Below are 56,372 nucleotides of genomic sequence, written 5' to 3' on the forward strand. Positions count from 1 at the left end.
CCGAACGCGAGCTTGCAGACCGCAAAGGCGCTGACCTCGTTGTAGCCGGTTTCGCCTTCCAGCCTCGGGCGCCAGCCGCGCCGCTGCTTCTGCAGCCAGTCCTGGGCGGCGGGCAGCGCCTCGCAGGAGGCGACCGGGTTGTCCCAGCGGCTGAGGCTGGCGCGCGGATAGGCGTGCAGCAGGATCGCGTCATAGCGCTGGCCCGCGTTGGCCTGTTCGACGGCCTGCTGCCAGGCGAGCCTGTCCGGGCCCGGCTGGTCGGAGTGGTAGGTGACGGTGCTGCCGGCCAGCACCAGGTCCGCCGTCCACGCCGCGATCCCGCGTGACTCGGCGGACGCCGGACGCGGGGCCACCCGCTGGCGGTTGCTGCTGTCGTCGATGCTCAGGCATTCGCCGCTGCGCGCGGCGTTCTGCAGCAGGTACGTGCGGATCGCCACGGCCAGGGCCTTGGCGGCTTCGGCGGGCTCGGGCTTGGCTTCGCGGTCGAGGACGCGGGCGACGTACTCTTCCCGATCCAGACGCGCCACCAGCCTGTCGTTGAGCAGGAACAGTTCGCCAGCGCTGTGGATATCCAGCGCATTGCCGTTGGCGAACTCGACGCGGTAGTCGCCCGTCAGCGGGCCGGAGGCCACGGCTTGCCCCGCCGACATCACGCGCGCAAGCGGGTAGCGCGAGAACAACCCCACCTCGACGCAACGCCCGGACTCCGCCGGCCACGCAGCCGGCAGCACCGAAGCCAGCGCCTGCCCGTAGTGCCGCAACACCATTTGGCTGGTGCCGCGCCCGCCCGCCCACACCGGCGTACCGTCCGCCGTCCAGCCGGCGAAGCCGCCCTGCCTCGACGCGGCGTCCCGGTCGCCGAGCCAGCTCCAGGTCTTCACCCGCAGGCGTGCGCCCAGCTCGCCGACGGCATTGCCGTCCGCCGCGCCCAGCACCACATCGAGCAGTACCCGGCGCATCTGCGCCTGGGCGGGAACGGAGGCCAGCACCCGCAGCAGTTCGGCCACGAGAACCCGTTGCGCCGGCTGCACCGACGGCAGGTCCAGCAACCATCCCGGTGCATTGCGCGCCTGCCAGTAGCTACGCCAATCGGCAGCGGAAATGCCCAGCCGCGCCGGCTCGAAATACAGCCCGCAAGACTTCACCAACGCCTGATCGCGCTCGACCTTGCCGCCGGCGGAGCAGCAGTAGACTTCCTCTTTCGACTGCCCGCGGCATTCATAGGCCGGCTCCTGGGCGCCGGTGTCCGCCAGCCAGGCGTAGACGAACAGTTTCCACAGGCTGCCCAGCGGCGCCTGCAACGTCTCGGGCAACGGCTCACGGCTGATCAGTTGCGTGCGGTTCAGCGACAGCAGCTCGCCCTTGTACGCCAGGCGCAACGGCTCGTCCTGCGCCGTCGCCAGCGCAGGAACCAGACACAACAGCAGCCAGACCAGCGGCCGGCTCATGTCAGTTGACCGTAACCTGACCCAGGGCCGCTTTCGCTTCCTGGGCCTGATGCTGCGGCGCATACACCTGGGTGAAACGCGCCGGCGGCAGGTTGAACTGGCCCTTCTGCGAGAAGCGCACCAGATGCCGCAGGCGCAGCTCGCCGCTCAAGGCATCCACCGGCACCGCGTAGGCCAGTTGCCCCGGTTCGAAGCGGGCCTTCTCCAGGGCGGTCGGTTCGGTGCCGTCCTTGCCCTGCAGCTTGATGCCCCAAGTGGTGCGCTCGACATCGGCGCCCGGCGGCAGCGGCACTTCGAGCATGCCGTAGCGCAGCGGTCGGGCGGCTTTGCCGGTGAGGATCACTTCGTCCAGGTACAGGCTGTCGCTGGACAACGGCTTGGTGCCCACCGGCTCCAGCTTGAAGGTGAACGCTTCGTCGCCCGGCACCAGGCGCGACAGGCGCCGGGTGACGGTCACGGCCATCGGCTCGACCGAAGGTTGCGCGGTCTTGAAGCTCAACGCCGCACGCAGCGGACGCTCCTGCGTGCCGGACACCGACAGCACCGCCGGTACCGGCGCGGCGCCCTGCCAGGTCCAGAACATCTCGCCGCTCGCACCGTACTGTTTCTTCCAGCCTTCGCCCGGCGCCAGCGCGATGGTCGGCGACGCCTGCTCGATGCTGCGTTGCAGCCAGGTCAGCGCCAATGCGCGCTCCAGGGTCGATTGCTGCGGCAACAGGCGTTGCAGCAACGCCTTGGCCCGCGCCTGATCGAACGCCTGCTGCGACAGGTTCAGGGCTTCGGCGAACGGCTGCGAACTCACCGCCAGCCGTTGCTGCGCCGCGTCCACCTGACGGTTGAACGCTTCAGGCAACGCGACTTTCACCTGTTTGGCCAACGAGGCGGTCAGCACCCGTGCCGCCGCCAGCCCCAGCGCCGAATCCGGATCGCCCATCACCAGGCTGTCCTCGCCGTCGTCCATCAGGGTTTCGGCATTGCCTTCGCCGGCCTTGGCCAAATCGTCCATCAGGCCGCTGAGCAAGGTGTTGACCGGCAAGTGCATCTGCCGGGCGAACGACAGGATCAGCGCCCGTTGCAGCAGCGGCGTGTTCGGCGCCTGTTTGGCGTAGACCTCCAGCACCCGCTGCCAGTGCTCCGGCGGCAGGGTCAGCGCCAGCGCCTGGCTGGCGTTCCAGTCGGCGTAGTAGGCGTAGGCGGTCAGGAACGCGTCCGGCTCGCCGTCGAAGCCCCACCAGGTGAAGCTCGCCGACGGCCCGGCCATCTGCACCAGGCGCAGGCGGCTGTTCTGCATGATCAGGCGCAGGCGGTCGCGGATCTGCGGGCTCGACGCCAGCGACGGATAGGCGATGCTCAGCGGCAGCAGGCGGCTGGCGGTCTGCTCGACGCCGCCGTACGGGTAGCTCAGCAGATCGTCGAGGGCCGAGCGGAACAGCGCTTGCGGGCTGTCATCCAGGCGCAGGCGGATATCCGTGGCGTCCGCCGGCAGGCTCAGCGGCGTGTCGCCGGCGGCCACGTCGAGGCTCTGGGTCTGGGTGACCTGCCAGCCTTCGCCGGTCGCGGTCAGGCGCACGGCGAGGGAGTCGGCGGTCTTGCCGTCCTGCACCAACTCCGCCGTCCACTCGCCGGACGCCAGGGCGAACGCCGGCAGCGGCAGGTAGTTGATGCCGTTGTCGAGGGTCACCGGCAGGCGCTGCTCAGTGCCGGCGTAACGGGTCACCAGTTCGGCCTTGACCGGTTTCTCGGCCTGGCTGAAGGCGAACACACCCAGTTGCGGCCGGTCGCCCTTGCGGAACGTGCTGGGCCCGCTCCACTTCAGGTACAGCGGTTTTTCCGAACGGACGAACTGCTTCTTCTGCCCCACCAGGCCGTCGTCGGCGATGACCCGTGCGGTGATGCGCCAGCGGGTCAGCGAGTCCGGCATCTTGAAGGTGAAGCGGGCCTTGCCGTCGGCGCCGGTCAGCAGCTCCGGCTGCCAAGCGGCGGTGTCGACGTCTTCGCGGCGCGGACGTTCCAGCACCTTCACGCCGCGCTCGCTGCGGTTGGCCTTGCCCGGCGCGCCGGGGCTGCCCGGCAGCGCCACGTCGTAACTGATGAACGACAGGCTGGCGCTGGTGCGCACGTTGTTGCGGCGCGGGTGGTAGAAGAACTGGTCGATGGTCGGCGCGATCTCCGGTTGCAGCGCGTAGACCATTTCATCGACGACGCTGACCGTCAGGTGAGCCGGCACCGCTTTGCCGGCGAACTGGGTGGACAGGTCCACCGTCACCGTGTCCCCCGGCAGGTAAACGGGCTTGTCGGTGCTGATCGCGACGTCGATCTGCGGCGCGGCCACTTTGATCCCGGCGTTCTGGAAGCTGTATTGACCGCCCTTGGTGTACAGCGCCGAGAAGGTCATGTTCGGCGCAAAGGTGTCCTTCACCGGGATGCGCGCGCGGTACTGGGTGTCGCTGAGCTTTTCCAGCTTCAGCCAGTCGCCGCCCTTGGCCAGCAGCGCGGTGGCCTCGACCTTGTCGCGCTCCAGCGACAGCAGCGCATCGCTGACCGGTTCCGGGAAGGTGATCAGCGCCAGCGCTTCGTCGCCGGCCTTGTACTCGGGTTTGTCGAGGACGATCTCCACGGTGCCCGGCACTGCTTTCACGCCTTCGCCGGTCACCGAATGGCCGGTGGCGCCGAGCACCCGGCCGTGCTGATCCTTGAGCGTCAGGTTGTAGGTGCCCGGGCGCTCGAAGGCCAGGCTGAAGCCTTTGTCGCTGGCCGCCAGCTTGCCTTCGCCGGTGCTCTGGTCTTCCAGGCGCACCCAGCTGTAGCCGCTCGGCGTCACGGCCTTGGCCGGTTCGCTGCCGCCCTCGTTGACGTAGCTGAACGCGACCTTGTCGCCCGCCGCGCTGAACCGCTGCGGCGCGCTCAGGCGGAAACTGGCCGCGCCCCGGTCGATGAGGATTTCCTTGGTGGTCTTGACCCGGTACGCCGCGCCGTCGCTGGCGAACACGGTGAGCATGTAGCGGCTCGGCTTGTCGGCGGCCGGCAGGTCCAGGGTCGCGTTGCCTTTGCCGTCGGTGGTCAGTTCGGTGCTGGTCAGCTCCACCGGGAACTGCCCCAGGTATTGCAGCTCGTTGTCGACCATCGACAGCTGCTGGGCCCGCAGGCTCAGGGTCAGCTTGGCGTTGGCCACCGGTTTGCCGTCCGGGTAGAGCAGCACCAGGCTGCCCTTGACCGGCTCGCCGGTGCGGTAATCCTGCTTGGCCAGGTTCAGCGAGATCTCGAAGTGCGGCTTGATGTACTCCGCCACCCGGAAGGCGCTGCTGTAGGCCTGGTCCTTGTAGTTGAAGCGCAGCTCGTAACCGCCGGCCACGGCGTTGTCGGGCAACTGGAAGCGGCCCTGGGTGCCGGCCTTCGAATCGAGCTTCAGGTCGAGGGTCTGCAGCTCGGTGCCGGTGGCGTCGAGCACGCTGACGCTGACGTCCGCCGCGCCCGGCGGCACCGAGTCCCGCGCGTTCTTGAACTCGCGGCCGACGATCTTCAGCGACACCCAGTCCCCCGGCCGGTACAGCGGCCGGTCGGTGAACGCGTAGAGTTTGGTGTCGTAGATCTCGCTGTCGTAGTAGAAGTTCTCGGAGACGAAAACCCCGCCCTCTTCGTCTTCGCCGATCACGAACGAACGCTCGGGGCTGACGTGCTTCAGACGCAGCAACCCATCGGCATCGGTAGCGCCGCTGCTCATCACGCCCAGGCCGTCGGTCCACAGCACGTTGGCCTTGGCCACCGAACTGCCTTCATGCTTGCGCGCCGCCCACACCAGCAACTCGTCGCCGGCGATCTTGCTCACCGCCACGGTGTTGGAGACGAACACCATGGTGGTCGCCCGGTACTTGCCCACCAGCGCTTCGACCAGGTACAGGCCCGGCTTCAGCTGGCCCAGCGGAATGTAGACGTTGCCCGGCGCGACGCTGACGAACTCGCTGGACGAACCGGCCAGCTTCACCCCTTCCGGCGGCTGGATCGGCTTGGCCTGCCACAGCGGATAACGGAATTGGGTGACCACCGGCAGGCCCGGGATCAGGGCGAACTGCGGCTGGGCGTCATACGGCGTCGGCGCGGCGATGGCGTTGCCCATCTTCAGTTCCGGCACCTCGTCGGTGACCTGCTTGCGCGACTCGTAGGAGAACGCCCGCTGCATCACCCGACGGGACTTGCGGTACCAGTTGTCCCACAGGTACGCCAAGGTGTTGGACAGGCCCTCACCCTTGAACTGGCCGTCGCTGACCACCCGGTGCAGGTTCTTCTGGCGCTTGAGGAAGTCCAGCGGCTTGTCGATCCGGTACACCCGGATATCGGCGCCGCCGTAGGGCTCCATGCGGAACCTGCGGTAATCGCGGCCCGGCGCTTCCAGGCGCACCATCGCCTGTTCGTCGCTGGCGAAACTGCTGTCGGCCAGCAGGAAGAAACTTTCGCCGGCCACCGGCGTGTAGCCGCTGGGGGCCACGGTGTCTTCGGCGTTCACGGTCGCCAATGGCAGCAGCAGCGCCAGCAGCAGAGGGATTTTCGAGCAAATGCGCAGCATGCGGGCACCGGTCATTGGGAGAGAAAGTTCAGTCGATAGACGCCGATGAAGTTGGGGTTGGCTGCGTCGGGAATCCATCGGGTGTCCTTCCATGTCATGAGTTGTTGCAGGCTTGCGGAGCGCATGCCGTTGTCGGTTGGGGTGGTGGTGCCGGTGTGGTAGGCGATGTAGCGGCCCATCCAGATCATCAGGTGCTGGTCGTCGCCCTGATCGAAGAACATCAGGTCGCCCGGCCGCGCCTGGGACACGTCGCGGCCCACCAGGCGGCTGTTGAACTGGATCAGCTTGATCGCGTTGACGTAGGGCCCGACCTTGCCGCCGCCCTGCTGCCACTGCTGGGCGAGCTTGCGCTGGTCGGCGCTCAGCGCCAGCTCCGGCGGCAGGTAGCGGTTGGACAGGCCGTTGCTGCGCAGCCACTTGTCGTCATGCACCTTCAGCGCTTCGTTGGCGGCGAAACGCACCAGCCCTGCGCAGTCCTGCTGATACCAGCGCGGGCTCGGGCCCTGGCTCAGCTGTTCCTGGGCGATGCGCACGAACCAGGCGCGGAACACCTGGGATTGCTGCGGATCGAGCGCAGGGGTTTCCATGGCGCCAGCCTCGGCGCAGAACAGCAGCGCCAGCAGGCCGAGGCGGCGGATCAGTCCGGTCACAGTGCTTTCCACTCCAGCGGCAGCCATTGCCAGTGGCCGTCGGGCTCGCTGCCCTCAGGCAGGGTCAGGGCGTATTTGCCGTAGCCGCCGAGGGTGCGCAGTTTCGGGATCAGGTAGGTCTGCGCGGCGTTGTAGAACACCGGCTCCATGTCCTGCGGCAGGCTGTCGAGGGTTTCCTGCTGCATCAGTTGGGCGATCGAGTCCGGGCCGAAGTAGATCGGCATCAGCACATCCTTGGGCAGCACGTCGGCCATCGGCGGGAAGCGCTTGTCGAGGGTGCCGAGGGCCTTGTCGACCAGTTTGTCGTCGAGGGAGAACAACAGGGTCGAGCCGTGGCGCGCCAGGCTGACCTTCATGAAGGCCCGGCCGGTGATGGCGTCGGGGTTCTCGGCGTCCTTGGCCGCATAGGGGCCGAAGTTCGAGCTGACCTGCCGCTGCCACAGGTGGCTCTGGCCTTCCTGCTTCTCCACCACCGGGAACGCGTGTTCGTCGACGTTGCCTTCATAGGCACCGACCATCGAACCGAACAGCGCACCGAGGTCGCCGTCGAGCTTGTCGCCGTCGTTCAGGCTGGCCACCAGCAGCGGCGTGTACAACCGCGAATCGGCGTACCAGCACAGCCCCGCCGCGCCGGCCACGTGTTCGGTGAGTTTCTGTGCGGCGGCCTCTTCGGCGCCCAGCTTCACCAGCAGCGGCTTCTGCGGTTCGGCGGCCACCGGCAAGGTCACGCAGGCGCTGGCGCCCAAGGGCATGGCCTGCCACACCGGCTTGAAGTCGAAGTCCGGCTGATTGTCGAGTTCGTCCATGGCCAGGAAGCTGTGCCAGCCCTTGTCGTCCATGTCGAAGCGCAGGCCGGCGAAGTTCGGGATGAAGCGCTGGTAGCCCATCGCGAGCACACTGGCGTTCACCGACAGGCGCTGCTTGATCTCCGGCGCCTTGGCCGCCAGGCCGAAGGCCTCGGGGAACAGCTTCTGGCCGCCCAGCAACGCCGCGAGCGCTTCGGGCGACACGTGGCCCGACTCCTCGGACGCGCCGCTCTGCGGGTCGTAGTACTTGGCCGGGTTGGACAGCACCACCAGCTTGTCGCCATGGGAGGCGAACAGCAGCGATTTGCCGGCGTTGTAGCTGAGCTGGTACAGCGGCACCGTGTCGCCGCCGACCTTGAGCTCGCCCAACTGGCCCAGCTGCGAGTCGTCCAGCGCCACTTTCGCCAGCGGCTCCAGCACCTTGGCCAGGCCGCCGCGGTCCATCACCAGCAGGAAATCCTTGAGCCGGCCGTCGGCCCCGCGCCACAGCGCCACGTCCGCCGGCTGGTCGAACAGTTGCTCGATCAGGCTGTCCTGCAGCTTCAGGTCATGTTCGTAGACGATCCGCCGCAGGCTGCCGATCAGGCCGAGGCGGTCGGCATGGCTCTCGTAATAGAAGACGAAATCCTCGGTGAGCGTGGCCTTGAGGAACGGCACCGCCAACAGGTCCTTGGGCAACTGGCTCAGGGAGCGGGTCTCCAGCAGCGCGTCGGGACGGCTCATGCCCAGCTTGTCGCTCGCCAGTTCCGCCGGCGGCGCCTTGGGCTTGTGCAGCAGCCAGCCCAGGCCACCCGCCACGCCGGCCACCAGGCACAGCCCGGCCAGCAGCAGCGGCCAGCGCCGGGAAGGTTGGCCGGTCGGTGTCGGGACGGCCGGAGAAGCAGCGTTATCACTCATGTTCACAAAACCCGAGATTCATCCGTGGACGGGATGCTTAATAGTTGAAAGTCTTGACCAGCAGCAGATCACCGATCGCCCGCAGGGGCACGATGAACGTTTCGCGTTTTTCGTCGACAGTGTTTTCCTGGGTCACCAGCGTGATTTGCGAGGTGATGACCTCGTTCTGGTTGCTGGCCTCCTCGAAGTTATAGCCGCCGTCGCCGAAGTTGCCCCAATAGTTGACGTAAACCAGATAGGTGCCGTGCAGCGGCGCGGTCATGGTGAACATTTCCGGGCCCGGGCCGTCGACGCCGTCCGGATCCAGGCCGCCGCCGTTGCTCAAGGCCGGGCGCGCCCAGAAGGCATGCTGGCCGTCCGGCGTGACGATGTGCAGGTCGAGCTCGGCCTTGGGGTCGTCCCAGCCCAGCACCACGCGGATCCGCGCCGGCGTGCGCAGGTCGTTGGCCTCATAGAATTGGACGCGCTTGAGCGACTGCCCTTCGGCGCTGCGCACCTCGACGCTGTTGGAGCCGGCGCCGAAGGCGTAGGGCCTGGCGAAACGCCCGTCATCGTCGGTGTACAGGTTCAGCGGATTGCCGTTCACCGCCAGGGTATGCGGCCCGCGCTGGTGGCCGAGGGCCTTGAGCTGGCCCTGGATCATCGTGCGGTTGCGCTGGATGCCGCGGTCGATGGGCGGCGTGGGGTAAGCCACCTGGGGGTTTTCCGTGCGGTCGAGCAGGCCGTGGTAGCGCCAGCCGCCCTGGGGCTCCGACAGCTCGGCGCTCGGCGCAGCCAGCAGCGCGGGCGCGCAGACCAACCCGATCAGCAGCAAAAGAAACGAACGCACGTGATGCCTCCTGCCATGCCTGACGAAACCTTGCGCCCGATCCTCGGCGCTTCACAGTGGCGCGTACTGCGTTTCGTCTGAAAGCCCCTGAAAACGGGGACGTAGAAGGCGCGAAGATTAACGATTCGGCCGTTGTTTAACAATCGGACACATCTGGATTTGCGGCAAGAATCACGCACATTTACGGTGCGTGAGCCAAATAGCGGACTTATTCGGCTCACGAAATGAGCCGAATAAACATTTGCCCAGCCAAAGCACATCAATTCGCAGCAAGAGAGCTCGCTCCCATCAGGTTGCGAATCGACCCCGAACCCCAGAATCCGGCCCTGAATTCGGCCACGCCCGGGACAGCTGCGCAGCCCGGCGGGAACACGCGCCCCCGCCATGGGGAACGCCCCGCTCATTTGCCCCTGCCCCCCCTATCTGCTAGTGTCGCGCCGGTTTAACGTCTACCGGAAACCGCCGCCATGGCCCGCAAAAAAGCTGCACTGGATTTCGAACAGTCCCTCGCCGACCTGCAAACGCTGGTGGAGCGTCTGGAGAACGGCGAACTGTCGCTGGAGAACTCGCTGGCCGCCTTCGAGCAGGGCATCGGCCTGACCCGCGACTGCCAGGCGGCGCTGGCCCAGGCCGAGCAGAAGGTGCAGATCCTGCTGGAGCGCGACGGCGAACTGGCCGAAGCCCCGTTCGATGCGGACTTGCCGGAATGATCGCCGCGTATTCGGCCGCCAGCCAGGCACGGGTCAACGCGGCGCTGGAGATCCTGTTCAAGGCGCCTTTGCCGGAGCTGGCGCGCCTGTATGAGGCGATGCACTACAGCGTGATGATCGGCGGCAAGCGCGTGCGTCCGCTGCTGGCCTACGCCGCCTGCGAAGCCCTCGGCGGCAAGGCCGAACAGGCCAACGGCGCGGCCTGCGCGGTGGAGCTGATCCACGCCTACTCGCTGGTGCACGACGATTTGCCGGCGATGGACGACGACGACCTGCGCCGCGGCCAGCCCACCACCCACAAGAAGTACGACGAAGCCTGCGCGATCCTCGCCGGCGACGGCCTGCAGAGCCTGGCGTTCAGCGCCCTGCTCGACCCGCGCCTGAGCGACCTGGGCGCCGACATCCGCCTGCAGATGGTCACCGCCCTCGCCCACGCCGCAGGTCCCGCCGGCATGGTCGGCGGCCAGGCCATCGACCTCGGCTCGGTGGGCCTCAAGCTCGACCAGAAGGCCCTTGAGCAGATGCACCGGCACAAGACCGGCGCGCTGATCGAGGTCAGCGTCAGGCTCGGCGCCCTGGCCAGCGGCCGCGCCGAGAAGGACGAGCTCAAGGCCCTGCAGACTTATGCACAGGCCATCGGCCTGGCGTTCCAGGTGCAGGACGACATCCTCGACGTCGAAAGCGACACCGAAACCCTCGGCAAGCGCCAGGGCGCCGACATCGCCCGCGACAAGCCGACCTACCCGGCCCTGCTCGGCCTCGACGCGGCCAAGGCCTATGCGCTGGAACTGCGCGATCAGGCCCTGCACGCGCTGCGACCGTTTGACGCGGCCGCCGAGCCGCTGCGCGACCTGGCCCGGTACATCGTCGAGCGCCGCCACTGACGGCAGATCCGCCAAAAAGGACCTACGCGTGGGCAGGGGGCGATGCATCAGGTAAACTGCCGCATCTTTTATACCTATAACGATTCGCCTGATGCCCACGACGTTTCATGAGATTCCCCGCAAGCGCCCGACCACGCCCCTGCTCGACCGCGCGAACACGCCGGACGGCCTGCGCCGGTTAGGCGAAGCCGAGCTGGAGACCCTGGCCGATGAGTTGCGCCTGGAACTGCTCTACACGGTCGGCCAGACCGGTGGGCATTTCGGTGCCGGCCTGGGCGTCATCGAGCTGACCATCGCGTTGCATTACGTGTTCGACACCCCGGATGACCGGCTGGTGTGGGACGTCGGCCATCAGGCGTATCCGCACAAGATCCTCACCGGCCGCCGCGAGCGCATGGGTACCCTGCGCCAGAAGGACGGCATCGCCGCCTTCCCGCGCCGCTCCGAGAGCGAGTACGACACTTTCGGCGTCGGCCACTCCAGCACCTCGATCAGCGCCGCGCTGGGCATGGCCATCGCCGCCCGCCTGCAGAACAGCGACCGCAAGGCGATCGCCGTGATCGGTGACGGCGCGCTGACCGCCGGCATGGCGTTCGAGGCGCTGAACCACGCGCCGGAAGTGGACGCCAACATGCTGGTGATCCTCAACGACAACGACATGTCGATCTCGCGCAACGTCGGCGGCCTGTCCAATTACCTGGCCAAGATCCTCTCCAGCCGCACCTACGCGAGCATGCGCGAAGGCAGCAAGAAAGTGCTGTCGCGCCTGCCCGGCGCCTGGGAGATCGCCCGCCGCACCGAAGAGTACGCCAAGGGCATGCTGGTGCCCGGCACCCTGTTCGAAGAGCTGGGCTGGAACTACATCGGCCCGATCGACGGCCACGACTTGCCGACCCTGATCGCCACCCTGCGCAACATGCGCGACCTGAAGGGCCCGCAGTTCCTGCACGTGGTCACCAAGAAGGGCAAGGGCTTCGCTCCGGCGGAGGTCGACCCGATCGGCTACCACGCCATCACCAAGCTCGAACCGCTGGACGCCCCGGCCGCTGCGCCGAAGAAGGCCGGCGGGCCGAAGTATTCCGGCGTGTTCGGCGAATGGCTGTGCGACATGGCCGCCGCCGACCCGCGCCTGGTGGGCATCACCCCGGCGATGAAGGAAGGCTCGGACCTGGTGGCGTTCAGCGAACGCTTCCCGCTGCGCTACTTCGACGTGGCGATCGCCGAACAGCACGCCGTGACCCTCGCCGCCGGCATGGCCTGCGAAGGCGCCAAACCGGTGGTGGCGATCTACTCGACGTTCCTGCAGCGCGGCTACGACCAACTGGTCCACGACGTCGCGGTGCAGAACCTCGACGTGCTGTTCGCCATCGACCGCGCGGGCCTGGTGGGCGAAGACGGCCCGACCCACGCCGGCAGCTTCGATCTGTCGTTCCTGCGCTGCATCCCGGGCATGGTCATCATGACCCCGAGCGACGAGAACGAACTGCGCAAGATGCTCAGCACCGGCCACCTGTACAACGGCCCGGCGGCGGTGCGTTACCCGCGCGGCACCGGCCCGAACGCCACCATCGAGAAGAGCCTGGAACCGATCGAGATCGGCAAGGGCGTGGTGCGCCGCGAGGGCAGCAAGGTCGCCCTGCTGGTGTTCGGCGTGCAACTGGCCGAGGCGCTGAACGTCGCCGAGAAGCTGGACGCCACGGTCATCGACATGCGCTTCGTCAAACCGCTGGACGAAGCGCTGGTGCGCGAAGCCGCCGCCAACCACGACCTGCTGGTGACCATCGAGGAGAACTCGGTGATGGGCGGCGCCGGCAGCGCGGTCAGCGAGTTCCTCGCCCGCGAGAACGTGCTCAGGTCGATCCTGCACCTGGGCCTGCCGGACATCTACGTCGAACACGCCAAACCGGCGCAGATGCTCGCCGAGTGCGGGCTGGACGAGGCCGGGATCGAAGCGGCGGTGCGCGAGCGCCTGCAACTGCTCGACCGCTGAACACACCCTCCCTGTGGGAGCGGGCTTGCCCGCGAAGAGGCCGGCACATCCAACATCTGCGTTGAATGTGCCGACGCCTTCGCGGGCAAGCCCGCTCCCACAGTGTTTTGCGGTGTCATAAATGTTGTCTCCAATGGACTGCCCATGAAGTTTTCGCGCCTCGCCCTGCCCCTCCTCCTGCTCCCCGCCAGCCCGGCATTCGCCGACGCCTTCGAACGCGACGAAGCCCTGAAGCTGCCGGACGTGCTGATCAGCGCCAACCGCCAGGTCGAGGCGCGCAACGACAGCAGCGCCGCCAACACCGTGTTCACCCGCGACGACATCGAGCGCCTGCAGCCGCAGAGCGTCACCGACCTGCTGCAACGGGTGCCGGGCGTGCAGGTTACGCAGTCAGGCGGGCGCGGCAGCCAGCCGGGGATCTACATCCGCGGCACCCAATCGGCCCAGAGCCTGGTGCTGGTGGACGGCCAGCGCATCGGCAACGCCACCTCCGGTGACAGCAACCTGCAGCACCTGAACATCGAACAGATCGAGCGGGTGGAAGTGCTGCGCGGCTCCCGCTCGGTGATCTACGGCAGCGATGCGATCGGCGGGGTGATCCAGATCTTCACCCGGCGCGGCGCCGAGCCAGGCTTGCAGCCGCGGATGCATGTCGGTTTCGGCAGCAATCAGACCTGGGAGCGCAGCCTCGGCCTGTCCGGCGGCGATGAGAAAACCCGCTTCAACCTCGGCGCGAGCCTGAACGAGACTGCCGGCATCGACCGCACCCATGAGTCGTATCCCAGCGACAGCGACCATGACGCCTACCGCAACCAGTCCCTCAGCCTGAGCCTGAGCCACGCCCTGAGCGACGACGTCGAAGTGGGCGCCAACCTGCTGGACAACCGCGGCAAGAACGAATTCGACAGCCCGTTCGGCCGCTACGACTTCCAGACAGACACCAGCTATCAGCAGCAGCCCTACAGCGACTTCGCCGTCAGCAGTTTCAGCGGTTACGTGGACGCGCGGCTCAATGAGCGCTGGAAGTCCCGCCTGGAGCTGGGCCACAGCGAAAACCGCGACAAGACCCTCGACAAGCTCAGCGACGAACGCTCGGTGTTCAACACCTACCGCGATTCGGTGAACTGGCAGAACGACCTGACCCTCGACGCCCGCAACAGCCTGATCCTGGGCGGCGACTGGTACGAAGACCGGGTCAACAGCAGCACCTCGTTCGACGAGGACAGCCGCTGGAACCGCGCCGCCTTCATCCAGCACCGCTACCAGGCCGACAGCTTCTCCACCGAACTGGGCCTGCGCCGCGACCAGAACCAGCAGTTCGGCGGCCAGAACAGCTGGAGCGGCACCCTCACCGTGCCGGTGAACCCGGACAACGACCTGTTGCTGAGCTACAGCGAAGGCTTCCGCGCCCCGACCTTCAACGACCTGTACTACCCGGGCTTCAGCAACCCGAACCTGAAACCGGAAACCTCGAAAAGCTACGAGCTGCAATGGCGCAGCCAGTTGAGCGACAGCAGCCGCCTCGAAGCGTCGCTGTACCGCACCGACCTTGAGGACGCGATCATTTCCGGCAGCAACTCACGGCCGCAGAACGTCGCCTCGGCGCGGATCAACGGCTTCGAAGCGGCGCTGAAACAGGAACTGTACGGCTGGCAGAGCAACCTCGGCGTGGCGGTCATCGACCCGCGCGACCGCGACAGCGGCCACACCCTGGCCCGCCGCGCCCGCCGCACGCTGAGCTGGGACCTGGATCGGCAATTCGACCGGCTCGGCCTCGGCGCCTCCTGGCAGGCGGTCAGCGGCAGCTACGACGACCTGAACAACCAGCATGCCCTGGGCGGCTATGGCCTGCTCGGGCTGCGCAGCAGCTGGGCGCTGAGCCGGGAGATCAAGCTGGACCTCAAGGTCGACAACCTGCTGGACAAGGACTACAGCCGGGTGCTGTACAGCCACGGCAGCAGCCAGTACGGCTACCGCGAGGAAGGCCGGGCGTGGATGTTCGCAGTGACCTGGACGCCGCAGCTCTGAGCGGAACTGCGGCGGGGTTTTGACTGCCGCTATCGCCAGCAGGCTGGCTCCCACCGTTTTCGCGGTGACCGCAGATTCTGCGTACAACCGAGATCCCCTGTGGGAGCCAGCCTGCTGGCGATGGCTCCACCCAGGGCACCGCTACGCAAAAACCTCAACGCCCGGGCGCAATCAACCGGCAGAGCTTGGCGGTCGCTTCGATCATCTGCCCGCTCGGCCGCTCAAGGCCCTTGTCGCTCACCCGCAGCAATTGCCCCTGACGCACCGCCGCCACCTGCGGCCAGGCTTTCCAGGCATCGAGCTGCGTCTGCTCGCCGGCCAGGATCACTTCGGGATCGCGCTGCAGCACCGCCTCGACGCTGACCTGCGGCGCCGGCAAACTCAGGTCGGCGAACACGTTGCGGGCACCGCACACCGCCAGCGCATCGCTGATGATCTGCCCGCCGCCGACGGTGTACAGCGGCTTGTCCCAGACCTGGTAGAACACCCGCAGAGGGCTTTCCCGGCGATAGCGCGTGCGGAGCGCTTCAAGGTCTTTGCGCAATGCCGCCACCCGCTCGATCCCGCGCTCAGGCCGGCCAAGCCGCCGGGCGATGGCATCGATCTGTTCGAGCAGTTGGTCAAGGCTGTGGGGTTCAGCCACGAAGGTCGGGATGTTCAGCCGCTTGAGCTGCTCGCGCTGGGCCGGGCCGACGCTGCCGGGCCAGAGCAGCAGCAAATCGGGCTGGAGGCTGAGCAAGCGCTCCATGTCGAGCTGCCCGTAGCGCCCCACCGAAGGCACTTGCTTGAGCGCGTCCGGCCGCTCGCCGGCATCCAGCACGCCCACCAGCAGGTCGGCCGAATCCAGTTCAACGACGATTTCCGACAGGGAAGGCGCGAGGCTGACCACCCGCAGGTCGGCCAGGGCCCCGCCGCTGGCGGCCAGCAGCAGAACCGCCAGCCAGAGGCGCCGCATCAACCGAGCTGACGCGGAATGCGGTAGAGGTAGAACAGCACGGCCGTGGACAGCGCCAGCAGCATCAGCGGCACGGCTTCGAGGCCGACGAACACCGCCAGCGCGCCGATCCAGGCCGGCAACGCCGCCGCCAGGAACGCCGTACGGCGACGGGCCGCCAAGGCGATCCACGCGCCGGGCTCTTCGGGGGTGTCGAGGCATTTCTGGGTGGCGATCAACGCATGCTTGTAGCGGCCGAAGAACTTCAGGCTGACGAACATCGACGCCACGCCGGCGATGAACAGCGGCATCGCCAGCACCGGCAAGACCGCCTCGCCCTGGCCGAACACGCCGTTGATCACGAACAGCGGCAGCAGCGCCAGCGCCAGGTATTTCCACCAGGCCACCGACAGGCGGCGACGCACCTGACCGCGGGTCACGCCCGGTCGACCTCGCCCTGGTGCTCGTTGCCCATCATGTGGTCGAGCTTGCTGGCCTTGGTCGCCAGGTAGAGTTTGTTGTGCGGGTTGTGGCCGGTGTGCAGCGGCACGCGCTCGGCGACGACGATGCCCATGTCGGTCAGCGCCTTGACCTTGCGCGGGTTGTTGGTCATCAGGCGCAGCGACTTGACGCCCAGGTGCTCCAGCATCGGCAGGCACATGGCGTAGTCGCGCTGGTCGGCGGCGAAGCCAAGGCGCTCGTTGGCCTCGACGGTGTCGGCGCCGCCGTCCTGCAGTTCGTAGGCGCGGATCTTGTTCAAGAGGCCGATGCCGCGGCCTTCCTGGCGCAGGTACAGCAGCACGCCACGGCCTTCGCGGGCGATGGCGCGCAGGGCGGCTTCCAGTTGCGAACCGCAGTCGCAGCGCTGGCTGAACAAGGCATCGCCGGTCAGGCATTCGGAATGCAGCCGGCCCAGCACCGGGGCACCGTCCGCGATCTCGCCCAGGCTCAGCACGACGTGCTCGCGGCCGGTGGCTTCATCGAGAAAACCGTGCATGGTGAATTGCGCAAAAGGCGTTGGCAGCTTGGAAGCGGCGACAAAAACGACAGGCACCGGTGTGCTCCTGATCTGAAAAGTCTGAAGATTCGCTGGGCGGCATTGTAACAGCAGGTTCCGACAGACGCTTAGGCTGAATTGTCGGCCATATTCATCAAAAAGTTTGATGCGAGGATGGTCGTGGCGAGGGCGGGCACGTCAGCCGTTCGGATCGAACGGATACGGCTGCTTCCAGCGCTCGAAGACCGCCTTGAGCTCGCCGGTCTTGACCAACTGCTCCATGCGCCGGTCATACAGCGCCATTAGGGCGCGGCCCTGGGGTGTGTCGGCGAACCCCAGGTACAGCGGCAGCTCCGCCAGATGCGAATAGCGGTACTGCGCCGGATCGTCGGCGTCCTTGAGCACCGCTTCGATCTCGGTCAGCGCATCGATGTAGAAATCCACCCGCCCCTGCTTGAGCATCGACAGGATCCCCGTGCGCCGCTCGATCTGGTTGTAGCGCTTGATGTTGGGCAGGTAGTTCTCGTAGCGGTAGCCCCGCACCCAGGCCAGGCGGTACTTGCCCAGGGAGGCCTGGGTCGGCGCCGGATTGCTTGCCAGCCCCAGGGCGTAGATGTGGTCGGAGTCGAAGTTCCAGCGCGGGTACAGCACCTGCTCGGCTTCATCGCGGTAGGAGCCGACCAGGGCGTCGACCTCCTTGAGCTGCACCAGCCCCACCGAACGGGTGTACGGCACGGTGCGGATGTCCAGCGTCACGCCGGCCTGCTCGAACACCAGCCGCAGCACGTCCCAGGCCAGACCGTGGCCGTCGGCGGCGGTGTAGTCTTCCCATTCCTCGCTGGCCAGGTGAATGACCGCAGGCGGTGCATCCTCGGCCCGGGCCAGGCAAGCGCCCCCGAAACCGAGCCAGACAACAACCAACAGCGCCAACCAGCGTCGAGCCATCCTTAGTCCCCCGTGCACGCCTGAGCGCTCAGGCGAAAATCCACACCAGTCCCTGCATCGCAAGCCAAGCGAACACGCCGGCCAGCACGTCGTCGAGCATGATCCCGACGCCGCCGTGCACATGCCGGTCCACCCAGCGGATCGGCCACGGCTTGAGTATGTCGAAGAAGCGGAACACCACAAACCCGGCCAGCAGCCAGTACCAGCCTTCCGGCACCAGCCACAGGGTGATCCACATCCCGACCATCTCGTCCCAGACGATGCCTTCGTGGTCATGCACCCGCAGGTCGTCGGCCACCTTGCCGCACAGCCAGAAGCCGAACAGCATGGTGATGCCCAGCATCAGCCAGTAACCCCAGTCGGGCAACATCTGCCACAACGGAATAAAGGGTAGCGCAACCAGCGAGCCCCAGGTGCCCGGCGCCTTGGGCAAGGTGCCGGAACCGAATCCGAAGGCCAGGAAATGCCACGGATTGCGCCAGACCGACGGCGGAACGCATTCGGCCGGAACCTGTTTCGGGTGATCTGTCACGGTGACTCCTGAAAATGTTGATAACCCCGGATCTGCGGGGTGATGTCGCGTCCGTCGCGGTCGAGCAGCGCCACGCCCTGCCCCTGCGCCACGCGGCCGATCACATGCACCGGCCAGCCGTCGGCCAGCAGCGCCGGCAATTCGACGGACGGCAAGGTGAAGGCCAGCACGTAGTCGTCGCCGCCGCTCAGGGCCGCACGCTCGGCGCCCGGTTGGCCGAGGAACGCCACCAGTGCGTCCGACAGCGGCACCCGCTCGCGCTCCACCTCCAGCCGCACGTTCGACGCCAGGGCGATGTGCCCGCAGTCGGCGAGCAAGCCGTCGGAGATGTCCAGCGCCGCCGTGGCCTTGCCGCGCAGCGCCTGGCCCAAGGCCAGTTGCGGCTGCGGCGACCAGTAGTGCGCCAGCAGCGGTCCTGCGACATCGGCCGCCGCCTCGCGCTGCCCCAGCACCAGCGGCAAGGCACCGGCGGCATTGCCCAGCTCGCCGCCGACGCACAGCAGGTCGCCTGGGCGCGCGCCGCTGCGGGTCAGGGCCTGGCCCGCCGGCACGCGGCCGAACACGGTCATGGTCAGGCTCAGCGGCCCACGGGTGGTGTCCCCGCCCACCAGCGCCACGCCGCAGCCCTGGGCCATCTGGCTCAAGCCGCGGGCATAGGCCTGCAGCCAGTCGGCGGTCACCGAAGGCAGGGTCAGGGCAAGGGTAAAGGCAACGGGCGTGGCACCCATGGCAGCGAGGTCGCTGACCGCCACGGCCAGCGAACGCTGACCGAGCAGGAACGGATCGCAGGGGTCGGCGAAATGCACGCCGGCCACCAGCGTATCGGTGGAAACCGCCAGCTGTTCCCCGGAAGGAACCGCCAGCAAGGCGCAGTCGTCGCCGATCCCCAGGGCAACGCCCTCGCCGCCCTGCGCACAGGGCGCGGCGGCGAAGAAGTTGCGGATCAGCTCAAACTCGCCCATGAGGTCTCAAGCGCCGGTCAGCGCTTGAACGCCTTCACTTCAGCTTCACGCAGGCGCGGGGCCAGTTTGTCCAGCACGCCGTTGACGAACTTGTGACCGTCGGTCGAACCGAAGACCTTCGCCAGTTCGATGCCTTCGTTGATCACCACGCGGTAAGGCACGTCGACGCGCTTGAGCAGCTCCCAGGTGGACAGGCGCAGCACCGCCAGCTCGACCGGATCCAGCTCTTCGATGGCCAGGTCCAGGCAAGGCGTGAGCGCGTTGTCGATCTCGGTGCGGTTGGCCGGAACCCCGTGCAGGATCTCGCGGAAATACGCGCCGTCGACATCGGTGAAATCGTTGTCGACCCGAAACTGTGCCTCGATCTCGTTCAACGAAGCCCGGGCCATGTGCCACTGGTACAGCGCCTGCGTCGCGAGCTGACGGGCTTCGCGGCGCTTGGCGCTCTTCGAGGGCTTGCCGGCGTTCGCTGGTTTGGGATCGCGCGGGTTGAAACGATCGCTGTCGTCGCTAATCACTTGGCCTCCAACTGCGCCAGCAGGCTGACCATTTCCAGGGCGGACAGGGCAGCTTCGGCACCTTTGTTGCCGGCCTTGGTGCCGGAACGTTCGATGGCTTGCTCGATGGAATCGACGGTCAGCACGCCGAAGGCGACCGGTACGCCGAACTCCATGGAGACCTGGGCCAGGCCCTTGGTGCATTCGCCGGCCACGTATTCGAAGTGCGGGGTGCCGCCACGAATGACCGCGCCCAGCGCGATGATCGCTGCGAATTCGCCTTTCTGGGCGACTTTCTGCGCGACCAGCGGAATTTCGAAGGCGCCCGGTGCGCGGATGATGGTGATGTCGCTTTCGCTCACGCCGTGGCGAACCAGGGCATCGACTGCGCCGCTGACCAGGCTTTCAACCACGAAGCTGTTGAAACGGCCCACTACCAAAGCGTAGCGGCCTTTTGGAGCGATGAAAGTACCTTCGATGGTCTTCAGGGTCATTCGTCAGATCTCTTAAAGAGCCGGGACGCGTCTGTTACGCGCCCCTCAGGGATATTTGAACCGCGAATCAAGGGCCGGAAACAACCGGTCATCATTCGGAGGGCACGTATTCTACAACTTCCAGATCGAAACCGGATATCGCGTTGAACTTCATCGGCGCGCTCATCAGACGCATCTTGCGCACGCCCAGGTCGCGCAGGATCTGCGAACCGGCGCCGACGATGCTGTAGGTGGTCGGTTTTTTCGCCGCCGCCTGATCGCCGGTCTCGCGGATGTGCGCCAGCAGCACGTCGCCGTCGAGCGGGTGACCGAGCAGCAGCACCACGCCGCTGCCGGCCTCGGCCACGGCGGCCATGGCGGCGCGCAGGCTCCAGCGGCCCGGTTGCTTGACCATCAGCAGGTCGCGCAGCGGATCCATGTTGTGCACGCGCACCAGGGTCGGCTCTTCGGCGCAGACGTTGCCCAGGGTCAGGGCCATGTGCACGTCGCCTTCGACCGAATCACGGTAGGTGACCAGGTTGAACTGGCCCAGTTCGCTGTCCAGCGGCTGCTCGGCGATCCGCTGAACGGTACGTTCGTGGATCATCCGGTAGTGGATCAGGTCGGCGATGGTGCCGATCTTGATGTTGTGTTCGGCGGCGAAGGTTTCCAGTTCCGCGCGGCGGGACATGGTGCCGTCGTCGTTCATCACTTCGCAGATCACCCCGCTCGGCTCGAAACCGGCCATGCGCGCCAGGTCGCAGGCCGCTTCGGTGTGGCCGGCGCGGGCCAGGGTGCCGCCGGCCTGGGCCATCAGCGGGAAGATATGGCCGGGGCTGACGATGTCTTCGGCCTTGGCGTCCTTAGCGGCCGCGGCCTGTACGGTGCGGGCGCGGTCGGCGGCGGAGATGCCGGTGGTCACGCCTTCGGCGGCCTCGATCGACACGGTGAACTTGGTGCCGAACCCGGAACCGTTGCGCGGCGCCATCAGCGGCAGCTTCAGGGTCTCGCAGCGCTCGCGGGTCATCGGCATGCAGATCAGGCCGCGGGCATGCTTGGCCATGAAGTTGATGTGCTCGGCCTTGCAGCATTCGGCGGCCATGATCAGGTCGCCTTCGTTCTCGCGGTCTTCGTCATCCATGAGGATGACCATCTTGCCTTGGCGGATGTCTTCAACCAGCTCTTCGATGCTATTGAGCGCCACAAGGCACCCCCATTCTTTCAGAAATTGAGTTTCAGGATTTGAGATAGCCGTTGGCGGCCAGGAAGCTTTCGGTGATGGTGCCGCCGGCGCTCGGCTCGGCGGCCTTGTCGCCCAGCAGCAGGCGCTCCAGGTAGCGCGCCAGCAGGTCGACCTCCAGGTTCACCCGGCGGCCCGGCTTGTAGGACGCCATGATGGTTTCGCTCAGGGTGTGCGGAATGATCGTCAGCAGGAACTCGGCGCCGTCGACCGCGTTCACCGTCAGGCTGGTGCCGTCGACGGTGATCGAGCCCTTGTGGGCGATGTACTTGGCCAGCTCCTTCGGCGCGCGGATGCGAAATTCCACGGCGCGGGCGTTGTCGCTGCGCGACACCACCTCGCCGACGCCGTCGACGTGGCCGCTGACCAGGTGCCCGCCCAGGCGGGTGGTCGGGGTCAGGGCCTTTTCCAGGTTGACCGGGCTGCCGCTCTTGAGGTCATTCATGGCGGTGCAGTCGAGGGTTTCGCGGCTGACGTCGGCGGCGAAGCCGTTGCCCGGCAGTTCGACCGCCGTCAGGCAAACGCCGTTGACCGCGATGCTGTCGCCCAGCTTGACGTCGCTCAGGTCGAGCTTGCCGGTTTCGACATGCACCCGCACGTCACCGCCCTTGGGGGTCAGTGCACGGATGCTGCCGATGGATTCGATGATGCCGGTGAACATGGGGTTCTCCTTGAGAACGGCGCCTGCGCTAACGCGATGGCCGGGAATTATACGCTCGCGGCAGGCAGAGGGATTGCGGTGACTCGCCAGTCATCGCCCACCGCGCGGATTTCGCTGATTTTCAGTTCCGGCGCGTCCTTCATATACGCCAGCGGCCAGTCGAGCAGCGGACGCGCCGCAGAGCCCAAGAACTTGCCGGCGATGAAGATCACGAACTCGTCGACCAGCCCCTGCTGCGCAAAGGCACCGGCCAGGCGCGGCCCGGCTTCGACCAGCACTTCGTTGACGCCGCGGCCGGCCAGTTCGGCCAGCAGCCGGCGCAGGTCGACCTGGCCGTCATCGCCCGGCACGTGCAGGCATTCGGGGCCGTCGACGTGCTGCTCTTCCACAGCCGCGCAGGTGGCGACCAGCGCGGGACCGGCCTTGAAGAACGGCGCGTCCAGCGGCACCCGCAGGCGGCCGTCGACCAGCACCCGCAGCGGCGGCCGGCTCATGGCCAGCGCGGTCTGCGCCGCATCCAGCCCCAATTCGTCAGCCCGCACGGTCAAGCGTGCGCCATCGGCCAGCACCGTGTCGGCGCCGGTCAGCACCACGCTGGCCTGGGCCCGCAGGCGCTGCACCGCCGAGCGCGCGGCGGGGCCGGTGATCCACTGGCTCTCGCCGCTCGCCATGGCCGTGCGGCCGTCGAGGCTCATGGCCAGCTTGACCCGCACGAACGGCAAGCCGTGCTCCATGCGCTTGAGAAAGCCTTCGTTGAGCTTGCGCGCCTCGCCTTCCAGCACCCCGCTGGCGGTGGCGATACCGGCGTCGGCCAGGCGTTGCAGGCCCTGGCCTGCGACCTGCGGATTCGGATCCTGCATCGCCGCCACCACCCGCCCGACGCCGGCCTTGACCAGCGCGTCGGCGCACGGCGGCGTGCGGCCATGGTGGCTGCACGGCTCAAGGGTGACGTAGGCGGTGGCGCCCCGGGCCTGCTCGCCGGCGGCGCGCAGGGCGTGGACTTCGGCGTGGGGTTCGCCGGCGCGTTCGTGCCAGCCTTCGCCGACGATCTGCCCGTCGCGCACGACCACGCAGCCGACCCGCGGGTTCGGGTGGGTGGTGTAGTGGCCCCTGCGCGCCAGCTCCAGGGCCCGGGCCATGAAGTGCGCGTCGAGGATGGCCTGTTCGGCGGCGGTCATTCTTTCACCGGTTCGCGGGCCAGGCGGTCGATCTCTTCGCGGAACTCGTTGAGATCCTGGAAGCGGCGGTACACCGACGCGAAGCGGATGTAGGCGACTTCGTCGAGTTTTTTCAGTTCGGCCATCACCAACTCACCCACCACGAGGGACTTGACCTCGCGCTCGCCGGTGGCGCGCAGCTTGTGCTTGATGTGCACCAGGGAGGACTCGAGGCGCTCGACGCTGACGGGACGTTTCTCCAGCGCACGCTGCATGCCGGCGCGGAGTTTCTCTTCGTCGAAGGGTTGGCGGCTGCCGTCGGTTTTGATCAGGCGCGGCAACACAAGCTCGGCCGTCTCGAACGTCGTGAAACGTTCGCCGCAGGCCAGGCATTCACGCCGGCGGCGCACCTGCTCGCCCTCGGCGACCAGACGCGAGTCGATGACCTTGGTGTCGTTGGCACCGCAGAAGGGACAGTGCATGGTGGCTGGCAACAAAAAATGGGAGGGCCATGGTAGCGCATCCCCGTGGCAAGACAAGCCATAGGCTTTGCGGTATACAGACTGCCATGATCTGACGATCCATGGATTTCACTTTTACGGAGCCGCCAATGCCGTTACGTCCGCTCGTTTTGCTCAGTCTCTTCAGCCTGCTGGTGGCCTGCGGCAGCGATGCGCCCAAGCCCCAGCCGCCGACACCGGGCCCTGCGCCGCAGCAGGCGCAGAAAAAGGCCCGGGAAGCCGCCGACCTCGGCCCGCTGCCGGCCTACCAGCGCGAGCTGAGCGGCACCCTGCAAGGCGTGCCCGCCGGCGCCGAAGTCGAACTGGCGCTGCTGGTGATCGACGAGAAGGACCGGCCGCAGCAACTGCTGGCCAGCGCCACGCTGATCGGCAACGACCGGGCGCTGCCGTTCCACCTGCGCTTCAACCCCGACGCCTTCCCCGCCGGCGCCCGGGTCGAGCTGCGCGGCCGCGCCAGCCAGTCCGGCCAGTTGATCCTGCACTTGCCGTCGCAGGCCATCACCCAGCCGACCACCCAGGCACTGGGCCCGCTGCAGTTCGTCAAAGCGCCATGAATGCACCGTTCGACCTGCAGCAGGCCTTGAGCGGACTGCTCGGCGACGCCCGGCTGGTGGCTTGCCCGCTGCCGGGCACCGACCTGCGCCTGTGGCTGATCGACGGCGACAACATGGCCCGGGAATTCACCCCGGACGAAACCCGCCGCATTCTCCACGAGCCGCCGTACTGGAGCTTCTGCTGGGCCAGCGGCCTGGCGGTGGCGCGTTACCTGGCCGAACATCCCGAATGGGTCAGGGGCAAGCGCGTGCTGGACTTCGGCGCAGGCTCCGGCATCGCCGGGATCGCCGCCGTGAAGGCCGGCGCTGCGGAGGTGGTGGCCTGCGACCTCGACCCGTTGGCGATCGCCGCGTGCAGGGCCAACGCAAGCCTCAACGGCGTGGAGATGGGCTACTCGACGGACTTCTTCGCCGAGGCGGACCGCTTCGACCTGATCCTGGTCGCCGACGTGCTGTACGACCGGGCCAACCTGCCGCTGCTCGACGCGTTCCTCAGCCGTGGGCGCGAGGCCTTGGTGGCCGACTCCCGGGTGCGCGACTTCCGCCATCCGCAGTACACCCGCATCGAGATGCTGGAGGCCATGACCCTGCCGGATCTGGCCGAACCGGAAGAGTTCCGGCATGTCAGCCTTTACCATGCGCGGCGCTAGCCAACCGCTTCCGGCCACACCCCGCCACCCCGTATAGTTGCCCCATCCACGCTTTCACGAGAGCCCCCATGAGCGAGCAAACGCCCTACATCTTCGACGCCACGACCGCCGATTTCGACCGGTCGGTGATCGAGAACTCCTTCCACAAACCGGTGCTGGTGGATTTCTGGGCCGAATGGTGCGCGCCGTGCAAGGCGCTGATGCCGATGCTCCAGGGCATCGCCGAGAGCTATCAGGGCGAGCTGCTGCTGGCCAAGGTCAACTGCGACATCGAGCAGGACATCGTCGCCCGCTTCGGCATCCGCAGCCTGCCGACCGTGGTGCTGTTCAAGGACGGCCAGCCGGTGGACGGCTTTGCCGGCGCGCAGCCCGAGTCCGCCGTGCGCGCGATGCTCGAGCCCCATGTGCAGATGCCGCCGCCGGCCGCCGCCGACCCGTTCGAACAGGCCCAGGCGCTGTTCGACGCCGGCCGGTTCGCGGACGCCGAAGCGGCGCTGGTCGCGATCCTGGGCGAAGACAACACCAACGCCAAGGCGCTGATCCTGTATGCCCGCTGCCTCACCGAACGCGGCGAGCTGGGCGAGGCGCAGACCGTGCTCGACGCGGTCAAGAGCGATGAGCACAAGGCCGCGCTGGCCGGGGCCAAGGCCCAGATCAAGTTCCTCGGCCTGGCCCGGGACCTGCCGGACGCCGCCGAGCTCAAGGCGCGCCTTGCGCAGAACCCGCAGGACGATGAAGCGGTGTACCAACTGGCGATCCAGCAACTGGCCCGCCAGCAGTACGAAGCGGCGCTGGACGCCCTGCTCAAGCTGTTCATCCGCAACCGCAGCTACGGCGAAGGCCTGCCGCACAAGACCCTGATGCAAGTGTTCGAACTGCTGGGCAACGATCACCCGCTGGTGACCGTCTACCGGCGCAAGGTGTTCGCGGCGCTGTACTGACCGGTCACTCGGTCCAGCTGTAGAGCGGCGTATCCCCGCCGCTCGCCACCTTCACCTGCGACGAGTGGCGCAGCCGCACCAGCAGGCGCTTGCCCGCCGCGGCGCTGCCGGTCAGCCCTTCCAGTTGCTCCAGCAGGTCCGGCCCGCTGAGCTGCCCGGCCTTGCGCAGCAGCTCCTGCGCGGTCTGCCACAATGCGTCGTCCTGGTTCGACGGTTTCGCCGCAGGCGTTGCGGCGGCCTGCGGCGCCGCCTGCAAGGATGCGCCGAAGTGCGTACCGAGCCGCGCCCAGTCGCCGTCATCCAGTTCCAGCGTCAAGTCCACCGGCACATCGCCGACGGTTCCGCGTATCCGCAACATAAGCTTCGCTCCCGCATCTGTATGGCCGGCATGCTCCCATGGCCGGTGCGCAACGCCAAGCGCACGATGAGCGGCCTCCGGGCAGATTCTCCGGGAGCGTCTATATTTCTGTTTTTTCCATGGGAAGGATGCCCATGTCCGCAGGCAGGAAACTGGCCTCCAAGGGAGCCCCCACCTCTACCGGTGGCGTGGTGCTCGAAGGCAATGAAAATCTCAGGATCGAAGGGCAGATCATCGCCTCCATCGGGCAGCTCGCCAGTTGCCCGGCCTGCAGCGCAGGCCAGGGGCCGATCGTCGCGGTGGGCGAGCGCACCCTGATGCTGCCCGCAGGCCCCGCAGCGCTTGAGGGCGACTACGTCGCCTGCGGCTGCCCGCCCATGGCCAACAAGGTACTGACCCAACAGCACAGCGGCTACGCCGGCATCGGCCGGCCGGCGCCCATCGACATGGGCCCGCCCATCGCCGCCCTGGCCTCCCGCCGGTACCTGCAGGTGATCGTCGAGCGCCAGGACGACACCGAGAAACCGGGCCTGGCCTACCGCCTCAAGGACAAGAACAAGGCCGCCATTCTCGAAGACAGCACCTGCACAGCCACCGGCGAAGGCTGCGAACACGCCGTGGAGAACCCCGAAGACTACGACACCCTGCTGGTCGGCGAAGACGCCGAGTGGTCGTTCTATGTCTACGAAGAGCCGCTGGATCAGGAGGCGTCATGAAATCGGAAATCAGACTGGTCTTTAAGGACTTCCTGATGCAGGCGCCCCTGGGCGTGAAGTTTCAGCTGCTGATCGACGGCAACGTCATCGACGACGCGATCACCCAAGCGGACGGCCCCGACCAGACGTATCTGCTGCAGCCGGACAAGGTGCAGACCCTCGTCACCATCAAGGACACGGGAAAGACCAAGACCATCAAGACCCGCGACAGCCATGAAGTCAGCCTGCGGGTCGTCGGGACTTCCGGCGCGCAGAAGGCGCTCAACACCGCCACGCTGACCCCGGGCACACGCCTGACGATGGTGGCCGTGTCGCCCTGGGTCAGGGTGCCCTTGTCCACCACCGGCGCCGTCACGAACGATGTTTTCTATGAGGTGGAATACGGGGTCAAGCGCAAGAACCAGACCCGCACCGTCAAGGTGATGATCCAGGACATGCCGCGCCGGATACTGCTCGCGGCCCTACAGCACCGGGGCTCCACGGCATGGGCCGGCAAAACGAGCAAAAGGTCGCTGGAGCACCCGACGCTCAAGCAGAGCGTGGAGTTCGCGGCCGGCACCAACAAATGCAACCTGTTCGTGTACGACGTGCTGACCTCCATCGGGGTCAACGTGGCGCTGATCGAGCACGGCAAATCGAAGTACTTGCCGGGCGTCAAGAACCTCAGCCCGCCGCTGGCCGGCGAGTGGGCCGACGACACCCGGCTGCTCAACAACTGGAAGGTGGAGCGTTCGGCTTTACCCGGCGACATCGGCGCGTATGCTGTCAATTATTCCAACGCGAGCGGTCACGTCGGCTTTATCCTGGCACAGGGCGTGTGCATTTCCGCCGGCTGGGAGAGGGTCGAAGTCAACGACGCCGGCTTCCGGCAGATCGCCGGCAACGGCATCGACAGCGACCATGACTTCACCATTTTCCGACGGTACAAGCACAGCACACCCCAATGAAACGACTCTTCTGGATTTTCCCGGTGCTTGCGCTGGCGCTGATCGCGGCCTGGCGGTCCTGGTCGCCCGCCGACCTGACGGCCTGCCCGCCCGGCGACCGCGCGCCGGGGCCCCTGAGCGCCTTCGTCCACGGCTACTTCGAGCGCAACGGCCGGGTGGACTGGCGCGAACTCGACAACCGCTTCGACGTGCTCTCCACGCCCCAGGGCCGCGTGATCGCCGATCAACCCCAAGCCTATGCCTGCGAGGCCGTGCAGATCCTGCAGAACCCGGCGTTCAGCCAGAGCGAGAAGGTCTACGCCACCGCGCTGATGTTCCGGCTGCCGATCAGCCAGTACCTGGGCTTCATGGATCGCAGCCACCAGCTGTACGAACAGGCCAGCATCGACCGGGAGGTGCTGACGCTGGTGGTGCACCCACGCGGCACGGCCGTCGATTACTGGTGGCTGCCGGCCTGGCGCCAGCGCTTCAACCGCGATGCGCCGGACGTGCTGGAGCCTGGGTTCATCCATCAGGTGCTGTCGGGCCGCTACTGGTTCGACTATCCCGGCAATGGGTTCTGACCGTCCGCAAACATTCCAACGCCTGAGCGTTGCCCGCGACCTGGCGCGGGCAACGTGCGCTCATGTCTTGCGCAATGCGGGGCGGGCGGGCAAACTCTCCGCACTTTCGTTATAAGATTACATAACAAACTCTTCACTTTACTTTCCGGAGACCGCCATGCGCCGTCTGCTGCTCGCTTTGCCGTTTGCCCTGTTGCCGCTGGCCGTCGCCCAGGCCGCCGACGAGCACGACCATGACCACGAACACGGCAGCCTCGGCGCCCACGAGCATGGCGTCGGTCGCATGAACGCCGCGCTCGACGGCCAGACCCTGGAGCTGGAACTGGAAAGCCCGGCGATGAACCTGGTCGGCTTCGAACACGCCGCCACCAGCGAAGCCGACAAGGCCAAGGTCGCCGCCGCCCGCGCGCAACTCGAGCAACCGCTGGCGCTGTTCAGCCTGCCGGCCGCCGCCGGCTGCAAGGTCACCCGCCAGGAACTGGAAAGCCCGCTATTCGGCGACAAGCCCGACGCCGACGACGACCACGACGAGGAAGCCGACAAAGACGGCCACGAGCATCACCACGACCACAGCGAGATCCACGCCCACTACCAGTTCAACTGCGCGACGCCGGGTGCGCTGAAGGCACTGGACCTTTCGAAGGTGTTCAGCAGCTTCCCGGCCACCCAGAAAATCCAGGTGCAACTGATCGGCCCAAGCGGTCAGCAAGGCACCGAAGTGACGGCCAAGGCCGCGGCCCTGAAGTTCTGAACCCACCCAAACCCTGTGGGATCGGCACCATGACCCAAGCACTCATCGAACTGTCGGACCTGGGCTTCAGCTGGCCCGGCCACCCGCCGCTGCTGGACATCCCGGCGTTCCGTCTGGAGGCCGGCGAGACCTTGTTCCTCAAAGGTCCCAGCGGCAGCGGCAAGACCACCCTGCTCGGCCTGCTCGGCGGGGTGCAGAAGCCCGGCCGCGGCAGCATCCGCCTGCTCGGCCAGGAACTGACCGACCTCGGCGCCGGCGCCCGCGACCGCTTCCGGGTCGATCACACCGGCTACATCTTCCAGCAGTTCAACCTGCTGCCGTTCCTGTCGGTGCGCGAGAACGTCGAGCTGCCCTGCCACTTCTCGAAGCTGCGGGCGCAGCGGGCCAAGCAGCGCCACGGCAGCGTCGACCAGGCCGCCGCCACCCTGCTCGCCCACCTGGGCCTGAACGATAAAGGCATCCTTGGCCGCCGCGCCGACTCGCTGTCCATCGGCCAGCAGCAACGGGTGGCGGCGGCACGGGCCTTGATCGGTCAGCCGGAACTGGTGATCGCCGACGAACCCACCTCGGCGCTGGACCACGATGCCCGGGAAAACTTCCTCCGCCTGCTGTTCGCCGAATGCCGCGACGCCGGATCGAGCCTGCTGTTCGTCAGCCACGACCAGAGCCTGGCCCCGCTGTTCGACCGTCACCTGTCCCTGGCCGAACTCAATCGCGCCGCCACGTCCGCCGAGGTCTGAGATGTATCTGTTCCGCCTGGCCATGGCCAGCCTCGCCAACCGCCGCTTCACCGCCCTGCTGACCGCGTTCGCGATCGCCCTCTCCGTCTGCCTGCTGCTGGCGGTGGAACGGGTGCGCACCGAGGCCAAGGCCAGTTTCGCCAGCACCATCAGCGGCACCGACCTGATCGTCGGCGCCCGCTCGGGCTCGGTGAACCTGCTGCTGTACTCGGTGTTCCGCATCGGCAACGCCACCAACAACATCCGCTGGGACAGCTTCGAGCGCTTCGCCAACGACCCGAAAGTGAAATGGGCGATCCCCATGTCCCTCGGCGACTCCCACCGGGGCTACCGGGTGATGGGCACCACCGGCGCCTACTTCGAGCATTACCTTTACGGCCGCCAGCAGCACCTGGCCCTGGCCGACGGCCGTGCCTTCGCCACCGATCCGTTCGAAGTGGTGCTCGGCGCCGAAGTGGCCGAGGCGCTGCACTACAAGCTCGGCGACAAACTGGTGCTGGCCCACGGCGTGGCGGCGATCAGCCTGGTCAAGCACGACGACAAGCCGTTCACGGTGGTCGGCATCCTCCAGCGCACCGGCACGCCGGTGGACCGCACGCTGCACATCAGCCTGGGCGGCATGGAGGCGATTCACATCGACTGGCACAACGGCGTGCCGGCCCGGGGCAACGGGCGGATCAGCGCCGACCAGGCGCGCAACATGGATCTGACGCCCCAGGCGATCACCGCGTTCATGCTCGGCCTCAACAGCAAGATCTCCACGTTCGCCCTGCAACGGGAGATCAACGAATTCCGCGGCGAACCGCTGCTGGCGATCCTGCCCGGCGTGGCCCTGCAAGAGCTGTGGAGCCTGATGGGCACCGCCGAAAAGGCCCTGTTCGTGGTGTCGCTGTTCGTCGTGCTGACCGGGTTGATCGGCATGCTCACGGCGATCCTCACCAGCCTCAACGAGCGCCGCCGGGAGATGGCGATCCTGCGTTCGGTGGGCGCACGGCCCTGGCACATCGCAAGCCTGCTGGTGCTGGAGGCCTTTGCCCTGGCGCTGGCCGGGACAGTGGCCGGGCTGGCCTTGCTGTACGCCGGCATCGCCGTGGCGCAAGGTTACGTGCAGGCCAACTACGGGCTGTACCTGCCCCTGGCCTGGCCGAGCGAGTATGAATGGACGCTGCTCGGTGGCATTCTGGCGGCCGCGCTGCTGATGGGCAGCGTGCCGGCCTGGCGCGCCTACCGCCAATCCCTGGCCGATGGCCTGTCGATCCGACTATGAGGATGTCCCCCATGCCCCGCGCCGCGCTCGCGCTGCTGTTGCTGATGGCCCTGCCCGTGTGGGCGGCCGCGCCGAAAGACCTGACCTGGTCGGAGATGATCCCGCCGGACGCGCCGGCGGAGACGCCGAACATGACGCCGCTGCACGACCTGTCGAAGATGGGCGACGCGCTGTCCGCCGAGTCCGCCCCGGCGGCCAAGCAGGACATGCCCAACGCCCCGGTGGTGCAGAGCCTCGACGGGCAGAACGTGCGCCTGCCGGGCTACATCGTGCCGCTGGAGGTCAGCGAGGAAGGCCGCACCACGGACTTCCTCCTGGTGCCGTACTTCGGCGCCTGCATCCACGTGCCGCCACCGCCGTCGAACCAGATCGTGCACGTGAAGAGCGAGCTGGGCGTGAAGCTCGACGAGCTGTACCAGCCCTACTGGGTCGAGGGGCCGCTGCAGGTCAAGCCGTCCACCAGCGAACTGGCCGATGCCGGGTATCAGATGGCGGCGGACAAGATCTATGTCTATGAACTGCCGGAGTGAATCCGCCGGCTGCGGCGGGGCCTGGGCGCTCGCCATCGCCAGCAGGCTGGCTCCCACAGGGATCGGTGTTCAGGCACAAATCCAAGCGGGGGCCGGCGAAGTTCCGCAGAAAAAACGACGATCACTGTTTCATTGAGCTGAATCAAAAGACCGTATCAGACGGCTCCGTACCATTTGGACATCGAACCTTTTCAACGTCCTTTTGGAGCCCCCATGAACAAGTCCTTGCTCAGCGCCTCGCTGTTTGCATTTGCGCTCGCAGCCCCGCTCGCCCATGCCCACGAAGCCGGCGACATCATCGTTCGCGCCGGCGCGATCACCGTCAACCCGAAGGCCGACAGCTCCAGCGTCAAGGTCGACCAGGGTCCGTTGAGCGGCGCCAACCTGGGCGGCAAGGCGACCATGAGCAGCGACACTCAGCTGGGCCTGAACTTCGCCTACATGATCACGCCGAACCTGGGCGTCGAGCTGCTCGCCGCGACCCCGTTCGAACATGACGTGAAGCTCAAGGGCACGGGCCTGGCCGCCGCCAACGGCAAGCTCGGCACCCTCAAGCACCTGCCGCCGACCCTGAGCCTGGTCTACTACCCGCTGGACTCGAAATCGGCCTTCCAGCCGTACATCGGCGGCGGCATCAACTACACCTGGATCTACGACGAACACGTCGGCAGCCAGGCCCAGTCCAACGGCTTCAGCAACTTCAAGGCGAAGAACTCCTGGGGCCTGGCCTGGCAGGTGGGCGCCGACTACATGCTGACCGACAACATCATGCTCAACGCCCAGGTGCGCTATATCGACATCGACACCCGCGCCACCGTGGAGAACAACGCCGTGGCTCCGGGCACCCGCGCACGGGTGAACGTGGACGTCGATCCGTTTGTGTACATGGTCGGTCTGGGCTACAAGTTCTAAGAACGTTCACGTGGTGGTGGATGAGGGCTAATGCGGCGAGGGGACTCGTTCCCGCCGGGCTGCGAAAGCGGCCCCGGACCGGACAGAAGCGGTGCTTCAGAAAAACCGCGTTGACTGGATCTGCGACTGCTGCGCAGTCGAGCGGGAGCGAGCTCCCTCGCCACAGGGATCGCATCGGGCTTCACCGCGATACCCCGCCCGCAAAAAAGGCGCCTGCAAAGGCGCCTTTTTTGTTTGTGGCGGCTTAGCGGCCCAACAGCCGCGCCAGGCCGACGCTCATCGGCGTCTGCGCCGGCAGTTCGAAGCGCTCCAGCAAACGCCGGTTGTCGGCCCGCGAGTGGCGGATGTCGCCGGAGCGGGCCGGGCCGTAGCTCACGGTCGGCAGTTGCCCGACGACCTTTTCCAGCTCGGCCAGCATCTGCTTGAGGTTGGTCGCGCGGTTCCAGCCGACGTTCACCGCACCCGGCTGCGCTTCGGGCTTCTCGATGGCCTGCACCAGCACATCGACCAGATCCTCGACGTAGAGGAAATCGCGGGTCTGCTCGCCGTCGCCGAACACGGTGATCGGCAGGCCCTTCTGCGCCCGCTCGCTGAAGATGCTGATCACGCCGGAGTACGGCGAGGACGGATCCTGGCGCGGTCCGAAGATGTTGAAGAAACGGAAAATCACCGGTTCCAGGCCGTGCTGGCGCCGGTAGAAATCAAAGTAATGCTCGCCCGCCAGCTTGTCCGACGCATAGGGCGTCAGCGGGGCCTTGGGGGTGTCTTCGTCGATCGCCTGGCCTTCGCCGTTGTTGCCGTACACCGCCGCGCTGGAGGCGAACAGCACACGTTTGACGCCGGCCACACGCATGGCCTCGCAGACGTTGAGGGTGCCGATGAAGTTGCTCTGGTGGGTCTTCACCGGGTCGTCCACCGACGCCTGCACCGAGGCCACAGCGGCCAGGTGGGCGACCGCGCTGCAGCCCTGCATCGCCGTGGCGACCAGCGCCGCGTCGGCGACATCGCCGACCACCAGTTCGACCTTGGGGTTGTCCAGCGGCAGGTTGCTGCGCTTGCCGGTGGACAGGTCGTCGAGCACCCGCACCGAACGGCCCTTGGCGAGCAGTGCGTCGACCAGGTGCGAGCCGATGAAACCGGCGCCGCCGGTGATTAAAACAGGGCCTTCAGCCATGACGGTAAAACCTATCCAGTAAGCCCGGGAGCGCGGCGCGCCAGGCGCGCGGCTTGATCCCGAAGGTGTGCAGAATTTTCTTGCAGGCCAGCACCGCGTGCTGCGGCTCTTCGGCGGCGTCGGGACGCGCGGCGTGGGCCTGGGCGGTCGGCGCCTCGACGGCCAGCGGATGCAGGCCGCGCGCTTCGGTCAGGATCGCCTGGCCCAGCGCCAGCGGCGTGGTCGCCTCCTGGCCGGCGTAATGGTACGTGCCCCACAACGGCGCCGCGCAATCGAGTTGCTTGAGCACCGAAATGATCACCCGTGCCGCGTCGTCCACCGGAGTCGGATTGCCCCGGCGGTCATCGGCCAGGAGCAGTTCGTCCGGCTGTTCGGCGCGAGCGAGGAAACGGCCCAACGTGCCCTCTGGGCTGTCGTCCAGCAGCCAGCCGAAGCGCAGCAGCACATGCTGCGGGCAAGTGGCACGCACGCTCTGTTCGATGCGCCACAGGGCCTGGCCGCGCAGGCCCAGCGGCACCGGTTCGTCCTTTTCGCTGTAAGCGGTGGCGCGGGAGCCGTCGAACACCCGGTAGCTGGAGGGCTGCAACAGGATGATGTTGTGGTGCTGGCACAGTTCGGCCAGACGCTCGATGGCGCGTTCCTGCCCGGCCAGGCGGCTTTCGCTGACGGCCTCGGCCTGGAACCAGTCGAAATAGTAGGCGAGGTTGATCAACGCGTCGGGACGGGTGTCGTCGAGCAGTTGGGTCAGGCTCGCGGCATCCCAGCCGTCTTCGGGCGGGCGGGGGGCGAGGAAACCGATGTCTTCCTCTGCACCGAGGCGAATCAGCGCCTGCCCAAGGGCATTTCCGCCGCCCAGTAACATAAGGCGCATTCGCATAGAGTCAGCAGGCCCAGTCTGATGGGAAACATGGCGATGGCGGCGGCGCGGCTGGCGCCGCCGCCGGTCATTGCCGGAATCGTTGCATTTTGCGGGTTTAGTGCGCAACCGTCACCCGCAAAGTGTAGATCCCCCCGGTTTTGTGGTGCGGCGGCAGGCCCCACCGCCAGCAGGCTGGCTCCCACAAGGGACGGGCGTCGTCCCCCCGAAAACCTGTGGGAGCCTGCCGGCGATCGGTGTCGCCGAAGATCTCCAGCGGTACTTGCATCTTCGAACGCCCGCCCGCATAACTGGCCCCATGAATCTGCCCCTCCCCGCCGACAGCGCCCTGGCAGGCTTTCATCCCGCCGTCAGCGCCTGGTTCGCCAGCACCTTCCCGACGGTCACCGCCGCCCAGGCCCGCGCGTGGCCGCTGATCCGCCAGCGCCGTTCGACCCTGATCGCGGCGCCCACCGGCTCCGGCAAGACCCTCACCGCCTTCCTCGCCGTGCTCGACGACCTCGTGCGCCGTGGCCTGGAAAACCCGGACGGGCTGCCGGACGCGACCCTGGTGGTCTACGTGTCGCCGCTCAAGGCGTTGTCCAACGACATCCGCATCAACCTGCAGGATCCGCTCGCGGGCATCACCGAGCAATTGCGCCGGATGGACCTGCCGGCGCTGGAGATCACCACCGCCGTGCGCACCGGCGACACTCCGCAGAACGACCGCGCCGCGATGCGCAAGCGCGCGCCGCACATTCTGGTGACCACCCCCGAATCGCTTTACGTGCTGCTCGGCTCGGAGTCCGGGCGGCAGATGCTCGGCACCGTGCGCACGGTGATCGTCGATGAGATCCACGCCATGGCCGCGAGCAAGCGCGGCAGCCACCTGGCCCTGAGCCTTGAGCGTTTGCAGGCCTTGTGCCCGGAGCCGCTGTTGCGCATCGGCCTGTCGGCCACCCAAACGCCCATCGAGACGGTGGCGCGGTTCCTGGCCGGCCACGGCCGCCCCTGCGAGATCATCGACATCGGCCACGCCCGGCCGAGGGACTTGGGCATCGAAGTGCCGCCCGTGCCGCTGTCGGCGGTGATGGCCAACGACGTCTGGGAACTGGTCTACGAGCGCCTCGCCACGTTGGTGCGCGAACACCGCACCACCCTGGTGTTCGTCAACACCCGGCGCCTGGCCGAACGCCTGAGCCGGCACTTGAGCGAGCGCCTGGGCAAGGACGCGGTGGCGGCGCACCACGGCAGCCTGGCCAAGGAATCGCGGCTGGAGGCCGAACAGCGGCTCAAGCGCGGCGAGCTGCGCGTGCTGGTGGCCACCGCCGCGCTGGAGCTGGGCATCGACATCGGCGAGGTCGACTTGGTGTGCCAGATCGCCTCGCCGCGCTCGATCGCCGCGTTCCTGCAAAGGGTCGGGCGTTCCGGGCACCAGGTCGGCGGCACGCCCAAGGGCCGGCTGTTCGCCACCTCCCGCGACGACCTGATCGAATGCGCGGCCCTGCTCGACTGCGTGCGCCGGGGCGAACTCGACCGCCTGCACATCCCCGAAGCGCCGCTGGACGTGCTGGCGCAGCAGATCGTCGCCGAAGTCAGTTGCCGGGAATGGGACGAAGCCTCGCTGCTGACGCTGCTGCGCCAGGCCGAACCCTATGCCGGCCTCGACGACAAGCACTATCAGGCGCTGCTGACGATGCTCGCCGAAGGCTACAACGGCCGCCAGGGCATCCGCAGCGCCTACCTGCACCGCGACGCCGTCGGCCGCACCCTGCGCGGCCGGCGCGGCGCGCGGCTGACCGCCGTGACCAGCGGCGGCACCATCCCGGACAACGCCGACTACAGCGTGCTGCTGGAGCCCCAGGGCCTGAATGTCGGCAGCGTCAACGAAGATTTCGCCGTGGAGAGCATCGCCGGCGATGTGTTCCAGCTCGGCAACACGTCCTACCGCATCCTGCGGGTGGAGACCGGCAAGCTGCGGGTCGAGGACGCCCAGGGCCAGCCGCCGACCATCCCGTTCTGGCTCGGCGAAGCGCCGGGACGCAGCGCCGAACTGTCGGCGGCGGTGGCCCGCCTGCACGCGCAGCTCGACGCCTTGCTCGGCGCCCACCCTGGCGACCTGCAACCGGCCCTCGACTGGCTGACCGCGACCCTCGGCCTGAACCCCGAAAGCGCCGAGCAACTGGTGGACTACTTGGCCCGCGCCCGCCAATCCTTCGGCGCCCTGCCCTCCCAGGACACGCTGCTGATGGAGCGCTTCTTCGACGAGTCCGGCGGCACCCAACTGATCATCCACTCGCCGTTCGGCAGCCGCATCAACCGCGCCTGGGGCCTGGCCCTGCGCAAGCGTTTCTGCCGTACCTTCAACTTCGAGCTGCAGGCGGCCGCCAGCGAAGACGCCATCGTGCTGTCGCTGTCCACCAGCCACAGCTTCGCCCTCGACGACGTCTGGCGTTACCTGCGCAGCGACAGCGCCGAACACGTGCTGATCCAGGCGCTGCTGGACGCGCCGCTGTTCGGCGTGCGCTGGCGCTGGAACGCCGGGGTGGCGCTGGCCTTGCCGCGCTTCGTCGGCGGGCGCAAGGTCGCGCCGCAGCTGCAGCGGATGAAAAGCGAAGACCTGATCGCCAGCGTGTTTCCCGACCAGATCGCCTGCCTTGAGAACCTCGCCGGCGAGCGTGAGATCCCGGACCATCCGCTGGTCGAGCAGACGATCGACGACTGCCTGCACGAAGCGATGGACACCGAAGGCTGGCTCGCCCTGCTGCGGCGCATCGAGTGCGGCGACGTGCGCCTGGTCAGCCGCGACCTGCCGGCGCCCTCGCCGCTGGCCGCCGAGATCCTCAGCGCCCGCCCCTACACCTTCCTCGATGACGCACCGCTGGAGGAGCGCCGCACCCAGGCGGTGCTCAACCGCCGCTGGAGCGATCCGCAGTCCACCGACGACCTCGGCGCCTTGGACGCCGAGGCGATTGCCGCCGTCGCGCAAGAGGCCTGGCCGGCACCGGGCAACCTCGACGAAATGCACGAAGCGCTGATGAGCCTGGCCTGCGTCAGCGACCGCGAGGCCCAGGCCGATCCACGCTGGCCGCAATGGCTGGAAGCATTGGCCGACAGCGGCCGCGCCTGCCGTTTGCGGATCGGTGCGCAGCAGGAACTGTGGCTGGCGCGGGAACGCCTCGCTTGTCTGCTGGCGCTTTATCCACAGGCCGAACGGCATCCGGCGCTGGAGCCGCTGCCCGGCTTCGACGAAGCCTGGACGGCCGATGACGCGCTGGTCGAGGTGATCCGCGCCCGGCTCGGCGGCTTCGGCCCGTTGCCGGTGGAGGCCATCGGCGAACCGCTGGCGCAGCCGGCCTCGCTCATCCGGCAGGCCCTGGCCCGGCTGGAGCACGAGGGCTATGTGCTGCGTGGCCGTTTCACCCCGGGGCTGGACGTCGAAGAGTGGTGCGAGCGGCACCTGTTGGCGCGGATCCACCGCTACACGGTCAAGCGCCTGCGCCGGGAAATCGAACCGGTGACGCTGCAGGACTTCATGCGCTTCCTGTTCGACTGGCAGCACCTGTCCGCCGCCACCCAAGGCCAGGGCAACGCCGTGCTGCCGGCCATCGTCGCCCAGTTCGAAGGCTACCCGGCGGCCGCGTCGGCCTGGGACAGCGACCTGCTGCCGGCCAGGCTCAAGGACTATTCGCCGGGCTGGCTGGACGAGCTGTGCCGCAGCGGCAAACAGGTGTGGATGCGCCTGAACGCCCGACCGGCCTCGGGCGCCAGCGCCCTACGCAGCACGCCGGTGGTGCTGCTGCCGCGCAGCCGGGTGGGGCTGTGGAGCGGGCTGACCGAGCAGACGCCGAGCGATGAACTGTCGCCCAAAGCCCAAAAAGTGTTCGAGGCCCTGAGCCTGCACGGCGCGCTGTTTTTCGACGAACTGATCCACGAAGCGCACTTGCTGCGTTCGGAACTGGAGATCGCCTTGCAGGAACTGGTGGGCGCGGGCCTGGTGAACGCCGACAGCTTTGCCGGTCTGCGGGCGCTGACCGCTCCGGCCGGCAAACGCCCGCAACGCAGCCACCGGCGCGGGCGCGGCGCCTTCGCCGGCGGCATGGACGATGCCGGACGCTGGGCCCTGCTGCGGCGCGGCGCGCCTGTGGATAAACCCAAAGCCCTGGAACACATCGCCATGACCCTGCTGCGCCGCTACGGCGTGGTGTTCTGGCGCTTGCTGGAGCGCGAAGCGGACTGGCTGCCGAGCTGGCGCGAGCTGCTCCACACCTTTCATCGCCTGGAGGCCCGGGGCGAAATCCGTGGCGGGCGCTTCGTCAGCGGCCTGGCGGGCGAGCAGTTCGCCCTGCCTGAAGCGATCCCGCTGCTGCGCGAGGTCCGCCGCCGGCCCCACGACGGCAGCCTGGTGGCGGTGTGCGGGGTCGACCCGCTGAACCTGGCCGGTACCCTGTTGCCGGGCGCGAAAGTGCCGGCGCTGGCGGGCAACCGGCTGGTGTACCGAGACGGCGTGCCAGCCGCCGCCGAGATCGCCGGCAAACAGCAGTACTGGCTGGAGCTGGCGCCGGACGACATGACGGCGCTGCGCAACAAACTGATCCAGCACCGCTAGAAACGCCCGGTCACGGGGTTCGCCGGGATCTTTGCTTCGCCGGCAAATATCAAATGCCCGCCCCTGTATTTTTCCGCAAGGCCCCAACCCCGACACTGCGCTCCATCCAATTCCCTACCGGAGTGCAGTCATGCCCATTGCCTTGCTCGCGCTGACGCTCAGCGCATTCGCCATCGGGACGACCGAGTTCGTCATCGTCGGCCTGCTTCCCACCATCGGCGCCGACCTGGGCGTCAGCCTGCCGTCCGCCGGGCTGCTGGTCAGCCTGTACGCGCTCGGGGTCGCCGTCGGCGCCCCGGTGCTCACCGCCCTCACCGGCAAAGTCCCGCGCAAGCTGTTGCTGCTGTCGTTGATGGTGCTGTTCACCCTCGGCAACCTGCTGGCCTGGCTGGCGCCGACCTATGAGTCGCTGGTGCTGGCGCGGATTGTCACCGGCCTGGCCCACGGGGTGTTCTTCTCCATCGGCTCGACCATCGCCACCAGCCTGGTGCCCAAGGAAAAGGCCGCCAGCGCGATCGCGGTGATGTTCACCGGCCTGACCGTGGCGCTGGTCACCGGAGTGCCGCTGGGCACGTTCATCGGCCAGCATTTCGGTTGGCGCGAAACCTTCCTCGCCGTGTCGGCGCTGGGCGTGGTCGCGTTCATCGGCAGCCTGCTGTACGTGCCCAAGTCCATCGCCCACAGCCAACCGGCGTCGCTGGTGCAGCAGTTGCAGGTGCTCAAGCAGCCGCGCCTGCTGCTGGTGTACGCCATGACCGCCATCGGCTACGGCGGCTCGTTCATCGCCTTCACCTTTCTGGCGCCGATCCTTCAGGACATCTCCGGCTTCAGCGCCGGGGCGGTCAGCCTGGTGCTGCTGGTGTACGGCGTGTCCGTCGCGGCGGGCAACCTCTGGGGCGGCCGTCTGGCGGACCGGCGCGGGCCCATCGGCGCCCTGAAGATCATCTTCGCCCTGCTCGCCGCCGTGCTGTTCGCCCTGACCTTCACCGCCGCCAACCCATGGCTGGCCCTGGCCACCGTGCTGGTGTGGGGCGCCGTCGCGTTCGGCAACGTGCCGGGCCTGCAGGTGTACGTGGTGCGCCAGGCCGAGCATCACACGCCACGGGCGGTGGACGTGGCGTCGGGGCTGAACATCGCCGCGTTCAACCTGGGAATCGCCGGCGGGGCGTGGGGCGGCGGGCTGATCGTCGAACACCTGGGCCTGATCCACACCGCGTGGATCGGCGGCCTGGTGGTGCTGGCGGCCCTGGCGCTGACGGCGTGGAGCGGCCGGCTGGATCGCCTGGGGCCGGTGCATGCCGAGCCGACGGCGGGCCGCGTGGTCGTCGGGCACTGAGTTCTCCTGGCTGTGGTTTGCCAGTGATGACGGGCGGCCCGAGGCATTGATGCCGGACCGGCCGCCGTCATCGCGGGCAAGTCGAGTCGTCGCACCGCCGCTCCCACAGGAATTGCGGGGGGCAACTGAACCTGTGGGAGCCAGCCTGCTGGCGATGTTGCCAGCGAAGGCCCCCCAGGGGCGTCCTACCGCCCGTAGCCCCGCCGAAACTTTCCCGTCATGACGCCAGTCCTCCACAGACAGGGCCTGCAAACGGCCTTCGGACGGGAGGACGGCATGGCGGCGAATCCAATCGAATACCCAAGGCATCGCGGGGTGCGGCCATGAGCATCCCTGAGCCGATCGGCGTCACCGACGAGCAGGCCACGGTGTCCGTCACCACGTGCCGGTTCACGGTGCTCACCGTCAACACCCACAAGGGTTTCACCGCGCTGAACCGGCGCTTCATCCTGCCGGAGCTGCGCGAAGCGGTGCGCAGCGTGTCCGCCGACGTGGTGTTTCTGCAGGAAGTCCACGGCACCCATGAACACCACCCCAAGCGCTTCGCCGACTGGCCGACCATGCCGCAGTACGAGTTCCTCGCCGACAGCCTGTGGCCGCAGTTCGCCTACGGGCGCAACGCGGTGTACCCGGAGGGCGACCACGGCAATGCGCTGCTGTCGAAATTCCAGATCGTGCGCCATGACAACCTCGACGTGTCGATCAGCGGCCACGAGAACCGCGGGCTGCTGCATTGCGTGCTGCGCCTGCCGGGGGACGACCGTGAACTGCATGCGTTCTGCGTGCACCTGGGCCTGCGCGAAAGCCACCGCACCCGCCAGTTGATGCGGCTCGCCGAATACCTGGCCGGACTGCCCGACGACGCGCCGTTGATCGTCGCCGGCGACTTCAACGACTGGCGCCAGCAGGCCGATGCGCTGCTCGGGCCCTGTGGCCTGCGCGAGGTGTTCGCCGAGCGCCACGGCAAACCCGCACGCAGTTTTCCCGCCCGCCTGCCGGCGCTGCGCCTGGACCGCATCTACGTGCGCAACCTGAAGGCCAGCCGCCCACAAGTGCTGGCCAACCGGCCCTGGTCACACCTGTCCGACCATGTGCCGCTGTCCGTGGAGATCGAAGCATGAGCAGCGCACCGCTGGAGAAATCCACACTTGCGTCCCTGCCCGCCGCCCCGGTGCGCGAGCCCGGCGCCGTCGAGGTCGACTACGGCTGGCAAGGCAACAATCGGGTCGAACTGCTGGTGAACGGCGAAGCCTACTTCCCCCGGGTGTTCGCCGCGTTGCGCGAGGCTCAGAGCGAAATCCTGCTGGAGACGTTCATCGTGTTCGAGGACAAGGTCGGCCTCGAACTGCAGCAGATCCTCATCGACGCCGCCCGGCGCGGTGTGCGCACCACCGTCAATTTCGACGGGTTCGGCTGCGGCGAGTTGAGCGCCGGCTACCTCGCGGCGCTCAGCGAGGCCGGCGTGCACCTGCAGATCTTCGACCCGGCGCCCAAGCGCCTGGGCATCCGCACCAACTGGTTCCGGCGCCTGCACCGCAAAATCGTGGTGGTCGACGGCCAAATCGCGTTCATGGGCGGGATCAACTTCTCCGGCGACCACCTGGCGGACTTCGGCCCCGAAGCCAAGCAGGACTATTCGGTGCAGATCCAGGGGCCGGCGGTGGCCGACATCCACCACTTCGCCCTGCTGCAGAGCGGCCGCCCGGGCCGGGCGCGGTTCTGGTGGCTGCGCCGCCGCGACCGCCGGGCGCAACTGGCCCTGGACGGGCACGACGGCCAGGTGCGCCTGGTGTTCCGCGACAACGACCGGCACCCCCGCGACATCGAAGACGTGTACTTGCAGGTGCTGCGCAGCGCCCGGCGCCGGGTGGTGATCGCCAACGCGTACTTCTTCCCCGGCTACCGGCTGCTGCGCGAGATCCGCAATGCAGCCCGGCGCGGCGTCGAGGTGCGGCTGATCCTCCAGGGCCAGCCGGACATGCAAGTGGCCAAACTCGCCGCACGCTTGACCTACGACTACCTGCTGCGGGCCGGGGTGCAGATCCACGAGTACTGCGAGCGCCCGTTGCACGGCAAGGTCGCACTGGCGGACGAGGACTGGAGCACCGTCGGATCGAGCAACCTCGACCCGTTGAGCCTGTCGCTGAACCTGGAGGCCAACGTGCTGATCCGCGACCGCACGTTCAACCGCGAACTGCACGAGCACCTGGAACAGCTCAGCCGCGACCACTGCCGGGCGGTCGATCCCGCCAGCGTGCCGCGCGGGCGGCTCTGGCGCATGACCGTGGGCTTGCTGGTGTTCCACTTCCTGCGCCACTTCCCGGCCATGGCCGGTTGGCTGCCGGCGCACAAGCCCAGGTTGGCGCCGTTCACCCACACGCCCGGCAGCGAAATCCGATGAGCCGCCCGACTGCCGAAGCGGCGCATCCGGCAGCGCCGGCCCGCTCCCGCTGGCACCGCTGGAAGCGCCCGCTGACGCTGCTGTTCTTCCTGGCGCTGATCGTGCTGCTGACGATGTTCGCCAGCCGCATCGAATGGGCCGAGGTGCTGCAGACCCTGGCCGACTTCAAGGCCCGCACGCTGCTCATCGCCTCCAGCCTGACGCTGCTGAGCTTTCTGGTGTACGCCAGTTTCGACCTGATCGGCCGCACCTACATCCGCCAGGACCTGACCTGGAAACAGATCCTGCCGGTGGGCCTGATCAGCTACGCCTTCAACCTCAACCTCAGCGCCTGGGTCGGCGGCATCGCCATGCGCTACCGGCTGTACTCGCGGCTGGGCGTCAGCAAGGGCAACATCGCCAAGATCCTCGGCCTGAGCCTGGCCACCAACTGGTTCGGCTACATGACCATCGCCGGCGTCGTGTTCAGCAGCGGTCTGGTGAGCATGCCGCCGGGCTGGAAACTGAGCAGCGATGCGCTGCAAGGGGTGGGCGCCCTGCTGTTGCTGGCCAGCACCGGCTACCTGGCGGCGTGCCGGTTCTCCCGGCGCCGGGAATGGTCGGTGCGGGGCGTGGAAATCAACTTGCCGTCGCTGCGCATGGCGGTGCTGCAACTGCTGCTGGGCGCCCTCAACTGGTCGCTGATGGCTGCGGTGATCTTCACCCTGCTGCCGGGCAAGCTCGACTATCCGCTGGTGCTGGGGGTGCTGCTGATCAGCGCGATCGCCGGGGTCGTCACCCACATTCCGGCGGGGCTTGGCGTGCTGGAGGCGGTGTTCGTCGCCCTGCTCCAGCACGAGGCGTCGCGGGGCAGCCTGGTGGCGGGGCTGCTGGCGTACCGGGCGATCTATTTCCTGCTGCCGCTGCTGATCACGGTGGTGATGTACCTGGTGGTGGAGGCCAAGGCCAAGGCGCTGCGGATCGAGAGAAAGGCCTCCTGAGGACCGCGTCATCGTTCCGAGGAAGCCAGCCTGCCGGCGATGGCGCCAGCAGGCATTACGCCTGATTCAGCGGGACTGGATGATGCTCAGCCGCTCACCCACCACCATCTCGGTGATCCAGTCGACCAGGATCGAGGTGTAGGCCTGCTGCGACACCGGATCGCTCAGCCCGTGGTCGGCGCCGTCGATGATGCGGTGGGTCAGCGAATGGGTCTGCTGGCACGCGGCGCGGTAACTCATGATCGTGGCGTGGGGCACGTAGTCGTCGGTCTCCGACTGCACCAGCAGCACATCCCCGGTGAACTGCGAACAGGCGTGCAGCGCCCGGTTGCTGCCGGCCGGCACCAACGTGGCGCGGTAATCGCGCAGGTCGGCCTTGTCCAAGTCACGCTTGGGCAGGTGCCACTGCTCGTCGCGGTACAGCGCCGGCACCCGCAGCGCCAGCCAGCGCACCGGGCGCAGCGAGGTGAGGATCGCCGCCAGGTAACCGCCGTAGCTGGTGCCGACCACGGCGATGGCCGAGGTGTCGAGCGCCGGGTGGGCCAGCAGTCGGTCGTAGGCCGCGATCAAGTCGCGCAGGTTGTCTTCGCGGGTGACCCGGCTCAAGGGAATGCCGGTGCCGCCGGTGTGGCCGCGCAGGTCGAAGGTCAGGCACACGCAGCCCAGCCCCGCGATGCCCTTGGCCCGTTCCAGGTCACGCTCCTGGCTGCCGCCCCAACCGTGCACGAACAGCACGCCGGGCACCTTGGATTTGGGACTGAGGAACGTCCCGCTCATCTGTTCGTCGTCAATGTCGATTTGAATGCTTTCGCTTCTGGCCGTCATAGGCGTTGACCGTCACGTATTTGAGGAGGAAACCGCTGTGCTCCGCCGGCCCCCGGTAGACCTCGATGGCGTCCGCCGGCAGGGCCTGGTCGGTGTAGGTTTCCACGGATGAGACATACACCGCCGGCATCTGCGGATCGTTGATGAAACACTGCAGCGCCGCGACTTCAGCGCTGCTCGCGCCGCCCATGCGCCAGGATTGCTCCAGCACGCCGCTGCGCGGCTTGCCGGCGCTGTCCAGGCCTTGGGCGATGTCGTAGTTGCGACGCGAGGCGTAGAAGCGCGGGTACGCCTCATCGGCGGCGCGGTCGAACACCTGGGCCTGGCCGACGGCCAGCCGCACGTCATCTGCCAGATCCAGCGCCAGCAGGGCTTCGTAGCCGCCGCGCACCGCCAGCAGGTTCGAGCCGCCGTAGACGGCTTCGCCTGACGCGTCTTCGGTCAAGTACTGATCGCCGCAGTAACTGAGCACCGTATCGCCGATGAACGACTGGCCGACGCTGTGGGTGACCACCTCGCTCAAGTCCTGCTCCAGCACCACGCCGTCGCCGAACAGCGTTGCGGCGTCCGGCCGGGCGAGGACTTCGTCGAGGGCGTCGAGGCTGGCGATCACCTCCTGTCCCCGTCCGGCGCAGGCGTGGATCGGCTTGAGGCGGATCGGCCCGCCGTACAGCAGGTGCTCGGCGGCGGGCCGCGCATCTTCGAGGGCGAACACGCTCAGGCCGTCGAGCACGACCGTGCGCACCCGCTCGGAAAACAGCGGCGACCACCCCGCCGGCGCATGGGCCTGATGGCTGCGCAGTCCGTGGCTGATGGCTTTGGTGCAGATGAAATCGTGCTCGACGTAGCCGCCCCATAGGTCGTCCGGGCCGTGGATGCCCAGGTTCCGAGCCGCCTCAGGGCCGACGACAGTCTGGGTCGGCAGCAGGTACAGATCGCGGCCACGGTGCGTGGCCGGATCGAAGGCACCGCCGAACTTCAGCCCGAGTATCTGCGCCAGCCAACGGGCCAGCGCGGTGTTGGTCTGCACCTCATGCTGCGGCGCATCGGGCCGCACCGAATGAGCGACCACCAGTTTCCTGCGGGATGTCGGGGCCATGGGCTCCCCTTCCGGCGGTTCGATGGATTCAGTCGGAAGCGGTGCAGGGATCAGGCCAGGTGCCGCCCCCGAAAAAAACCACCGGATTCAGGCGCCCGCCCACGGGCTGATGGCGCTGCGCCTGTCGCATTTTGCACGACTCGCCGAAAGTGCACGGCATTCTGCACGAAAGGGGTCACAAAGCCGTTTCGCCCCCCAGGAGAGATCGGGCGGCATCCACGACCCCTTCGATCCGCTGAGTTTGCGCCCCCCTGAACCCTGCCAGCAGAACCGCTCTGTCGCTGGGCACGTCGGCCTGTTTACCCATCATCCGAGAGAGCCACCGCGGCGCATCGGGGTGACCGATCTGATCGGACAGCAGTTTCACCTGCAACAGTTCGAAGTTCTCGGGATCCGTCTCCCGCTCGACCAGCGTGTCAATCATCCGGGTACGCAAACGTTGACCCTCGATGCCCGACGCCCCCTTGTCCGTGCCGGTGCAGGCGTAAATGATTTGCCTGCGGGCATCCACGTCGTCCGAGCAGAGGATGCGCTCAGCCATCTCGAACACGCCTGGCCATGCCGCATCGTGACCGATCGCTTTGCGGATGTAGCTTTCGAGGATCAGCGCCAGCTGGCACGCGGCCTCGGGCAACTGCTCAAGCACTTGGGTGAAAAGCGGCTCCAGCGCAGTGAAATGGGCACCCGCCTCTTCAGGAGTTCCCAGTCCGTAATGAAAGCCGCTCAATGCCTGCACATCGGCTTCGCGCTGCAGCACCCGCTCGAACACACGCTCGGCGAATGCCTGGAACTGCGTGCCCGAATAACTCAGGCACACGGCCACATCGACATCAGCCAAATCCGGTGCGTTGATCAGTTCCCGCACCGACGCCGCATCGCCTCCTCGCGCCAGCATGCGCAGACAGGTGGTGCGCAGCTCGGGGTCGTCCGTTGCCGCCATCAACCCCGATGCGGCCTGCGCGATTTCCGGGGAGACCGCAAGTGCGGACAGGCCCCGGGCCAGCGCCTGCTTGTGCCTCACCTCAAATAGAGGCGAAGCCTGCACTTGCGCCATCAGGCCGAGCACTTGCCCGGCGTATTCTCTGGCGAGCATTGCCATCATGTCCGCGCTTTCCTTGCCCTCTGACTGAGTCAAAGCCTGGAGCGCCGCCCAGGTGCAGGTCTCGGCGCCGAGAAAGAACACCCCCTGGGCGAGGTGCCCGAGTTTGGCCTCGTCGCAATCCTCGAGGGCCGCCTGCGAGTCAAAGCGCTCGACGAGAAAACGCCAGGCATCCGACTGCGGATCCTGTATGGCGGTCAGCATCCGTTCGCGCCAGGGCGTCACATGAAACCCGGGAACCCTGTCATGTCGCTGCCAATGCTTGTGGCGCCAGTCGTACCCCGATTCCGTCGTCGCGAGTGTCCAGAGCAGACGAACCCGTTGTTCGGCGCTCCAGCGCCCTGATGCCATCAAGTCAAGCAATGCGTTGTCGGACTCAAGCAGCATCAGGATGCTGTTGCCTGTGTAGCCCTCACCCAGCTTCGTCGCCAAAGGCTCCAGCGAGCGCCAATCGGACAACGCCTCAAATGTCGAACAGACCAGGCTGCGGGCGATGCCGAAGCGCTCATGCCCGGCGTACTCGACCAGGTGCTCAAGTTGTTCGATGGCCCGACCCGCATCGCGCCGGGCCAGGTCAGCCAGGGCAAAGCGCAAGGCGCCCACCTTCAGGGGGAACGCCTTGACCCGATCCAGCCCGGCGATGGTTTGCGGCACATCCACATGGTGCCCCTGAAGGCGCTCCGAGATCTCGTCCGGCTCGATGCGGAACACACCTTGGTTCTGGACAATGAAGTTGGCCCGCTTGAGGGCCTCATAGGCTGAGGGGTCGAAGCCGGGCATGCCAAACACTTCTTGCTTGGCCAGCACCCCTTGCTCCGAATTCGCCAAGGCCCGCGAAAGGCGCTCGACAAACAGGCTCAACTGTTCCTCCAGGATCGTGTGTTCATTGATCACCTGACTCATGCGATGTTCGATGAAACGATCGAAGATCTGCGTCTGCTCAAGCTCATCGTCACTGCGCGCTCGGATCTGCGCACAGAACGACATCATGCTCGGATGCCGGTAGCGCGCGAGTCCGACATCCCCCAACAGAACGGCGGCGGCGAAAGCCTCCTCCTTGGAGAATTCCTGGAGCCGGATTTGCCAGCCCCCCTTCTGCGGTCGATAGACCAACGAAGAAAGCTCCAGCGGGGCCTTCAGGCGATCCATCGTTTCCTGACGCCCGGTCAGCACCAGTTGCAGTTGCGATTGGGTCAGTTGCGCCAGGCTGGCGTCCATCCATTGGCTCAGATGCCCGCTGAACGAAGACGCCCGGTCCAGGCCATCGATGATCACCAGCAGCGGCGTGTGCTTGAGCCACTGCGCCAGCTCGGGCGCTTGCAGCGGATAACCGCCGTGCTCTTGGACATACCCGACGATGAGCCGGCTCAGACTGTCATTCAGGCTCGCATCGCCGACCGCCAGGCTTTCCGCCCCGATCAGCAGGGTCGGCCGTTTCGTCACGGTTCGGCCGCGTTGCGCGCACCAGGAAGTTTTCCCCTGACCCGAGCCGCCCACGATCACCATCAAGGAGCTGGGCGCCTCGCAGAACTGTTCCAGGTGCCGATCCAGATCCACGCGCGGCACATAAAGATGGGGTATGAATTTCCCCAGCCCCAGCAATTGGTCGATCCGCTGCTCGGTCATGCCCCGGAGTATGTCTTCGAGCCGAACCTGCATCCCGGCCAACGACAACCGGTGATGGGACACATCGATGCGCTCGCGCCGCAGGATGTTCCAGAGTCCGGGACGATCCACGGACTTGCGGTTTTTTGCCATGTCGAGGCAGGTGACATTCAACAGGGTCCACGTTTGCGAAGCCTGCTGCGGATCGACGACCTGACGCAGTTTCTCTATCGCGTGATGCTGCTCCAGATCCAGGAGCGTGTCGAAGACCGACAGGTGGGTGCAGCCCAGAAACCCGCGAAAGCCCTCCTCGATGTCCGCATCCGTCTTTTTCAGTCTTTTCGACTCGTCGACGAAACAGGTTCTCAACCGCTTGAACGCCGCCCCCGTCGCCTCGCTGGTCACGCACCCTTCAAGCTTTGCGTCGCTGGCCAGATCGCGGCACGTGTTCAGCACTTGCTGCACGGCCACCCGTACCGTGCCCGACGCGGAGGAGTCCGTCGCGATGACCAGCCGATCTTCGGTGCGGGAGAAACCGTCGCTCCAGAACTGCCGGACCATCTGGTCCATCGCCTTTTTGAACTCAGGCCCCATCACCAGGCCGTGCTTGACCTGAATGTAGACCGAGCCTTCGGGCAGCAGCCGCAGCACCAGGTCGTCAACCTGCGTGGAGCTCTCACAGGTGATCGAGACAATGCTGTGCCGGTCGCTCAGTTTCCAGGGCAACGACGCCGCATGGCCCAGCAGCATCTCGACGGCGCACCATGCTCCGACCGAGCCGGCATAGACCGCCCCGCCGGTGCTGGCGGCGCCGCCGGCGGAACCTCGTGGGTTGCTGTCGGGAGAATCGTTCATGAACATCCTTGTCGGTATCGCCTGAGTCGGGGCCGATGGCCGTCAAGCACGGCCCGGTGATGGCGGCATGCTACCAAATCTCTTCCGGTAATCGCTCGGCGCCAGCCCGGTGATCTTCTTGAACGTGGCCCGGAACGCGCCGGGATCCTGATACCCCACCGTCCACGCGATATGGTCGATGGTGCCGTTGGTGAATTCGAGCAGCTCCCGGGCCTTGCCCACCCGCAGGTGCTGGCAGTACTCGGTGGGTTTCAGGCCGGTGGCCGCGCGGAAACGGCGCAGGAAGGTGCGTTCCTCTAGGGCGGCGCGTTCGGCCATGGCCGCGAGCGACACATCGGTCGCACCGGTGCCTTGCAGCCAGTGCTGCACCTTGAGGATCGCCGCGTCGCCATGGTTGAGGATCGGCGCGAAGTTGCTGCCGCATTCGCTGGCGCTGTCGCTGTGTTCCACCACCAGGAACCGTGCGGTGGCGCTGGCGACGCTCGGCCCCAGCAACCGGTCGACCAGCCGCAGCCCCAGTTCCGACCAGGCCATCAGCCCGGCGGTGGTGATCAGGTCGCCGTCATCGACGATCGGCGTGTCGGCCTTGAGCTCGATGGCTGGATAACGTTCGGCGAACGCCTTGGCTGCCGTCCAGTGGGCGGTGGCGCGGCGGCCGTCCAGCAGGCCGCTTTCGGCCAGCAGCCAGGAGCCTACGCAGACACCGCCAAGCGTCGCGCCAGCGGCGTGTTGCTGCCGCATCCACGGCATCAGCCCGCCCGGCACCGTCGCCGCATCGAAGCCGCCGATGGAGGGAGGAATCGTCACCGCCACCAGCCCGGCATCCGGGCCGGGGCGGCTGTCGTAGACCCGCGCCGGCGCATGTTCGTCTGCCGCCCGCCAATGGCTGACCCGCAGCAGCGGGCGCTGCACGGTCTGATGTTCGGCGGCGATGGCGTCGGCCACCGCGAACAGGTCGGTCAGGCCATGCACCGCCGCCATCTGCGCGCCGGGGTAGATCAGCACCCCGAGCTCGACGACGGCCCTATCTGCGCCCATTGTCAGTTTTCCCCTGTGTAATGTCGGGGCGGCCAATCCTCAGAACGCGCCCCGTCGCCAATACTGAACCCACAGACACGCCAACCTTCGAGGACACACCCATGGCCAAGCAAGCGCTCATCCTAGTCGATATCCAGAACGACTACTTCCCCCAAGGCAAATGGACGCTGACCGGCTCCGACGCCGCCGCCGACAACGCCGCGCAATTGCTCGCTACGTTCCGCGAGACGGGCGACGCGGTGATCCACATCCGCCACGAATTCACCTCCGCCGACGCGCCGTTCTTCACCCCCGGCTCCGACGGCGCCAAGCTGCACCCCAAAGTGCTCAACCGCGCCGGCGAGCCGGTGGTGCTCAAGCATTTCGTCAATGCTTTCCGCGACACCGAACTGCAGGCGCTGCTCGACGGGCAAGGCATCAAGGAACTGGTGGTGGTCGGCAGCATGAGCCACATGTGCATCGACGGCATCACCCGGGCCGCCGCGGACCTGGGCTACGGTGTCACGGTGATCCACGACGCCTGCGCCACCCGCGACCTGGAGTTCAACGGCCTCACCGTGCCGGCCGACCACGTCCATGCCGCCTTCATGGCGTCGCTGGCCTTTGCCTACGCCAGCGTGGTGTCCACCGCCGAGTTCCTGTCGGCCAACCGCTGACCGCTGTTTGAAACAACCGGAAAAACCTTGGCCCGCCCTGTTGCGGGCCTTCTTTCGTGCAGCGGAAAAAATCTCACGCGTGAGCCATTGATGGCACTTTGGATTGGCTGTAGTGTGGCTCACGCGTGAGATGTTCATAACGGAGTCATCGCCATGAAAAGCCGCTCCCCCGATGCGGAACCGAAAAGCCCGAAGGGAGTGCGCTCGACACCGTCCGCGAAGAAACCGTCGAGCTTCTACATGAAGCAGATGCGCGCGGGCCTGGCGGCCGCCGGTTATGTGAAACACGAAGCTTGGGTGCTTCCCGAGAACCGGGGCGTGCTCAAGCAAATGGAGCAACAGCTACGCCAACCGATTCTGGCTGGCTCATTCATGTCGGAGAATTACATGAGCGCAGGCAACAACTGGAACATCGATAGCCTCTACACCGCCTTCAAGGCGCTGGACGAGGTCGCTTCGCAGGAGATCACGCTGTCTCTGATCCAGAGCTCCGAACCCAGCCTCAAGCTGGAGATGAACGACTTCGGCGGCCTGCCGATTCACATCGCCATCGCCGGTGCGCAGATCATCGTCGACACCGTGCTGGTGGACATCGACTCGATCACCGACGTGCGCGCCTTCAACGACGCCGTGCTGCGCAGCCGGGAAATGTTCCCGCTGTCGTCCATCGGCATCGAGTCCATGCCCAACGGCCAGACCGTCTACAACATGTTCGGCGCCCTCAGCGCCGAGTCGAGCCTGACCAACGTGGTCACCGAGGTGAAGACCCTGGTCGACAACGTGCAGCGCGCCAGCGAAGCCTTCGCGCACTTCTTCAAGTAACCAACAGGGAAAATCCAATGACTCAGTCCATCTGGAGCAAGTTGTTCACCGCACTGCGCGGCGGCGCCAACGAAGTCGGCGAAGCGATCGTCGACCAGCAGGCCCTGCGCATCCTCGACCAGGAAATCCGCGATGCCGACAGCGCCCTGTCCAACGCCCGCCGCGAGCTGGTCACCATCATGGCCAAGCACAAGCTGTCCGCCGACCGCGTGAGCGAGTACGACGCCAAGATCAAGGACCTGGAAGCCAAGGCCGTGTCGGCCCTGAACGCCGGCCGCGAAGACCTGGCGCTGGAAGTGGCCGAAGCGATCTCGACCCTGACCAACGACCTCGACGCCGAGAAGAAGCAAAGCGACGAGTTCGGCACCTACGCCGAGAACATGCGCAAGGACATCAACAAGGCCGAGGCGCGGATCAAGAGCCTGCGCCAGCAAGTGGACATGGCCAAGGCCCGCGAAAGCGTGCAGAAGGCCCAGGTCAGCGCGTCCATCGCCAGCGGCGGCGCCAACGGCAAGCTGGAGACCGCCGTCGGCACGCTGAACCGTCTGCAGGCCAAGCAGCAACAGCGCGCCGCCGAGCTCAGCGCGGCGGACGAACTGGCCGATGCCTCGACCGGCAACGACCTGGACCGCAAGCTGCGCGAAGCCGGCATCACGCCGAACGAAGGCAGCGCCAACGCGATCCTTGAGCGCCTGAAGCAGAAGTCGGCCCAGTAAACCGCCTGCACCACCTGTGGGAGCGGGCTCGCTCCCACAGCGTTGCGCAAGATCCGGAACCGGCGGGAGCCCGCCTGCTGGCGATGGCGCCGGCGGAACCACCGCCTCAATCAGTCCCCCATCGGCAAATCCCTCTGCTCGTTCAGCCCGCAGCCCGGTACACTAGCCGCGTTTTTCGCTGACGATCACCTCCACCCGCCTCAAGGACAGTACCCATGGGATGGTTCAAAGACTTGCTGGGCACCAGCAACTGGCAGACGGCACCGCAAGCGTCCGGACCGTCAGACGGCCCGCTCGGCTTGGCGCAGGGCAAGGCAATCCGTTTCGACTCGACCCTGGGGCTTCTGCTCGACGGCAGCTCGTCGGTGCGGGTGCCCGACGCCCAGGCGATCTGGAGCGCCGGCTGGATCGACCTCGGCCAGTCGAACAAGCTGCACCGCTACTACCTGGACAACGAAGATTTCTGGCTGCAGGTCCACGTGACCGGCGACGACCAGATCGAATCGGTGACGCTGTTCAACTACGTCGACTACGTGACCGTCAACAGCGACGCGGAACTGCAGCGCCTGGCCGGCGCCCAGAGCCCCGTCGGCCTGCCGACCTACTCCCTCGACGGCGTGTCGTTCAGCCGTGAGTGGGGCACCGAACGCGGCCAGACCGAACTGGTGCCGCTGACCGAACACGTCGCCAACCCGGACGAAACCTACACCATCGAACACCACTCGATGCTCTACGCCCGGGAAACCGGCCTGACCGAGCGTCGCGAACTGCTGCTGTTCTCCGTCGAACAGGACGAAGAAGGCACCGTCAGCCTGAGCACCTCGCTGGGCATCTCGCTGTACACCACCGACCTGAGCACCGTTTAAAAGGAAGTTTGCCATGCTGGAAGCGCTGTCCGTTTCCCTGAACAAGACCGCACTGGTCGGTTTCGTCGTCTACCTGATCGGCGCCGTGCTGCTGTTCATGCTGTTTCAGTTCGTCTACACCCGCATCACCCCGCACAAGGAATTCGAGCTGATCCGCGCCGGCAACAGCGCGGCGGCCATCGCCCTGGCCGGCGCGATCATCGGTTTCGCCATCCCGGCCAGCAACGTCATCGCCTACTCGATCAACCTCCTGGATTTCGTCCTCTGGGCGGTGATCGCCGCTGCCGTTCAACTGCTGGCGTTCCTGGCCACCGGCCTGGTGCTCAAGGGCACGTCCCAGCGCATCGCCAACGGCGAAATCGCCTCCGGCATCTATGTCGCCGCCGTGGCGATCAGCGTGGGCATGCTCAACGCTGCGTGCATGACACCGTCCAACTGACCGGCAGGGAGCCTGTGATGAAACGAAGCAAGTACGTCCAGATGTCCCTGGCCGCCTCGGTGGCGCTGGCCATCTCCGGCCAGGCAGGTGCGGTGGAGCAACCGCGCAGCTTCCAGAGCGTGGAACAGTGCGTGGATGCCGACGTGGCGGCGGACATTTGCTCGGACGCGTACGTCGCGGCCCTGGCCGAACACCGGCGCATCGCCCCGGCCTACGACGACAAGGCCGCCTGCGACGCGGACTTCGCCGCCGACTGGTGTCAGAAGAATTCCGCCGGCCGGTTCGTGCCCAAGCTCGGCGGCTTCAAGGTGCCGCGCAACGGTGAAGCGGTGCAGGACCTGGATGCGATCGCCGATGCGCCGATGCCGGCCGGCGAAGCCCAGGCCGCCCAAACGACCCATGTCACCCACTCGTCCGGCGGCTCGGGCAACGGTTTCCTCACCGGCCTGCTGATCGGCAATGCCTTGAGCAACAGCCGTTCGACCTACAGCCCGCCGCCGGTCTACCGCGAACGCAACACGCGCCAGACCTATGACACCTCGACGCTGAACCGGCGGATCGAATCGGCGCCGGCCAGAAGCCGGCAGGACTACGACAGCGACTACCGCAAACCGGTCAACGTGGCCTCGGCCACCTCCCGCGGCGGCTTCGGCAGTCAGTCCAGCGCCCGCAGCGGGTGGGGCGGCTGGGGTCGCTCGAGCAGCTGACCATGGAAAAGATCCTGTGCGCCGAGCGCCCCGACTGGAAACAGACGGCCGAAAGCCTCGGCTTTCTGTTCCACACCATCGACGATGAGCCTTACTGGGACGAAAGCGCCTACTACCGCTTCACCCTGGCGCAGATCGAAAACGACCTTGAGGACCCGACCGCCGAACTGCACGAGATGTGCATGGATCTGGTGGATCGGGTGGTGCACAGCGAAGAACTGCTGGATCGCCTGAGCATTCCCGCACCGTACTACGACATGATCCGAACGTCCTGGCTGGAAGGTCATCCGCATCTGTACGGGCGCATGGACTTCTCCTACAGCGGCAACGGCCCGGCGAAACTGCTGGAACTCAACTACGACACCCCCACCAGCCTGTACGAGGCGGCGGCGTTCCAGTGGGGCTGGCTGGAACAGGGCATCGCGCGCGGGACGCTGCCGGCGCACGCCGACCAGTTCAACAGCATCGACACCCGGCTGCACGAGGCCTTCGCCCATCTGCGGCTGAAACGGCCATTCTATTTCGCCTCGATGAAAGGTTCGGTCGAGGACAAGGGCACCACGGATTACCTGCGCCTGATCGCGGAAAAGGCCGGCATCGAATCGCGCCACATCGACATCGAAGACATCGGCCTGAGCGCCGACGGCCGCTTCGTCGACCTGGAGGACCGCTGGATCCCCCACCTGTTCAAGCTGCACGCCTGGGAATTCATCTTCCACGAACCGTTCGGTGCGGCGATCGCCCAGTGCGACACACAGTTCTTCGAGCCGGCGTGGAAGGCCATCCTCTCCAACAAGGGCGTCTTGCCGTTGCTGTGGGAAATGCACAAGGGCCATCCCAACCTGCTGGCCGCCCACCTCGATCCGAACCCGGCCGCTGCGGTGCCCAAGGGCTGGGTGCGCAAGCCGTACTTCTCCCGGGAAGGCGCCAACATCGAACTGCAGACCGCTGAAGGCCTGACCGTCAAAGAGGACGGGCCCTACACCGATGCGCCGTTCATCCTGCAGGAACTCGCGCCTTTACCGAAGTTCGGCGACAGCTACACGCTGATCGGCTCCTGGGTGATCGGCGACCAGCCGGCGGGGATCGGCGTACGGGAAGACAACAGCCTGATCACCAAGGATTCGAGCCGGTTCCTGCCGCACCTGATCCTCGACTGAGCGGGCCTGCCATGTGGTGGTCTCATTGATGCCATCGCCAGCAGGCTGGCTCCCACACAGTGTTGTGGTGAACACAGATCGTGCATTCACCCCGAAACCCTGTGGGAGCCAGCCTGCTGGCGATGGCGACAGCCAAGGCACCGCCTCCCCCCAACGAAAAAGGCCCGTCGTGTTCAACGACGGGCCTTTTTCATTCAGCGCAGATGCAGCAGCGAATCAGAACGGAATGTCGTCATCGAAGCTGTCGAAGTCCGGAGCCGGCTGCGGTGCGGCCTGCTGCGGCGCCGGGCGCTGCTGCGGAGCCGACTGCTGAGGACGCGGAGCCTGCTGGCGCGGGGCCGACTGCTGGTAGTTGTTGCCGCCGCCCTGCTGGTAGTTGTTCTGGTCGCCCTGCTGCGGACGGCCACCCAGCAGCTGCATGGTGCCCTGCATGTCGACGATGATTTCGGTGGTGTAACGCTTGATGCCGTCCTTTTCC

General features: G+C 66.9%; 53 protein-coding genes (2 of these 53 running past the window's edge). 28 read left to right on the forward strand and 25 right to left on the reverse strand.

Translation table 11 applies throughout. The features are described from left to right. Window positions 1-1,271, reverse strand: the 5' portion of a protein-coding gene (locus CAG29_RS14420) for a DUF2300 domain-containing protein (protein ID WP_371916629.1). Its footprint begins 172 nt before the window's first position; only the first 1,271 of its 1,443 coding nucleotides appear in the window; the start codon lies at window positions 1,269-1,271; the stop codon falls past the left edge of the window. Here CAG29_RS14420 and CAG29_RS29035 point away from each other — a divergent pair. Next, a complete protein-coding gene (locus CAG29_RS29035; protein ID WP_368665197.1) occupies window positions 1,155-1,457 on the forward strand; it encodes a hypothetical protein in 303 nt (100 codons plus the stop codon). The two genes, CAG29_RS14420 and CAG29_RS29035, sit on opposite strands and share 117 nt — an antisense overlap. Here the strand turns inward: CAG29_RS29035 and CAG29_RS14425 are convergent. Genes CAG29_RS14425 through CAG29_RS14440 form a run of 4 tightly spaced genes read right to left on the reverse strand, consistent with a single transcriptional unit; the run spans window position 1,450 to window position 9,191 of the window. Beyond that, window positions 1,450-6,024, reverse strand: a complete 4,575-nt coding sequence (locus tag CAG29_RS14425; protein WP_085694678.1) for an alpha-2-macroglobulin — start codon at window positions 6,022-6,024, stop codon at window positions 1,450-1,452. The genes CAG29_RS29035 and CAG29_RS14425 overlap by 8 nt on opposite strands. Further along, entirely contained in the window at window positions 6,021-6,686 is a 666-nt protein-coding gene (locus tag CAG29_RS14430; protein WP_371856128.1) for a DUF1175 domain-containing protein, read from the reverse strand. The genes CAG29_RS14425 and CAG29_RS14430 overlap by 4 nt, the downstream gene beginning before the upstream one ends. Further along, window positions 6,656-8,362: a DUF2138 domain-containing protein gene (locus tag CAG29_RS14435; protein ID WP_085585912.1), complete on the reverse strand. Its 1,707-nt coding sequence runs from the start codon at window positions 8,360-8,362 to the stop codon at window positions 6,656-6,658. The genes CAG29_RS14430 and CAG29_RS14435 overlap by 31 nt, the downstream gene beginning before the upstream one ends. A gap of 37 nt (window positions 8,363-8,399) precedes the next feature. Beyond that, the gene (locus CAG29_RS14440; RefSeq protein WP_085585910.1) at window positions 8,400-9,191 is read right to left on the reverse strand and encodes a YfaP family protein; all 792 of its coding nucleotides are present in this window, start codon (window positions 9,189-9,191) and stop codon (window positions 8,400-8,402) included. 467 nt (window positions 9,192-9,658) lie between these two features. Between CAG29_RS14440 and CAG29_RS14445 the strand changes: the two genes are divergently transcribed. The 4 genes from CAG29_RS14445 to CAG29_RS14460 all read left to right on the forward strand — a co-directional run bounded on the left by CAG29_RS14445 (window position 9,659) and on the right by CAG29_RS14460 (window position 14,803). Continuing rightward, window positions 9,659-9,901: an exodeoxyribonuclease VII small subunit gene (locus tag CAG29_RS14445; protein WP_085694679.1), complete on the forward strand. Its 243-nt coding sequence runs from the start codon at window positions 9,659-9,661 to the stop codon at window positions 9,899-9,901. Next, window positions 9,898-10,785 carry a (2E,6E)-farnesyl diphosphate synthase gene (gene ispA / locus CAG29_RS14450; protein WP_085694680.1) on the forward strand — a complete coding sequence of 296 codons (888 nt, stop codon included), beginning with the start codon at window positions 9,898-9,900 and terminating at the stop codon, window positions 10,783-10,785. The genes CAG29_RS14445 and ispA overlap by 4 nt, the downstream gene beginning before the upstream one ends. Window positions 10,786-10,876: 91 nt before the next feature. Further along, a complete protein-coding gene (gene dxs, locus CAG29_RS14455) occupies window positions 10,877-12,775 on the forward strand; it encodes a 1-deoxy-D-xylulose-5-phosphate synthase (protein ID WP_085638954.1) in 1,899 nt (632 codons plus the stop codon). Between the two features lie 144 nt (window positions 12,776-12,919). Next, window positions 12,920-14,803, forward strand: a complete 1,884-nt coding sequence (locus CAG29_RS14460) for a TonB-dependent receptor domain-containing protein (protein WP_085694681.1) — start codon at window positions 12,920-12,922, stop codon at window positions 14,801-14,803. 154 nt (window positions 14,804-14,957) lie between these two features. On the opposite strand, the gene CAG29_RS14465 is transcribed toward CAG29_RS14460, so the two are convergent. The 12 genes from CAG29_RS14465 to nrdR all read right to left on the reverse strand — a co-directional run bounded on the left by CAG29_RS14465 (window position 14,958) and on the right by nrdR (window position 23,683). Continuing rightward, window positions 14,958-15,758, reverse strand: a complete 801-nt coding sequence (locus CAG29_RS14465; RefSeq protein WP_085694682.1) for a cobalamin-binding protein — start codon at window positions 15,756-15,758, stop codon at window positions 14,958-14,960. Then, a complete protein-coding gene (locus tag CAG29_RS14470; protein ID WP_085694683.1) occupies window positions 15,758-16,177 on the reverse strand; it encodes an MFS transporter in 420 nt (139 codons plus the stop codon). Before CAG29_RS14470 ends, CAG29_RS14465 begins: the two co-directional genes overlap by 1 nt. Continuing rightward, window positions 16,174-16,791, reverse strand: a complete 618-nt coding sequence (gene ribA, locus CAG29_RS14475; protein ID WP_085585896.1) for a GTP cyclohydrolase II — start codon at window positions 16,789-16,791, stop codon at window positions 16,174-16,176. Before ribA ends, CAG29_RS14470 begins: the two co-directional genes overlap by 4 nt. A 141-nt stretch (window positions 16,792-16,932) precedes the next feature. Beyond that, window positions 16,933-17,679, reverse strand: a complete 747-nt coding sequence (locus tag CAG29_RS14480) for an ABC transporter substrate-binding protein (RefSeq protein WP_085585894.1) — start codon at window positions 17,677-17,679, stop codon at window positions 16,933-16,935. A gap of 28 nt (window positions 17,680-17,707) precedes the next feature. Further along, entirely contained in the window at window positions 17,708-18,211 is a 504-nt protein-coding gene (locus CAG29_RS14485; RefSeq protein ID WP_085585892.1) for a phosphatidylglycerophosphatase A, read from the reverse strand. Next, a complete protein-coding gene (gene thiL, locus CAG29_RS14490) occupies window positions 18,208-19,173 on the reverse strand; it encodes a thiamine-phosphate kinase (RefSeq protein ID WP_085633563.1) in 966 nt (321 codons plus the stop codon). Before thiL ends, CAG29_RS14485 begins: the two co-directional genes overlap by 4 nt. A gap of 17 nt (window positions 19,174-19,190) precedes the next feature. Then, a complete protein-coding gene (gene nusB, locus CAG29_RS14495; protein WP_085585888.1) occupies window positions 19,191-19,691 on the reverse strand; it encodes a transcription antitermination factor NusB in 501 nt (166 codons plus the stop codon). Further along, window positions 19,688-20,164 carry a 6,7-dimethyl-8-ribityllumazine synthase gene (ribE, locus tag CAG29_RS14500; protein WP_003228649.1) on the reverse strand — a complete coding sequence of 159 codons (477 nt, stop codon included), beginning with the start codon at window positions 20,162-20,164 and terminating at the stop codon, window positions 19,688-19,690. The genes nusB and ribE overlap by 4 nt, the downstream gene beginning before the upstream one ends. Window positions 20,165-20,255: 91 nt before the next feature. Then, entirely contained in the window at window positions 20,256-21,347 is a 1,092-nt protein-coding gene (gene ribBA, locus CAG29_RS14505; protein WP_085585886.1) for a bifunctional 3,4-dihydroxy-2-butanone-4-phosphate synthase/GTP cyclohydrolase II, read from the reverse strand. Window positions 21,348-21,378: 31 nt separating this feature from the next. Beyond that, the gene (locus CAG29_RS14510) at window positions 21,379-22,044 is read right to left on the reverse strand and encodes a riboflavin synthase (RefSeq protein WP_085633561.1); all 666 of its coding nucleotides are present in this window, start codon (window positions 22,042-22,044) and stop codon (window positions 21,379-21,381) included. A gap of 47 nt (window positions 22,045-22,091) precedes the next feature. Further along, complete coding sequence (gene ribD, locus CAG29_RS14515) at window positions 22,092-23,222, reverse strand: bifunctional diaminohydroxyphosphoribosylaminopyrimidine deaminase/5-amino-6-(5-phosphoribosylamino)uracil reductase RibD (protein ID WP_085633559.1); 1,131 nt, start codon at window positions 23,220-23,222, stop codon at window positions 22,092-22,094. After that, window positions 23,219-23,683, reverse strand: a complete 465-nt coding sequence (gene nrdR, locus CAG29_RS14520) for a transcriptional regulator NrdR (RefSeq protein ID WP_007906838.1) — start codon at window positions 23,681-23,683, stop codon at window positions 23,219-23,221. The genes ribD and nrdR overlap by 4 nt, the downstream gene beginning before the upstream one ends. Before the next feature lie 128 nt (window positions 23,684-23,811). Between nrdR and CAG29_RS14525 the strand changes: the two genes are divergently transcribed. From CAG29_RS14525 to trxA, 3 genes are all read left to right on the forward strand, one after another. After that, window positions 23,812-24,276: a YbaY family lipoprotein gene (locus CAG29_RS14525; RefSeq protein WP_085638968.1), complete on the forward strand. Its 465-nt coding sequence runs from the start codon at window positions 23,812-23,814 to the stop codon at window positions 24,274-24,276. Continuing rightward, the gene (locus tag CAG29_RS14530; protein ID WP_085633555.1) at window positions 24,273-24,926 is read left to right on the forward strand and encodes a methyltransferase; all 654 of its coding nucleotides are present in this window, start codon (window positions 24,273-24,275) and stop codon (window positions 24,924-24,926) included. Before CAG29_RS14525 ends, CAG29_RS14530 begins: the two co-directional genes overlap by 4 nt. A gap of 68 nt (window positions 24,927-24,994) precedes the next feature. Continuing rightward, window positions 24,995-25,867, forward strand: a complete 873-nt coding sequence (gene trxA / locus CAG29_RS14535; protein WP_085694684.1) for a thioredoxin — start codon at window positions 24,995-24,997, stop codon at window positions 25,865-25,867. A 4-nt stretch (window positions 25,868-25,871) separates the two neighbouring features. Here trxA and CAG29_RS14540 read toward each other — a convergent pair whose 3' ends face one another. Next, window positions 25,872-26,225, reverse strand: a complete 354-nt coding sequence (locus CAG29_RS14540) for a hypothetical protein (protein ID WP_085585874.1) — start codon at window positions 26,223-26,225, stop codon at window positions 25,872-25,874. Window positions 26,226-26,359: 134 nt separating this feature from the next. Between CAG29_RS14540 and CAG29_RS28780 the strand changes: the two genes are divergently transcribed. The 8 genes from CAG29_RS28780 to CAG29_RS14585 all read left to right on the forward strand — a co-directional run bounded on the left by CAG29_RS28780 (window position 26,360) and on the right by CAG29_RS14585 (window position 32,651). Beyond that, the gene (locus CAG29_RS28780) at window positions 26,360-26,941 is read left to right on the forward strand and encodes a PAAR domain-containing protein (RefSeq protein ID WP_256575572.1); all 582 of its coding nucleotides are present in this window, start codon (window positions 26,360-26,362) and stop codon (window positions 26,939-26,941) included. After that, on the forward strand, window positions 26,938-27,888 hold the full coding sequence (locus CAG29_RS14555; protein WP_085694685.1) for a CHAP domain-containing protein: 951 nt from the start codon (window positions 26,938-26,940) through the stop codon (window positions 27,886-27,888). Before CAG29_RS28780 ends, CAG29_RS14555 begins: the two co-directional genes overlap by 4 nt. Then, a complete protein-coding gene (locus CAG29_RS14560) occupies window positions 27,885-28,451 on the forward strand; it encodes a hypothetical protein (protein WP_085694686.1) in 567 nt (188 codons plus the stop codon). The genes CAG29_RS14555 and CAG29_RS14560 overlap by 4 nt, the downstream gene beginning before the upstream one ends. Window positions 28,452-28,608: 157 nt before the next feature. Then, window positions 28,609-29,202: a DUF2796 domain-containing protein gene (locus tag CAG29_RS14565; RefSeq protein WP_085694687.1), complete on the forward strand. Its 594-nt coding sequence runs from the start codon at window positions 28,609-28,611 to the stop codon at window positions 29,200-29,202. Window positions 29,203-29,231: 29 nt separating this feature from the next. Next, window positions 29,232-29,942, forward strand: coding sequence for an ABC transporter ATP-binding protein (locus tag CAG29_RS14570; RefSeq protein ID WP_085585865.1), 711 nt, complete (start codon window positions 29,232-29,234; stop codon window positions 29,940-29,942). Between the two features lies 1 nt (window position 29,943). Then, on the forward strand, window positions 29,944-31,209 hold the full coding sequence (locus CAG29_RS14575) for an FtsX-like permease family protein (RefSeq protein WP_085633547.1): 1,266 nt from the start codon (window positions 29,944-29,946) through the stop codon (window positions 31,207-31,209). Window positions 31,210-31,220: 11 nt separating this feature from the next. After that, complete coding sequence (locus CAG29_RS14580) at window positions 31,221-31,739, forward strand: DUF3299 domain-containing protein (RefSeq protein WP_085585861.1); 519 nt, start codon at window positions 31,221-31,223, stop codon at window positions 31,737-31,739. 213 nt (window positions 31,740-31,952) lie between these two features. Beyond that, a complete protein-coding gene (locus tag CAG29_RS14585; RefSeq protein ID WP_085585859.1) occupies window positions 31,953-32,651 on the forward strand; it encodes an OmpW family protein in 699 nt (232 codons plus the stop codon). A 244-nt stretch (window positions 32,652-32,895) separates the two neighbouring features. Here CAG29_RS14585 and CAG29_RS14590 read toward each other — a convergent pair whose 3' ends face one another. Together CAG29_RS14590 and CAG29_RS14595 are read right to left on the reverse strand one after the other, a co-directional pair. Next, a complete protein-coding gene (locus CAG29_RS14590) occupies window positions 32,896-33,825 on the reverse strand; it encodes an NAD-dependent epimerase/dehydratase family protein (protein ID WP_085585857.1) in 930 nt (309 codons plus the stop codon). Continuing rightward, window positions 33,818-34,702, reverse strand: coding sequence for a sugar nucleotide-binding protein (locus CAG29_RS14595; RefSeq protein WP_085585855.1), 885 nt, complete (start codon window positions 34,700-34,702; stop codon window positions 33,818-33,820). Before CAG29_RS14595 ends, CAG29_RS14590 begins: the two co-directional genes overlap by 8 nt. Before the next feature lie 298 nt (window positions 34,703-35,000). Between CAG29_RS14595 and CAG29_RS14600 the strand changes: the two genes are divergently transcribed. From CAG29_RS14600 to CAG29_RS14620, 5 genes are all read left to right on the forward strand, one after another. After that, a complete protein-coding gene (locus tag CAG29_RS14600; RefSeq protein WP_085694688.1) occupies window positions 35,001-39,290 on the forward strand; it encodes a DEAD/DEAH box helicase in 4,290 nt (1,429 codons plus the stop codon). 130 nt (window positions 39,291-39,420) lie between these two features. Beyond that, window positions 39,421-40,626: an MFS transporter gene (locus CAG29_RS14605; protein ID WP_085656272.1), complete on the forward strand. Its 1,206-nt coding sequence runs from the start codon at window positions 39,421-39,423 to the stop codon at window positions 40,624-40,626. Between the two features lie 323 nt (window positions 40,627-40,949). Next, the gene (locus CAG29_RS14610; RefSeq protein ID WP_085638987.1) at window positions 40,950-41,747 is read left to right on the forward strand and encodes an endonuclease/exonuclease/phosphatase family protein; all 798 of its coding nucleotides are present in this window, start codon (window positions 40,950-40,952) and stop codon (window positions 41,745-41,747) included. Continuing rightward, the gene (gene clsB, locus CAG29_RS14615) at window positions 41,744-43,027 is read left to right on the forward strand and encodes a cardiolipin synthase ClsB (protein ID WP_085633543.1); all 1,284 of its coding nucleotides are present in this window, start codon (window positions 41,744-41,746) and stop codon (window positions 43,025-43,027) included. Before CAG29_RS14610 ends, clsB begins: the two co-directional genes overlap by 4 nt. Continuing rightward, entirely contained in the window at window positions 43,024-44,007 is a 984-nt protein-coding gene (locus CAG29_RS14620) for a lysylphosphatidylglycerol synthase domain-containing protein (protein ID WP_085638990.1), read from the forward strand. The genes clsB and CAG29_RS14620 overlap by 4 nt, the downstream gene beginning before the upstream one ends. Before the next feature lie 66 nt (window positions 44,008-44,073). On the opposite strand, the gene CAG29_RS14625 is transcribed toward CAG29_RS14620, so the two are convergent. From CAG29_RS14625 to CAG29_RS14640, 4 genes are all read right to left on the reverse strand, one after another. Beyond that, entirely contained in the window at window positions 44,074-44,832 is a 759-nt protein-coding gene (locus tag CAG29_RS14625; protein WP_085585843.1) for a S9 family peptidase, read from the reverse strand. Beyond that, complete coding sequence (locus CAG29_RS14630; protein WP_085694689.1) at window positions 44,795-45,931, reverse strand: DUF3182 family protein; 1,137 nt, start codon at window positions 45,929-45,931, stop codon at window positions 44,795-44,797. The genes CAG29_RS14625 and CAG29_RS14630 overlap by 38 nt, the downstream gene beginning before the upstream one ends. Before the next feature lie 175 nt (window positions 45,932-46,106). Then, window positions 46,107-49,490 carry a hypothetical protein gene (locus CAG29_RS14635; protein WP_085694690.1) on the reverse strand — a complete coding sequence of 1,128 codons (3,384 nt, stop codon included), beginning with the start codon at window positions 49,488-49,490 and terminating at the stop codon, window positions 46,107-46,109. 42 nt (window positions 49,491-49,532) lie between these two features. Next, window positions 49,533-50,528, reverse strand: a complete 996-nt coding sequence (locus CAG29_RS14640; protein WP_085633535.1) for a GlxA family transcriptional regulator — start codon at window positions 50,526-50,528, stop codon at window positions 49,533-49,535. 101 nt (window positions 50,529-50,629) lie between these two features. Here CAG29_RS14640 and CAG29_RS14645 point away from each other — a divergent pair, with 101 nt between their 5' ends. The 7 genes from CAG29_RS14645 to CAG29_RS14675 all read left to right on the forward strand — a co-directional run bounded on the left by CAG29_RS14645 (window position 50,630) and on the right by CAG29_RS14675 (window position 55,894). Continuing rightward, the gene (locus CAG29_RS14645) at window positions 50,630-51,184 is read left to right on the forward strand and encodes a cysteine hydrolase family protein (RefSeq protein ID WP_085656276.1); all 555 of its coding nucleotides are present in this window, start codon (window positions 50,630-50,632) and stop codon (window positions 51,182-51,184) included. Window positions 51,185-51,337: 153 nt separating this feature from the next. Then, window positions 51,338-52,006 (forward strand): YjfI family protein, encoded by a 669-nt coding sequence (locus CAG29_RS14650; protein WP_085585833.1) that lies wholly within the window; start codon window positions 51,338-51,340, stop codon window positions 52,004-52,006. Between the two features lie 17 nt (window positions 52,007-52,023). Continuing rightward, window positions 52,024-52,722 (forward strand): PspA/IM30 family protein, encoded by a 699-nt coding sequence (locus tag CAG29_RS14655; protein ID WP_085585831.1) that lies wholly within the window; start codon window positions 52,024-52,026, stop codon window positions 52,720-52,722. A gap of 215 nt (window positions 52,723-52,937) precedes the next feature. After that, the gene (locus tag CAG29_RS14660) at window positions 52,938-53,588 is read left to right on the forward strand and encodes a DUF2491 family protein (RefSeq protein ID WP_085585829.1); all 651 of its coding nucleotides are present in this window, start codon (window positions 52,938-52,940) and stop codon (window positions 53,586-53,588) included. Window positions 53,589-53,601: 13 nt separating this feature from the next. After that, the gene (locus CAG29_RS14665) at window positions 53,602-54,027 is read left to right on the forward strand and encodes a DUF350 domain-containing protein (RefSeq protein ID WP_085633533.1); all 426 of its coding nucleotides are present in this window, start codon (window positions 53,602-53,604) and stop codon (window positions 54,025-54,027) included. A gap of 17 nt (window positions 54,028-54,044) precedes the next feature. Continuing rightward, window positions 54,045-54,734, forward strand: coding sequence for a DUF1190 domain-containing protein (locus CAG29_RS14670; RefSeq protein WP_085585824.1), 690 nt, complete (start codon window positions 54,045-54,047; stop codon window positions 54,732-54,734). 2 nt (window positions 54,735-54,736) lie between these two features. Continuing rightward, complete coding sequence (locus tag CAG29_RS14675; protein WP_085656278.1) at window positions 54,737-55,894, forward strand: glutathionylspermidine synthase family protein; 1,158 nt, start codon at window positions 54,737-54,739, stop codon at window positions 55,892-55,894. Between the two features lie 216 nt (window positions 55,895-56,110). Here the strand turns inward: CAG29_RS14675 and CAG29_RS14680 are convergent, their stop codons facing one another. Continuing rightward, on the reverse strand, window positions 56,111-56,372 hold the 3' portion of the coding sequence (locus CAG29_RS14680; RefSeq protein ID WP_085585822.1) for a single-stranded DNA-binding protein. It continues 263 nt past the right edge of the window; 262 of the gene's 525 nt are visible here — the last part of the coding sequence; the start codon falls outside the window, past its right edge; it ends in the stop codon at window positions 56,111-56,113.

The sequence above is a fragment of the Pseudomonas sp. B7(2017) genome (assembly GCF_002112745.1).
Classification (GTDB): domain Bacteria; phylum Pseudomonadota; class Gammaproteobacteria; order Pseudomonadales; family Pseudomonadaceae; genus Aquipseudomonas; species Aquipseudomonas ekonensis.

Coding starts and splice junctions, on each gene's coding strand:
- CAG29_RS14425 (WP_085694678.1), bottom strand. CDS start 6,024: ATGACCGGTGCCCGCATGCTGCGCATTTGCTCGAAAATCCCTCTGCTG.
- CAG29_RS14430 (WP_371856128.1), bottom strand. CDS start 6,686: ATGGCTGCCGCTGGAGTGGAAAGCACTGTGACCGGACTGATCCGCCGC.
- CAG29_RS14435 (WP_085585912.1), bottom strand. CDS start 8,362: ATGAGTGATAACGCTGCTTCTCCGGCCGTCCCGACACCGACCGGCCAA.
- CAG29_RS14445 (WP_085694679.1), top strand. CDS start 9,659: ATGGCCCGCAAAAAAGCTGCACTGGATTTCGAACAGTCCCTCGCCGAC.
- ispA (WP_085694680.1), top strand. CDS start 9,898: ATGATCGCCGCGTATTCGGCCGCCAGCCAGGCACGGGTCAACGCGGCG.
- dxs (WP_085638954.1), top strand. CDS start 10,877: ATGCCCACGACGTTTCATGAGATTCCCCGCAAGCGCCCGACCACGCCC.
- CAG29_RS14460 (WP_085694681.1), top strand. CDS start 12,920: ATGAAGTTTTCGCGCCTCGCCCTGCCCCTCCTCCTGCTCCCCGCCAGC.
- CAG29_RS14465 (WP_085694682.1), bottom strand. CDS start 15,758: ATGCGGCGCCTCTGGCTGGCGGTTCTGCTGCTGGCCGCCAGCGGCGGG.
- CAG29_RS14480 (WP_085585894.1), bottom strand. CDS start 17,679: ATGGCTCGACGCTGGTTGGCGCTGTTGGTTGTTGTCTGGCTCGGTTTC.
- thiL (WP_085633563.1), bottom strand. CDS start 19,173: ATGGGCGAGTTTGAGCTGATCCGCAACTTCTTCGCCGCCGCGCCCTGT.
- ribE (WP_003228649.1), bottom strand. CDS start 20,164: ATGACCCTGAAGACCATCGAAGGTACTTTCATCGCTCCAAAAGGCCGC.
- CAG29_RS14510 (WP_085633561.1), bottom strand. CDS start 22,044: ATGTTCACCGGCATCATCGAATCCATCGGCAGCATCCGTGCACTGACC.
- ribD (WP_085633559.1), bottom strand. CDS start 23,222: ATGACCGCCGCCGAACAGGCCATCCTCGACGCGCACTTCATGGCCCGG.
- nrdR (WP_007906838.1), bottom strand. CDS start 23,683: ATGCACTGTCCCTTCTGCGGTGCCAACGACACCAAGGTCATCGACTCG.
- CAG29_RS14525 (WP_085638968.1), top strand. CDS start 23,812: ATGCCGTTACGTCCGCTCGTTTTGCTCAGTCTCTTCAGCCTGCTGGTG.
- CAG29_RS14530 (WP_085633555.1), top strand. CDS start 24,273: ATGAATGCACCGTTCGACCTGCAGCAGGCCTTGAGCGGACTGCTCGGC.
- trxA (WP_085694684.1), top strand. CDS start 24,995: ATGAGCGAGCAAACGCCCTACATCTTCGACGCCACGACCGCCGATTTC.
- CAG29_RS14540 (WP_085585874.1), bottom strand. CDS start 26,225: ATGTTGCGGATACGCGGAACCGTCGGCGATGTGCCGGTGGACTTGACG.
- CAG29_RS28780 (WP_256575572.1), top strand. CDS start 26,360: ATGTCCGCAGGCAGGAAACTGGCCTCCAAGGGAGCCCCCACCTCTACC.
- CAG29_RS14555 (WP_085694685.1), top strand. CDS start 26,938: ATGAAATCGGAAATCAGACTGGTCTTTAAGGACTTCCTGATGCAGGCG.
- CAG29_RS14560 (WP_085694686.1), top strand. CDS start 27,885: ATGAAACGACTCTTCTGGATTTTCCCGGTGCTTGCGCTGGCGCTGATC.
- CAG29_RS14565 (WP_085694687.1), top strand. CDS start 28,609: ATGCGCCGTCTGCTGCTCGCTTTGCCGTTTGCCCTGTTGCCGCTGGCC.
- CAG29_RS14570 (WP_085585865.1), top strand. CDS start 29,232: ATGACCCAAGCACTCATCGAACTGTCGGACCTGGGCTTCAGCTGGCCC.
- CAG29_RS14575 (WP_085633547.1), top strand. CDS start 29,944: ATGTATCTGTTCCGCCTGGCCATGGCCAGCCTCGCCAACCGCCGCTTC.
- CAG29_RS14580 (WP_085585861.1), top strand. CDS start 31,221: ATGCCCCGCGCCGCGCTCGCGCTGCTGTTGCTGATGGCCCTGCCCGTG.
- CAG29_RS14585 (WP_085585859.1), top strand. CDS start 31,953: ATGAACAAGTCCTTGCTCAGCGCCTCGCTGTTTGCATTTGCGCTCGCA.
- CAG29_RS14590 (WP_085585857.1), bottom strand. CDS start 33,825: ATGGCTGAAGGCCCTGTTTTAATCACCGGCGGCGCCGGTTTCATCGGC.
- CAG29_RS14595 (WP_085585855.1), bottom strand. CDS start 34,702: ATGCGAATGCGCCTTATGTTACTGGGCGGCGGAAATGCCCTTGGGCAG.
- CAG29_RS14600 (WP_085694688.1), top strand. CDS start 35,001: ATGAATCTGCCCCTCCCCGCCGACAGCGCCCTGGCAGGCTTTCATCCC.
- CAG29_RS14605 (WP_085656272.1), top strand. CDS start 39,421: ATGCCCATTGCCTTGCTCGCGCTGACGCTCAGCGCATTCGCCATCGGG.
- CAG29_RS14610 (WP_085638987.1), top strand. CDS start 40,950: ATGAGCATCCCTGAGCCGATCGGCGTCACCGACGAGCAGGCCACGGTG.
- clsB (WP_085633543.1), top strand. CDS start 41,744: ATGAGCAGCGCACCGCTGGAGAAATCCACACTTGCGTCCCTGCCCGCC.
- CAG29_RS14620 (WP_085638990.1), top strand. CDS start 43,024: ATGAGCCGCCCGACTGCCGAAGCGGCGCATCCGGCAGCGCCGGCCCGC.
- CAG29_RS14625 (WP_085585843.1), bottom strand. CDS start 44,832: ATGACGGCCAGAAGCGAAAGCATTCAAATCGACATTGACGACGAACAG.
- CAG29_RS14630 (WP_085694689.1), bottom strand. CDS start 45,931: ATGGCCCCGACATCCCGCAGGAAACTGGTGGTCGCTCATTCGGTGCGG.
- CAG29_RS14635 (WP_085694690.1), bottom strand. CDS start 49,490: ATGAACGATTCTCCCGACAGCAACCCACGAGGTTCCGCCGGCGGCGCC.
- CAG29_RS14640 (WP_085633535.1), bottom strand. CDS start 50,528: ATGGGCGCAGATAGGGCCGTCGTCGAGCTCGGGGTGCTGATCTACCCC.
- CAG29_RS14645 (WP_085656276.1), top strand. CDS start 50,630: ATGGCCAAGCAAGCGCTCATCCTAGTCGATATCCAGAACGACTACTTC.
- CAG29_RS14650 (WP_085585833.1), top strand. CDS start 51,338: ATGAAAAGCCGCTCCCCCGATGCGGAACCGAAAAGCCCGAAGGGAGTG.
- CAG29_RS14655 (WP_085585831.1), top strand. CDS start 52,024: ATGACTCAGTCCATCTGGAGCAAGTTGTTCACCGCACTGCGCGGCGGC.
- CAG29_RS14660 (WP_085585829.1), top strand. CDS start 52,938: ATGGGATGGTTCAAAGACTTGCTGGGCACCAGCAACTGGCAGACGGCA.
- CAG29_RS14665 (WP_085633533.1), top strand. CDS start 53,602: ATGCTGGAAGCGCTGTCCGTTTCCCTGAACAAGACCGCACTGGTCGGT.
- CAG29_RS14670 (WP_085585824.1), top strand. CDS start 54,045: ATGAAACGAAGCAAGTACGTCCAGATGTCCCTGGCCGCCTCGGTGGCG.
- CAG29_RS14675 (WP_085656278.1), top strand. CDS start 54,737: ATGGAAAAGATCCTGTGCGCCGAGCGCCCCGACTGGAAACAGACGGCC.